The 53,679-nt window shown below is 60.4% G+C and carries 67 protein-coding genes (2 of these 67 only partly in view); 23 read left to right on the top strand and 44 right to left on the bottom strand.

What is annotated here, in order from left to right; genetic code table 11:
* Together CWB41_RS08290 and CWB41_RS08285 are read right to left on the bottom strand one after the other, a co-directional pair.
* Positions 1 to 169 carry the start of an amino acid--[acyl-carrier-protein] ligase gene (locus tag CWB41_RS08290; protein ID WP_115834730.1) on the bottom strand. The gene continues 758 nt to the left of window position 1, outside the view, so 169 of the gene's 927 nt are visible here — the first part of the coding sequence; its start codon is at positions 167 to 169; its stop codon lies off the left edge, out of view.
* Between the two features lie 4 nt (positions 170 to 173).
* Entirely contained in the window at positions 174 to 1,385 is a 1,212-nt protein-coding gene (locus tag CWB41_RS08285; RefSeq protein WP_115834731.1) for an acyl-CoA dehydrogenase family protein, read from the bottom strand.
* Positions 1,386 to 1,613: 228 nt separating this feature from the next.
* On the opposite strand from CWB41_RS08285, the gene CWB41_RS08280 reads away from it, so the two are divergent.
* On the top strand, positions 1,614 to 1,895 hold the full coding sequence (locus tag CWB41_RS08280) for a phosphopantetheine-binding protein (RefSeq protein WP_115834732.1): 282 nt from the start codon (positions 1,614 to 1,616) through the stop codon (positions 1,893 to 1,895).
* Here CWB41_RS08280 and CWB41_RS08275 read toward each other — a convergent pair.
* Positions 1,892 to 3,328 carry an NAD-dependent succinate-semialdehyde dehydrogenase gene (locus tag CWB41_RS08275; protein ID WP_115834733.1) on the bottom strand — a complete coding sequence of 479 codons (1,437 nt, stop codon included), beginning with the start codon at positions 3,326 to 3,328 and terminating at the stop codon, positions 1,892 to 1,894. The two genes, CWB41_RS08280 and CWB41_RS08275, sit on opposite strands and share 4 nt — an antisense overlap.
* A 119-nt stretch (positions 3,329 to 3,447) precedes the next feature.
* On the opposite strand from CWB41_RS08275, the gene CWB41_RS08270 reads away from it, so the two are divergent.
* The gene (locus CWB41_RS08270) at positions 3,448 to 4,269 is read left to right on the top strand and encodes a uroporphyrinogen-III synthase (RefSeq protein ID WP_115834734.1); all 822 of its coding nucleotides are present in this window, start codon (positions 3,448 to 3,450) and stop codon (positions 4,267 to 4,269) included.
* Positions 4,270 to 4,473: 204 nt separating this feature from the next.
* Here CWB41_RS08270 and CWB41_RS08265 read toward each other — a convergent pair whose 3' ends face one another.
* A complete protein-coding gene (locus CWB41_RS08265) occupies positions 4,474 to 4,686 on the bottom strand; it encodes a TOBE domain-containing protein (RefSeq protein ID WP_115834735.1) in 213 nt (70 codons plus the stop codon).
* A gap of 152 nt (positions 4,687 to 4,838) precedes the next feature.
* Positions 4,839 to 5,327, bottom strand: a complete 489-nt coding sequence (gene irrA / locus CWB41_RS08260; RefSeq protein ID WP_115834736.1) for an iron response transcriptional regulator IrrA — start codon at positions 5,325 to 5,327, stop codon at positions 4,839 to 4,841.
* A 187-nt stretch (positions 5,328 to 5,514) separates the two neighbouring features.
* On the opposite strand from irrA, the gene CWB41_RS08255 reads away from it, so the two are divergent.
* Complete coding sequence (locus CWB41_RS08255; protein ID WP_115834737.1) at positions 5,515 to 5,754, top strand: hypothetical protein; 240 nt, start codon at positions 5,515 to 5,517, stop codon at positions 5,752 to 5,754.
* 24 nt (positions 5,755 to 5,778) lie between these two features.
* On the opposite strand, the gene CWB41_RS08250 is transcribed toward CWB41_RS08255, so the two are convergent.
* From CWB41_RS08250 to CWB41_RS08130, 26 genes are all read right to left on the bottom strand, one after another.
* Positions 5,779 to 6,207, bottom strand: coding sequence for a group II truncated hemoglobin (locus CWB41_RS08250; RefSeq protein WP_115834738.1), 429 nt, complete (start codon positions 6,205 to 6,207; stop codon positions 5,779 to 5,781).
* A 58-nt stretch (positions 6,208 to 6,265) separates the two neighbouring features.
* Positions 6,266 to 6,433: a hypothetical protein gene (locus CWB41_RS16170; RefSeq protein ID WP_165204176.1), complete on the bottom strand. Its 168-nt coding sequence runs from the start codon at positions 6,431 to 6,433 to the stop codon at positions 6,266 to 6,268.
* A 6-nt stretch (positions 6,434 to 6,439) separates the two neighbouring features.
* Complete coding sequence (locus tag CWB41_RS08245) at positions 6,440 to 6,664, bottom strand: hypothetical protein (RefSeq protein ID WP_115834739.1); 225 nt, start codon at positions 6,662 to 6,664, stop codon at positions 6,440 to 6,442.
* Between the two features lie 14 nt (positions 6,665 to 6,678).
* On the bottom strand, positions 6,679 to 6,987 hold the full coding sequence (locus CWB41_RS08240; RefSeq protein WP_115834740.1) for a 2Fe-2S iron-sulfur cluster-binding protein: 309 nt from the start codon (positions 6,985 to 6,987) through the stop codon (positions 6,679 to 6,681).
* Between the two features lie 35 nt (positions 6,988 to 7,022).
* Entirely contained in the window at positions 7,023 to 8,219 is a 1,197-nt protein-coding gene (locus tag CWB41_RS08235) for a DegT/DnrJ/EryC1/StrS family aminotransferase (protein ID WP_245411157.1), read from the bottom strand.
* 8 nt (positions 8,220 to 8,227) lie between these two features.
* Positions 8,228 to 8,494 (bottom strand): DUF6129 family protein, encoded by a 267-nt coding sequence (locus CWB41_RS08230; protein ID WP_115835443.1) that lies wholly within the window; start codon positions 8,492 to 8,494, stop codon positions 8,228 to 8,230.
* A 39-nt stretch (positions 8,495 to 8,533) separates the two neighbouring features.
* Entirely contained in the window at positions 8,534 to 8,782 is a 249-nt protein-coding gene (locus CWB41_RS08225; protein ID WP_115834742.1) for a nitrogen fixation protein NifZ, read from the bottom strand.
* On the bottom strand, positions 8,779 to 9,093 hold the full coding sequence (locus tag CWB41_RS08220) for a nitrogen fixation protein NifZ (RefSeq protein WP_115834743.1): 315 nt from the start codon (positions 9,091 to 9,093) through the stop codon (positions 8,779 to 8,781). The genes CWB41_RS08225 and CWB41_RS08220 overlap by 4 nt, the downstream gene beginning before the upstream one ends.
* A complete protein-coding gene (locus tag CWB41_RS08215; protein WP_115834744.1) occupies positions 9,090 to 9,863 on the bottom strand; it encodes a 4Fe4S-binding leucine-rich repeat protein in 774 nt (257 codons plus the stop codon). Before CWB41_RS08215 ends, CWB41_RS08220 begins: the two co-directional genes overlap by 4 nt.
* Positions 9,853 to 10,398, bottom strand: a complete 546-nt coding sequence (locus CWB41_RS08210) for a hypothetical protein (RefSeq protein WP_115834745.1) — start codon at positions 10,396 to 10,398, stop codon at positions 9,853 to 9,855. Before CWB41_RS08210 ends, CWB41_RS08215 begins: the two co-directional genes overlap by 11 nt.
* Before the next feature lie 34 nt (positions 10,399 to 10,432).
* Entirely contained in the window at positions 10,433 to 10,744 is a 312-nt protein-coding gene (locus tag CWB41_RS08205) for a HesB/IscA family protein (RefSeq protein WP_115834746.1), read from the bottom strand.
* A gap of 7 nt (positions 10,745 to 10,751) precedes the next feature.
* Positions 10,752 to 10,976, bottom strand: coding sequence for a 4Fe-4S binding protein (locus tag CWB41_RS08200; protein ID WP_115834747.1), 225 nt, complete (start codon positions 10,974 to 10,976; stop codon positions 10,752 to 10,754).
* A gap of 30 nt (positions 10,977 to 11,006) precedes the next feature.
* The gene (gene nifB / locus CWB41_RS08195) at positions 11,007 to 12,572 is read right to left on the bottom strand and encodes a nitrogenase cofactor biosynthesis protein NifB (RefSeq protein ID WP_115834748.1); all 1,566 of its coding nucleotides are present in this window, start codon (positions 12,570 to 12,572) and stop codon (positions 11,007 to 11,009) included.
* Positions 12,573 to 12,861: 289 nt separating this feature from the next.
* Positions 12,862 to 13,728: an SIR2 family NAD-dependent protein deacylase gene (locus CWB41_RS08190; RefSeq protein ID WP_115834749.1), complete on the bottom strand. Its 867-nt coding sequence runs from the start codon at positions 13,726 to 13,728 to the stop codon at positions 12,862 to 12,864.
* Between the two features lie 2 nt (positions 13,729 to 13,730).
* The gene (nifT, locus tag CWB41_RS08185) at positions 13,731 to 13,949 is read right to left on the bottom strand and encodes a putative nitrogen fixation protein NifT (protein ID WP_115834750.1); all 219 of its coding nucleotides are present in this window, start codon (positions 13,947 to 13,949) and stop codon (positions 13,731 to 13,733) included.
* Between the two features lie 315 nt (positions 13,950 to 14,264).
* Complete coding sequence (gene nifA / locus CWB41_RS08180; protein WP_245411096.1) at positions 14,265 to 16,019, bottom strand: nif-specific transcriptional activator NifA; 1,755 nt, start codon at positions 16,017 to 16,019, stop codon at positions 14,265 to 14,267.
* 316 nt (positions 16,020 to 16,335) lie between these two features.
* Positions 16,336 to 16,635: a ferredoxin family protein gene (locus CWB41_RS08175; RefSeq protein WP_115835445.1), complete on the bottom strand. Its 300-nt coding sequence runs from the start codon at positions 16,633 to 16,635 to the stop codon at positions 16,336 to 16,338.
* A 5-nt stretch (positions 16,636 to 16,640) separates the two neighbouring features.
* Positions 16,641 to 17,945 (bottom strand): FAD-dependent monooxygenase, encoded by a 1,305-nt coding sequence (locus tag CWB41_RS08170; protein WP_115834751.1) that lies wholly within the window; start codon positions 17,943 to 17,945, stop codon positions 16,641 to 16,643.
* A 10-nt stretch (positions 17,946 to 17,955) separates the two neighbouring features.
* Positions 17,956 to 19,053, bottom strand: a complete 1,098-nt coding sequence (locus CWB41_RS08165) for an electron transfer flavoprotein subunit alpha/FixB family protein (protein ID WP_115834752.1) — start codon at positions 19,051 to 19,053, stop codon at positions 17,956 to 17,958.
* A gap of 20 nt (positions 19,054 to 19,073) precedes the next feature.
* Positions 19,074 to 19,928 carry an electron transfer flavoprotein subunit beta/FixA family protein gene (locus CWB41_RS08160; protein ID WP_115834753.1) on the bottom strand — a complete coding sequence of 285 codons (855 nt, stop codon included), beginning with the start codon at positions 19,926 to 19,928 and terminating at the stop codon, positions 19,074 to 19,076.
* Positions 19,929 to 19,933: 5 nt separating this feature from the next.
* On the bottom strand, positions 19,934 to 20,278 hold the full coding sequence (gene nifW / locus CWB41_RS08155; protein ID WP_115834754.1) for a nitrogenase stabilizing/protective protein NifW: 345 nt from the start codon (positions 20,276 to 20,278) through the stop codon (positions 19,934 to 19,936).
* A complete protein-coding gene (gene nifV, locus CWB41_RS08150) occupies positions 20,275 to 21,459 on the bottom strand; it encodes a homocitrate synthase (protein WP_115834755.1) in 1,185 nt (394 codons plus the stop codon). Before nifV ends, nifW begins: the two co-directional genes overlap by 4 nt.
* A 6-nt stretch (positions 21,460 to 21,465) precedes the next feature.
* Positions 21,466 to 22,668, bottom strand: a complete 1,203-nt coding sequence (gene nifS / locus CWB41_RS08145) for a cysteine desulfurase NifS (protein WP_115834756.1) — start codon at positions 22,666 to 22,668, stop codon at positions 21,466 to 21,468.
* 11 nt (positions 22,669 to 22,679) lie between these two features.
* The gene (locus CWB41_RS08140) at positions 22,680 to 22,982 is read right to left on the bottom strand and encodes a NifU family protein (RefSeq protein ID WP_115834757.1); all 303 of its coding nucleotides are present in this window, start codon (positions 22,980 to 22,982) and stop codon (positions 22,680 to 22,682) included.
* A gap of 49 nt (positions 22,983 to 23,031) precedes the next feature.
* Complete coding sequence (locus CWB41_RS08135; protein ID WP_115834758.1) at positions 23,032 to 23,352, bottom strand: HesB/IscA family protein; 321 nt, start codon at positions 23,350 to 23,352, stop codon at positions 23,032 to 23,034.
* A gap of 211 nt (positions 23,353 to 23,563) precedes the next feature.
* Positions 23,564 to 25,255, bottom strand: coding sequence for an AAA family ATPase (locus CWB41_RS08130; protein ID WP_181902943.1), 1,692 nt, complete (start codon positions 25,253 to 25,255; stop codon positions 23,564 to 23,566).
* A 169-nt stretch (positions 25,256 to 25,424) separates the two neighbouring features.
* Between CWB41_RS08130 and CWB41_RS08125 the strand changes: the two genes are divergently transcribed.
* Positions 25,425 to 26,015: a hypothetical protein gene (locus CWB41_RS08125; RefSeq protein ID WP_115834759.1), complete on the top strand. Its 591-nt coding sequence runs from the start codon at positions 25,425 to 25,427 to the stop codon at positions 26,013 to 26,015.
* Positions 26,016 to 26,020: 5 nt separating this feature from the next.
* Here the strand turns inward: CWB41_RS08125 and CWB41_RS08120 are convergent, their stop codons facing one another.
* Complete coding sequence (locus tag CWB41_RS08120; RefSeq protein ID WP_115834760.1) at positions 26,021 to 26,455, bottom strand: Rieske (2Fe-2S) protein; 435 nt, start codon at positions 26,453 to 26,455, stop codon at positions 26,021 to 26,023.
* A 169-nt stretch (positions 26,456 to 26,624) separates the two neighbouring features.
* On the opposite strand from CWB41_RS08120, the gene CWB41_RS08115 reads away from it, so the two are divergent.
* From CWB41_RS08115 to CWB41_RS08100, 4 genes are all read left to right on the top strand, one after another.
* Positions 26,625 to 27,083, top strand: coding sequence for a hypothetical protein (locus tag CWB41_RS08115; RefSeq protein ID WP_115835447.1), 459 nt, complete (start codon positions 26,625 to 26,627; stop codon positions 27,081 to 27,083).
* 62 nt (positions 27,084 to 27,145) lie between these two features.
* Positions 27,146 to 28,066: a sulfurtransferase gene (locus CWB41_RS08110; protein ID WP_425373440.1), complete on the top strand. Its 921-nt coding sequence runs from the start codon at positions 27,146 to 27,148 to the stop codon at positions 28,064 to 28,066.
* A gap of 1 nt (position 28,067) precedes the next feature.
* Positions 28,068 to 28,277: a hypothetical protein gene (locus CWB41_RS08105; RefSeq protein ID WP_245411158.1), complete on the top strand. Its 210-nt coding sequence runs from the start codon at positions 28,068 to 28,070 to the stop codon at positions 28,275 to 28,277.
* Positions 28,274 to 28,597, top strand: coding sequence for a hypothetical protein (locus CWB41_RS08100; protein WP_425373899.1), 324 nt, complete (start codon positions 28,274 to 28,276; stop codon positions 28,595 to 28,597). Before CWB41_RS08105 ends, CWB41_RS08100 begins: the two co-directional genes overlap by 4 nt.
* A gap of 29 nt (positions 28,598 to 28,626) precedes the next feature.
* Here CWB41_RS08100 and CWB41_RS08095 read toward each other — a convergent pair whose 3' ends face one another.
* The 11 genes from CWB41_RS08095 to CWB41_RS16165 form a co-directional block, all read right to left on the bottom strand.
* Positions 28,627 to 29,256 (bottom strand): nitrogen fixation protein NifQ, encoded by a 630-nt coding sequence (locus tag CWB41_RS08095; RefSeq protein ID WP_115834762.1) that lies wholly within the window; start codon positions 29,254 to 29,256, stop codon positions 28,627 to 28,629.
* Positions 29,256 to 29,567, bottom strand: a complete 312-nt coding sequence (fdxB, locus tag CWB41_RS08090) for a ferredoxin III, nif-specific (protein ID WP_115834763.1) — start codon at positions 29,565 to 29,567, stop codon at positions 29,256 to 29,258. The genes CWB41_RS08095 and fdxB overlap by 1 nt, the downstream gene beginning before the upstream one ends.
* A 92-nt stretch (positions 29,568 to 29,659) precedes the next feature.
* Positions 29,660 to 29,860 (bottom strand): CCE_0567 family metalloprotein, encoded by a 201-nt coding sequence (locus CWB41_RS08085; RefSeq protein WP_115834764.1) that lies wholly within the window; start codon positions 29,858 to 29,860, stop codon positions 29,660 to 29,662.
* Positions 29,861 to 29,868: 8 nt separating this feature from the next.
* The gene (locus tag CWB41_RS08080) at positions 29,869 to 30,333 is read right to left on the bottom strand and encodes a NifX-associated nitrogen fixation protein (RefSeq protein ID WP_115834765.1); all 465 of its coding nucleotides are present in this window, start codon (positions 30,331 to 30,333) and stop codon (positions 29,869 to 29,871) included.
* Positions 30,334 to 30,342: 9 nt separating this feature from the next.
* The gene (gene nifX / locus CWB41_RS08075) at positions 30,343 to 30,738 is read right to left on the bottom strand and encodes a nitrogen fixation protein NifX (protein ID WP_115835449.1); all 396 of its coding nucleotides are present in this window, start codon (positions 30,736 to 30,738) and stop codon (positions 30,343 to 30,345) included.
* A 21-nt stretch (positions 30,739 to 30,759) separates the two neighbouring features.
* Entirely contained in the window at positions 30,760 to 32,136 is a 1,377-nt protein-coding gene (gene nifN / locus CWB41_RS08070; RefSeq protein WP_115834766.1) for a nitrogenase iron-molybdenum cofactor biosynthesis protein NifN, read from the bottom strand.
* A gap of 7 nt (positions 32,137 to 32,143) precedes the next feature.
* Positions 32,144 to 33,814, bottom strand: coding sequence for a nitrogenase iron-molybdenum cofactor biosynthesis protein NifE (gene nifE, locus CWB41_RS08065; RefSeq protein WP_115834767.1), 1,671 nt, complete (start codon positions 33,812 to 33,814; stop codon positions 32,144 to 32,146).
* Positions 33,815 to 33,899: 85 nt separating this feature from the next.
* Complete coding sequence (gene nifK, locus CWB41_RS08060) at positions 33,900 to 35,459, bottom strand: nitrogenase molybdenum-iron protein subunit beta (protein WP_115834768.1); 1,560 nt, start codon at positions 35,457 to 35,459, stop codon at positions 33,900 to 33,902.
* A 68-nt stretch (positions 35,460 to 35,527) separates the two neighbouring features.
* Positions 35,528 to 37,030, bottom strand: coding sequence for a nitrogenase molybdenum-iron protein alpha chain (gene nifD, locus CWB41_RS08055; protein ID WP_115834769.1), 1,503 nt, complete (start codon positions 37,028 to 37,030; stop codon positions 35,528 to 35,530).
* A gap of 82 nt (positions 37,031 to 37,112) precedes the next feature.
* Positions 37,113 to 37,997 (bottom strand): nitrogenase iron protein, encoded by an 885-nt coding sequence (gene nifH, locus CWB41_RS08050; protein ID WP_115834770.1) that lies wholly within the window; start codon positions 37,995 to 37,997, stop codon positions 37,113 to 37,115.
* Positions 37,998 to 38,204: 207 nt separating this feature from the next.
* Positions 38,205 to 38,540: a hypothetical protein gene (locus tag CWB41_RS16165; RefSeq protein ID WP_165203863.1), complete on the bottom strand. Its 336-nt coding sequence runs from the start codon at positions 38,538 to 38,540 to the stop codon at positions 38,205 to 38,207.
* Here CWB41_RS16165 and CWB41_RS08040 point away from each other — a divergent pair.
* The 15 genes from CWB41_RS08040 to CWB41_RS07970 all read left to right on the top strand — a co-directional run bounded on the left by CWB41_RS08040 (position 38,421) and on the right by CWB41_RS07970 (position 53,434).
* Positions 38,421 to 38,852, top strand: a complete 432-nt coding sequence (locus CWB41_RS08040; RefSeq protein WP_115834771.1) for a response regulator — start codon at positions 38,421 to 38,423, stop codon at positions 38,850 to 38,852. The two genes, CWB41_RS16165 and CWB41_RS08040, sit on opposite strands and share 120 nt — an antisense overlap.
* Positions 38,853 to 38,863: 11 nt before the next feature.
* Positions 38,864 to 39,298 (top strand): ArsC/Spx/MgsR family protein, encoded by a 435-nt coding sequence (locus CWB41_RS08035; protein WP_115834772.1) that lies wholly within the window; start codon positions 38,864 to 38,866, stop codon positions 39,296 to 39,298.
* Between the two features lie 57 nt (positions 39,299 to 39,355).
* A complete protein-coding gene (locus CWB41_RS08030) occupies positions 39,356 to 39,682 on the top strand; it encodes a rhodanese-like domain-containing protein (protein WP_165204171.1) in 327 nt (108 codons plus the stop codon).
* Positions 39,683 to 39,884: 202 nt separating this feature from the next.
* Entirely contained in the window at positions 39,885 to 40,763 is an 879-nt protein-coding gene (locus CWB41_RS08025; RefSeq protein WP_165204168.1) for a xanthine dehydrogenase, read from the top strand.
* The gene (locus CWB41_RS08020) at positions 40,763 to 41,254 is read left to right on the top strand and encodes a hypothetical protein (protein ID WP_115834774.1); all 492 of its coding nucleotides are present in this window, start codon (positions 40,763 to 40,765) and stop codon (positions 41,252 to 41,254) included. The genes CWB41_RS08025 and CWB41_RS08020 overlap by 1 nt, the downstream gene beginning before the upstream one ends.
* 247 nt (positions 41,255 to 41,501) lie before the next feature.
* Positions 41,502 to 42,950 carry a Fe-S cluster assembly protein SufB gene (gene sufB / locus CWB41_RS08015; RefSeq protein ID WP_115834775.1) on the top strand — a complete coding sequence of 483 codons (1,449 nt, stop codon included), beginning with the start codon at positions 41,502 to 41,504 and terminating at the stop codon, positions 42,948 to 42,950.
* A complete protein-coding gene (gene sufC / locus CWB41_RS08010) occupies positions 42,950 to 43,699 on the top strand; it encodes a Fe-S cluster assembly ATPase SufC (RefSeq protein ID WP_115834776.1) in 750 nt (249 codons plus the stop codon). Before sufB ends, sufC begins: the two co-directional genes overlap by 1 nt.
* Before the next feature lie 7 nt (positions 43,700 to 43,706).
* Positions 43,707 to 44,984: a Fe-S cluster assembly protein SufD gene (gene sufD, locus CWB41_RS08005; RefSeq protein ID WP_115834777.1), complete on the top strand. Its 1,278-nt coding sequence runs from the start codon at positions 43,707 to 43,709 to the stop codon at positions 44,982 to 44,984.
* Positions 44,974 to 46,230: a cysteine desulfurase gene (locus CWB41_RS08000; protein WP_115834778.1), complete on the top strand. Its 1,257-nt coding sequence runs from the start codon at positions 44,974 to 44,976 to the stop codon at positions 46,228 to 46,230. The genes sufD and CWB41_RS08000 overlap by 11 nt, the downstream gene beginning before the upstream one ends.
* Complete coding sequence (locus tag CWB41_RS07995; protein ID WP_115834779.1) at positions 46,230 to 46,586, top strand: iron-sulfur cluster assembly protein; 357 nt, start codon at positions 46,230 to 46,232, stop codon at positions 46,584 to 46,586. Before CWB41_RS08000 ends, CWB41_RS07995 begins: the two co-directional genes overlap by 1 nt.
* Before the next feature lie 61 nt (positions 46,587 to 46,647).
* Entirely contained in the window at positions 46,648 to 47,139 is a 492-nt protein-coding gene (locus CWB41_RS07990; RefSeq protein ID WP_245411097.1) for an EF-hand domain-containing protein, read from the top strand.
* 347 nt (positions 47,140 to 47,486) lie between these two features.
* The gene (locus tag CWB41_RS07985) at positions 47,487 to 49,295 is read left to right on the top strand and encodes a PQQ-dependent dehydrogenase, methanol/ethanol family (RefSeq protein WP_245411098.1); all 1,809 of its coding nucleotides are present in this window, start codon (positions 47,487 to 47,489) and stop codon (positions 49,293 to 49,295) included.
* A gap of 85 nt (positions 49,296 to 49,380) precedes the next feature.
* Positions 49,381 to 51,162: a quinoprotein dehydrogenase-associated putative ABC transporter substrate-binding protein gene (locus CWB41_RS07980; protein ID WP_165204165.1), complete on the top strand. Its 1,782-nt coding sequence runs from the start codon at positions 49,381 to 49,383 to the stop codon at positions 51,160 to 51,162.
* Positions 51,163 to 51,231: 69 nt separating this feature from the next.
* Positions 51,232 to 52,455 (top strand): ABC transporter substrate-binding protein, encoded by a 1,224-nt coding sequence (locus CWB41_RS07975; RefSeq protein WP_115834783.1) that lies wholly within the window; start codon positions 51,232 to 51,234, stop codon positions 52,453 to 52,455.
* The gene (locus CWB41_RS07970) at positions 52,442 to 53,434 is read left to right on the top strand and encodes a PQQ-dependent catabolism-associated beta-propeller protein (RefSeq protein WP_115834784.1); all 993 of its coding nucleotides are present in this window, start codon (positions 52,442 to 52,444) and stop codon (positions 53,432 to 53,434) included. The genes CWB41_RS07975 and CWB41_RS07970 overlap by 14 nt, the downstream gene beginning before the upstream one ends.
* A 9-nt stretch (positions 53,435 to 53,443) precedes the next feature.
* Here the strand turns inward: CWB41_RS07970 and CWB41_RS07965 are convergent, their stop codons facing one another.
* Positions 53,444 to 53,679, bottom strand: the 3' end of a protein-coding gene (locus CWB41_RS07965) for a response regulator transcription factor (RefSeq protein WP_115834785.1). It continues 382 nt past the right edge of the window; 236 of the gene's 618 nt are visible here — the last part of the coding sequence; its start codon lies beyond the right edge, outside the window; its stop codon occupies positions 53,444 to 53,446.

Here is a 53,679-nt window from a genome sequence, read left to right as displayed (position 1 = left end):
CACGCTCACGTGAAATGTAGGCATCAAGCTTGCCGAGAACCGTCTCGTAAGCACCCGTACGCCCGTAAACGCCATCGATACCGAGCGGGCGCCAGAGAATCTCGGCAAGCGCACCAAGCGGATCGTTCGATGCAGGTTCGGGCTTCGGATTCTTTAAAGGGGCGCTCATTCGATCAGCTCCGCAACGAGGCCGGTGGGCCGCTCATTAGCGTCGTGTTGGCGACATTCGCAAGAATGCGATCATTGTTGATCATGATCGGCGCGGAGAGAACATCGCGCAAATGCCGCCCGAGCGTGAATTCGCCGTCGTTGCGATAGCCCGCGAGGCCGGCGGCGCGCATGGCGCTCAATACGGTGGCGACCGCAAGCTCCGACGCCTCGACCTTGGTCAGCGCCGTCGCAGACTGGAAATCGAGCGTCGCGAGCGCCTGCGGATCATCGGCCACCGCTTCGAAACGTGTGAGACCGGCGGCAACCAGCGAGCGCAACATCTGCAGAGAGGAACGCGCCTTGGTGAAATGCGCGGCGCCCGGCGGAAGCGCGCCACCCGATTGCCGCGCCGCCTTTCGGATGAAGGCTTGCGCCCGCGCGACGGAATCGGCCGCGATGCCCGCCCAGACGCTCGCCCAAAGCAGATGCGAGACGGGCTGCATCGTCTGCGCGTGGATGCGCTCGTAAGTCTCAGGCATGATCTGCTCGCGCGCGCCGTGCGCGACGAGCCTGAAGCCGGCGCTCGTCGTACCGCGCATGCCAAGCGCGTTCCAGCCTGAAAGCGGATCGAGTACGTAATCGGACTTGCAGAAGATCGCGAGCACCTGGTCCGAGGCCGCGGCTTCTTCTGTGCGGCGCGCAGTAGTGGCAATCACGTCGGCTTCGGCGCCGTAGGAGATGACCGTCGCCGCGCGCGTGAGCGTAATCTTTTCGCCGTCCTGTTCGATCGGCGCGGCGCTGGAGCGGACGTTGCCGCCACTTTGTCCTTCCGTCGTGGAGGAGGCGACCAGTAATTGCTCGTCCGCAATTCGCCGCAACAGATTTTTATGCCAGGTGCTGGCCTTTCCGTGTCGGACCACGCAGGCAGCGGCGCTGTGATGCATAGCGAAGATCATCGCCGTCGCGGAGCACGCCTGACCGAGCCGGTAGCAGGCGTCGGCGACCTCACCAAAGCTCACGCCCTCGCCGCCGAATTCAATCGGCACCAGGAGACTCAACAAGCAGTTTTTGCGGAGCGCTGCGATCGCGGCTGCGGGAAAACGCGCCTCGGCATCGACGGCATTGGCTTCGGCGGCTGCGATCTCGGCGACAGCTTCGACCCGCGCTTTCAGATCAGCCGCGGAAGCCGCGAAGTCGAGCGGATCGTGGCGCGCCTGAGCGTTGCGGCCTTCCATACCTGACCCATTTCGCTTGAGTTTGCGCGAATGCAAAGCGTTCTATCGCGAAGAATTTAAACAAACTGTCTGCTTAGTCTATGACTACGTTTCGCAACGCTGTTTGATATTCTACCCGTAGTTAACTTAGCATGGTCGGAGTACCCGACAAATAATGACCATCCATAGTTAATAGCTACAATTTTATTTGTATTGGTATCTCATTTTGCTAGAAAATGGTCTAAATTGATGGACCTTCTAATAGCGGAGCGGACCGTGGTGCGGGACAAAGTGACGGCGTTGGTCGGAGATATTTTAAAAAGAAACGGCATCGATCGTCCGGTCGACGCCAATGCCGATCTCGTCAGCCAGGGCGTCACCTCGGTCGACATGGTGCAATTGATGCTGGCGATCGAGGCCGCCTTCGACATCACCATTCCGCAGTCGGGCATAACGCCAGAGAATTTCCGTTCGGTCGCGACGATCACGTCGCTGGTGAACAAGCTCGCGCCAGTCGAAGCCGCGAATTAATTCGCCGCCTGCGTCACCAGTTTGGTGACGAGATAATCCTGAATTGCCTCACTGCCGCCTTCGCGACCATAGCCGCTCTCCTTGACGCCGCCGAACGGAAACTCCGGCCAGGCGATCTGCGTCTGGTTGATGCCGAGCATGCCGGCTTCGAGCCGTGCCGCGAGCGCCGAACTCACCGCCGCCGAGCGGGTGAAGGCGTAAGATGCGAGCCCATAGGGTAATCTGTTGGCTTCAGCCAATGCCTCGTCGAGATCAGCGAAGGAATTGACAAGCGCGAGCGGGCCGAACGGCTCCTCGTTCATCACCCGCGCCGAGAGCGGCACATTGGCAAGGACGGTCGGCGCGAAGAAATAGCCCTTGTTGCCGATCCGCGCGCCGCCGGTGCACAGCTCGGCGCCCTGCCCGATCGCATCGGCGATGAAAGCATCCATCGCCTCGACGCGGCGTGAATTGGCGAGCGGGCCGAGCTGCGTCTCCGGCAGTAGGCCATCGCCGATCTTCAAAGCCTGCGCCGCCGCGACAAACCGGTCGACAAAAGCGCCATAGACATTCCGCTGAACGAGGAACCGCGTCGGCGCCGTGCAGACCTGGCCGGCGTTGCGAAATTTGGCGGCGGCGAGAAGCTTCACGGCTGTTTCGATGTCAGCATCATCGAAGACGAGGGCCGGCGCATGACCGCCGAGCTCCATCGTGATCCGCTTCATGTATTTGCCAGCGAGGGCCGCGAGCTGTTTGCCGACGGGGGTCGAGCCGGTGAAGGATATCTTGCGGATGATTTCGTGCGGAATGAGATATTCGGAAATTTCCGCCGGCACGCCATAGACAAGATTGACGACGCCCGCGGGAACACCCGCATCGGCCAGGGCGCGGATCAATTCGGCTGGCGAAGCGGGCGTCTCTTCCGGCGCCTTGACGATGATGGAACAGCCGGCCGCCAGCGCCGCGCCGAGCTTGCGGACGATCTGGTTGAGCGGAAAATTCCAGGGCGAGAAGGCCGCGACAGGACCGACAGGCTCCTTGAGCACCAGATTGGTGATATTGGGCGCCCGCGCCGGCACAACCCGGCCATAGGCGCGGCGGCTCTCCTCGGCGAACCAATCAAGCGTATCAGCGGCGGCCAAAACCTCAATCCGCGCTTCAGCCAGCGGCTTGCCCTGTTCGAATGTCATCAGGCTCGCGATACGCTCAAGGCGTTCGCGCAGCAGATCGCCGGCGCGGCGCAGCACCTTCGCCCGCTCGAAGGCGGATATGTCGCGCCAAAGCGCGAAGCCGGTTTTGGCCGCCGTCAACGCCGCATCGAGATCGGCGATCTCGACGCGGGCGACATGACCGATCACCTCCTCCGTCGCAGGATTGAGGACCGGGATCGTCCGCCCGGCAGCGGCGGCCCGCCATTTGCCGCCAATCAGAAGCTGAACCTCAGGGTAATCCATTGCATCCTCACAGGCGTTCCGCTTGCTAATTTATAGCGCTTGCGCCGCGGTACAAATTGCGCCTCTCTTAATCCTGAATCGAAAATTAGTGCGGCAAGCCGCCGATGCCAGGAAGTGATATGGGCAGTCTCGATAATTTGACGATCCTTGTTCCCGAGAGCCGCGAACTCAACCTCTTTACGACCATGATCGAGGACGAAGGCGCCCGCGTGATCCGCTGTCCGCTGGTGCAGATCCTCGATCTCGACGACAGCCGCGCGGCCGAAGCCTGGCTCGATACCCTGATCAGCGGTGCGTTCGAGGATGTCATTTGGCTCACCGGCGAGGGACTGCGCCGGCTCCTCGCGCTCGCCCGGCGCACGCAGCGCGGCGATGCTTTCGTCGCGGCTTTGGGCAAAATCCGCTCGATCACCCGAGGACCGAAGCCGGCACGCGCGCTACGCGAGATAGGGCTCGCACCGGGCCTTTCCGCCACGACCCCGACTTCGGAAGGGGTGCTCGCGGCGCTGGCGCCAGAAGACATCGCCGGAAGGCGAATCGGCGTCCAGCTTTATCCGGGAGACGGCACGGCCGCATTGCTTGCCGGCCTCAGCGCGCGCGGCGCCGTGCTCACGCCGGTGACGCCCTACCGCTACGCCACGCAGACCGAGACGGCGCAGGTCGTCGCCGCAATCAAAAGCCTGATCGAAGGCCATATCGACGTGGTCGCTTTCACCAGCTCGCCGCAAGTCGATCGGCTCTTTTCGGTCGCGCGGGAAGCGGGACTGGAACAGCCTCTGAAAGACGCCTTCACGCGGGTCGCGGTCGCATCGATCGGTCCGGTTGTTGAAGAGACGCTGCAGCGCCTCGGCATCACCAACATTCTGCAACCGGAAGCGGCTTTCCACATGAAGCCACTGGTGCGCAGCATCGCGGCCTGGAACGCGCAACGCGCAAGCTAGAACTCGCTTTCTCGACATTTGGGATAGCGAGGAAGCTTGGAGCGTGGCTAAGGGGCTCCGGCGCTGAACCCCCACCTTTCTTGCAAACCTGGAATTACTTACATTGTGCCGGATCAAACGCGCGCAAAGATCGCTGCGGCATCGCGGCAACCGTCCGGCGCCGGCGGCGGTAATTTCAATATGCTATGTCCGAAGACATACGGCTTAATCTCCAACCGCGATCATCACATCGGATGCCTTGATGAGCGCGTGGACCGTCTCGCCCTTCTTCAAGCCGAGATCGGCGACGGCCTCATTGGTGATCGAGGCGGTCAATATCGTGCCGCCGGCGATCTCAACGCGCACATGCGCGGTCGTCGCCCCTTCCTTGACCTCGATCACCTTGCCGGGAATGAAATTGCGTCCGGAAATTTTCATCACATTGCTCCTCTGGAGCCCATTGCGGAAAAGTTGTCTGACTTTTCCGACGAGAACGAGCGCGGCAATGTGGACAATACTTCTCTTCCGGGTATTTGCGAAGACCTAATTCTTTTCGATTTTCGCCGAGGATGCGACTCCCAACGAAAGAATTAATCTAGTGGAGATTCATTCGAGCTGACGAGACGGCTTGAGGGGATCGGCCGAAGCCGCACCACGACATCGACTTTTGCGATTTCATAGCCCTTGGGTGGCGTGACGTGCTCGGCCAAACGCACGCTGTCGAACGGAATGTCGGAAATCTTGCCTGTGTCTTCAAAAAAGAAATGGCTGTGATTCGACGTATTGGTGTCGAACACCATACGCCCGGTATCGATCGGCAGGCCGCGCACAAGCCCGACTTCCGCGAAAAGATTGAGAACGTTATAAACCGTCGCGAGCGACATCGGCATGCGCACCGCCTGCGCTTCCGCCGCCAGGACATCCGCGGTCACATGCCGGTTGCCAGCGCCGAACAGAAGCTTGATCAGGCCGATCCGTTGACGCGTGGCACGCAAGCCGTAACCGGCTAGGATCGATTGCATCCGCCGCTCGGATAAAGCGGGACGGCCGACGATATTTTCCAACGGCAACCCTGTCATTGCAAAAATCCTCTCATGCCACTCGCGGCATTGTCTGCATTCCGACAATGCCATCGCGACCAAAGGGGATTGCGCAAGGGCCGTGCCAGACACAAGGTCGCATGAGTACGCAGCCGCTCAGTTCGGCTGGCAAGGCCTTTGCTCCCTAAGCCTTGCTCATTGATCAGGGCAAATGTTGAGAGGTGTCATGCTGCCGACCACCATTCTCGTTGACGATACGCCGCGCTGCGTCGTGCGACCGAACGACACCAAGGCCCTTAACCGATTTCTCCGCAACGGCCGCGCCTATCTGCTGGCGGAGAACCCCGGCGGTCACATCGCCCACCGCAATGCCGACGAGATCGAGTCGACAAAATGGCGTAGCGCGCTGGCCTTGCATCGCGCCTGGGGCGGCGACGAGGAGAATTTCTTTGGCATACCGCTCTAGCGCGGCCTGAATTTCGCGGTGAGGCTAGATATGCCCGCGCGTGTCATGCGGATTTTCCGCCTGGTTGCGCATCCAGTCCGCAAGCTTGGTGAAGGATTCGTCGATCTCGTGCCGAGCCGCAGCGTCTTCGATCGTCTCTTCGAGCGCGCCGCGCATGCAAAGCAGCCAGGCGTCCCGCTCCGCGACGTCGATCGGGAAACGCACGTGTCGCTGGCGCAGCCGCGGGTGGCCTTTTTCCGGCGTATAAAGCTTCGGGCCGCCGGTCCATTCGGACAAATAACGCTTCAGCACCTGCTTGACGGGTCCGAGATCGCGGCCATGCATAGCCCGAATCCCCTTGGCTTCCGGAAGAATATCCATGCGATGATAGAAGGCCTCGACCAGGCGATCGATAGCGTCGGCACCGCCCAGCCTCTCGAACATCGTCGCACCGAGCGCCTCGGCCTCACCCATTGGCGGCTCCCACCGCACGCGAGCTTGCTGCCGGGGTCATCGATTCTGGCACTTTCGCTCACTCCTCCATATTCGGCAGCAAAATCACCTCGGCGGGTGCGCCGGGGCCTGCTGCCGAGACGAAATCGAAACCGCCGACAAGCGACAGCCCGTCCCCGCTGTCAACGAGAACGACGGCCTCGCCCGGCAGTTTCGCCAATTCCGCGATCAATTGTGCGACTGTCACAAGCCCTCACGCCGCCGCCGTCAAGGCCTCTGTCTTGAGATTATCGACCTGCCCCCGGATCAGCCGGAAGACGCCGCGGCCACCCGCCAATGCCTGATAATGATCCCCGGCATTCAAGCTCAAGAAGTCGAACCATTGCTGCGGTGTACGCTCGGCAGGCCGCTCGCCGATCTCGGAGACGGCACCGTTTGGCATGAACCGGACATTGATGATGACTTTATCCGCTTCCATCTTTTTCTCCGCTGTCAGAAGCCAGAGCCGAAGCCTAGCAATTCCACCTTGATGTTCTCGGTACCGAGAATTTTGGCCTGGCAGGCGAGCCGGGATTTCGAGCCGACGCCGACAATGGAATCGAGTTTTTCATTTTCCTCGCGCGAGATCTTCGACAGCCCCTTTCGGCCTTCCTGCACGAAGATATGACACGTGCCGCAAGACGCATTGCCATCGCATTTGTGGTTGATGCTTTCATCGGCGGCGAGAATCGCGGCGAGCAGGCTGGTCCCCTCTCCGACCTCGATCGACTTCCCGGACGGCATAATCGTTAAAAGCGACATAGAACCTCTCCTCACTTTCCTCGTATGTTGTGCGGCTAATAGATCGCCGCGCCCGCGCCCACGTTGATCGACGCGTCTTTCATCGTCGCAACAATGAACTCGATCTGATCGTCGGTCAGATGCCCGTGAAATGGCAGAGCCACTGCACGATCGGCGATCTTTTCCGTCACCGGCAAATCACCGCGGCGATAGCCAAGCTCGAAATAGCGGCGTTGCAGATGCAATGGATTGCAATAGGCCGCCGCCTCGACCTTTTCGACGACGAGATCATCGACGATGGAATCACGACTGGATTTCGAGAATCGCGTCCCGAGATGGACGAGATAGAGGAACCAGTTTACCTCGGTCGCTTCCGGTGCCTTGTAAGGATCCTTGATCCCTTCGAAGGACGCGACATGCCTGTAGTAGAAGTGCTCAATCGAGCGCCGCCGTTCGAGAATTTCTTCGAGCCGCGTCAGCTGCGCAAGGCCGAGCGCCGCCGCAATCTCGCTCATCCCTGCCTGATAGGGCGCGGCCGAGCCGACGACGACGGAAGCGCGCTCCTGTAGCCGATGCGAGCGGTGGCGGCGCAAGGCAACCGCTATGTCGATATCGTCGGTGACGATCATACCGCCTTCGCCGGTCGTCAACGGGGACGGCTGCGAAAAATCGAAGATCGACACGTCGCCGAATGTTCCGACCAGCGTATCCTTGTATCTTGAGCCGATCGCTTCGGTCGAATCCTCGATGAGCAGAATGTTGTGTTTCTTGGCGATCGCACGCAGTTCGTCCCATTGCGCGGGGTGTCCGTTGCTGTTGCCCGCGACGATCGCGCGCGTCCTTTCGGAGATCGCCGCCTCGACCTTGTCTGGAACGATGGTCCCGGACCAATAGTCGATATCGACCAGGGCCGGTCGCGCTCCCGCCAGCGCGATCGCATGGGCCGTCTCGCGAAAGGAATAGGAGGGCGCGACCACCTCATGCCCTTCGCCGATTCCCAGAGCCGCCAAGGTTATCAAAAGCCCCAAAGTGCCGCTGGGCACCGCCACGGCATGATTGCGGCCGAGATGATTGGCGAAGGCCGATTCAAAGGCCTCAACCGTCGGCCCGCTCGAAAGCCGCGGCGACCGCATGACCTGATCGATTGCCTCAAGTTCCGCGAGCGAAATATCAGGGTCGGATAGCGGGATGAACGTGCTTTCCGCGCCTCCGTCAGGTGCATCGCCAGAACCGGGAGAAGCTTCACCTGCCATCGAGCTGGTCATGACGTGACGCTCCGCCGCGCGAGCACAATGCCTGTCGCCCGCACAGGGTCCGCGGTGATCTGTACGCAGTGATCGGCACTGTCGATGAGATGAACGTCGAATTGCGCACTGCTGATAAACGGCGTCTCGCCGACATCGGAGGCATCGCACCTCGTGAAGAAAAGCTTGGGAAAGCGTTGCCGAAGCGCGGGGAACAGGTCGTCATCGCCCGCATCAGCAAGCATCCGCCCGATCTCCGCTAAATCTTCGTTGCTTAAGGCCACGGCTTTTCCCATACGCTCCCTGCCACGCGCGCGATGCGCCTACCCGATCGGGACGATTTCTTCTTCCAGGCAACCAACGACAAGCTTCTCGCCGAATTCGACGAGATAGACCGGCGTGTTGGATTCCGCGTGCGTCCCGACCTGAACGATCTCGCCAGCCGCACCGGTGCTCACCAGCAGGCTCCCCTCCTCGGCGCTCGGAAACGAACCGTCGTTATAGAGATCGACCGCAGCGCGCACGCGCTGGCCCCATTGGTGTTTGGGAAGCCGCGGCTCGAACGGGGTCATCGCGGTACTCCCGGCAACGGCAGGTCTTCGCTATCCGCGGGGCGCAGGGACTCGAGTTCCTTGCGCTTCATGCCGACGCGGTTTCCGCTATCGATGAATTCGATGCCATAGATGTAAAACTGCTGCAGGAATGTCCCGATCGAAACGACGTAGCCAATCTCGCCCTTGTTCGCGAGAATCTCGCCGATTTCCTTGCCGGCATAGGTCCCGTCATTGCGGATCATCCGCTTCGACTTCACCTTCTCGCCATAGGAGAAGAACGGCGGCTGGTTGAGTTCGACGACGTCGCTGTCGCGGGAGATATTGCTCATCTCGAAATATCCGTTACCCGAGCGGATTCATCGGTCAGACGCGCCAGCACAATCTCGCGGACCAGAGAATCCTCATCGTCACTGAGGCCAGCGACCTCGGCGACATCCACGCGGCTTGCGACTTCGTAGCGCACACGCCAATCTGGATCGTTCTTCATAAGATGCAGAGCGTCGGGAGGCAGGCGGCGCGCAACTTCCAGACGCACCACCGCTTCGTCATCGTCCGCCATGCGCGTCAGCCATTGCTGCGGCAGACGCGCGGCAACGACACGCCGCACCTCCGTCTCTTCATCATGCACCATTTTCAAGAGGAGGTTGCGGTCGATCTTGCGGCAAATGACAAGGCGCACGTAATAGTCGGGATCGTCCATCATCGCGACGAGATCCCGGTCCTCGAGAAGCGTCACGACGCGGATGCGAACCTCGCGATGCGGATCGTGGCGCAGCTTCATGATCAGCCGTACCGGCAGACGCCGCGCGGCATTCCAGCGGACGGCCTCGTCCGGATCATCAAGCAGGGGCGGCAAGAGAAACACTGTCGCGTGTTTGGCCGCGATCGCGCGAACCTCGAAATGCTCGTGCTTTAAATAGCTGTCGGCCAGCGCCGGATTCCAGTTGAAGAAGCGGTCGATGCGGCGGGCATAGCGATCGTTCACGCAGGCATGCCCCGGCCGGCACAAACCGCGTTCCTTCAAGTCCCGATGCGGGCAGGCTTCGCAATCGACCGCGTTCCCGCGCCAATCGACCGCCTCTGTTATGTCATGGCTCATCGTCGCCACGCTCCGCGCCAATGAGAATATCCTTCAACACTTTGGCGCCGATCCGGTCGACCGGATCGAGCTCAAGCAGTTTGTCGATCGCATCCTGGCCTTCCTTCAAATTGCCGATGCGCATCTGCAGATAGGCGTAGCCTTTAAGGGTGAAGAGAAAGAATCGCGGCATCATCTCCTCGAAGCGATCGAAGATCGCATCGCGCGGTGAGATATCGCGCCAGGCAGCCGGAAGATTTAACTCGCGCTGCGCCTTGGCGAGACATTGGCGTGCGATGTCGAGCGTCTCGTGCAGGCGCCCCTTGTAGAAATAAAAACGATAGAGGCCGATGAGAACCGCCGCGTGACCGGGCGCCAAAGCCTCGGCCTGGCGCAGATGAGCCTCGGCAACTTCGTCGTGATGATAGGACAGGCTGGCGGCAATCAAATGCTCCTCGGCTTCAGACGGAAGTCCGCCACCGAGAAGCGCATTTGCCAGTAGCGCGTCTTCAGGCGCTGTCCCTTCCGGTGCGCGCTGCCGTGCCGATCCGATCATCAGGCGCTTCCCCCGCTGTCAGACGGGTTCCGCCTCAGTTCTTTGAGCACGTGTTTGTTCCTGGCGGCTGACGGAAGACGAGACCCGTCTGCGATGGCGAGTCGATGAAATCGATCGTCACGCCATGCAGCAAAATCCGGCTTTCCGCCGTCATGAAAAGCTTGATGCCCTTGTATTCGGTGATGGACTCGGCTGCGGCCGGCTGCGCCGCGACACTGATGTCGGACGAGAGCCCGGAGCAGCCTCCCGGCGCGACGGCGAGCCGAAAGCCTGCCCCCGGACCGCCGTCGATCCGCAATGTCAGGCGAATGAACTTTTCCGCGGCGGGAGTGATTTCGAACGACATGGGTCCCTCACACTGCAGCTTGGTAACGCGGATAGGACTCGTCGATAATGCAGGTGTTATCGACGGGGCACACTTCCGCGCATTGGGGCTTATCGAAATGGCCGATGCATTCGGTGCATTTCTTTGGATTGATCACGAACGTCCCGTTCTTTTCATAAATCGCGACGTTGGGACATTCGGCCTCGCAAGCCGAACAGCTCGTGCATTGCGAGGCGACGATTTTCAAAGTCATGATGCTTCCCCTAGTCAGGTGTTCTGTGTCTCATTGCGCTGCGATCAGCGCGCCTTGACGGATTTCCGCATCGCCGCGCTCGTAATGTTCGATCTCGCCGGTGTTGACCTTTTCGAGATAAGTCTTGAACCAGGTGATCGCGGATTTCTCGATGAACTCGTGTGCGAACTGGTCGACCGGATCGATGCCCGCCGTCAAAAGATCGTTCTTCGGGCAGCCGCCGATCTTCGCGACGAAAACGGCGTGGCAATCGTTGATGGCGCGGATCACGGTTTCGAGGCTATCCTCATCGCCGTAGCCGCCCTGGCAGTAGAGATCGACACGCCGGTGACCGACGAATTTCGCGCCGGACGTTGAGAGCTCGTAGACCTGGAACTCCTTGGCGTGGCCGAAGTGTTCGTTGATGAGGCCGGAGCCCTTGGTCGCGACGGCGACTAGCAGCTTGATGTCGCTCGCGATCCCCGCCAGCGTCTCAAGCTCTTCCTGCTTCGCCGCGACCTTGTCCTGACGCTCCTTCTCGACCATCTCCTGATAGGCCTTGCGTGACTCAAGGTCGTAATTGACCTCCATCTCCATGATCTTGTCGGTCGTGAACTCGGCGCTGCGATCCTCGCCGAGCAGGCCGACCGCATCGGCGCGGCACTGGCGGCAATGGCGCATCATGTTCATCTCGCCTTCGCAACTGTCCTGCAGCGCTTTCAGCTCCTGCGCGCTCGGGCCGCGTTGGCCGGTGAGGCCGAACACGGTGCCATGCTCCGGCGCGGAGATCAGCGGCATGATGTTGTGCAGGAACGCCCCGCGCGACTTCACCGCCTTGTTGACCTCAACAAGGTGCTGGTCGTTGACACCGGGGATCATCACCGAGTTGACCTTGCAGAGGATGCCCCGCTCGGTCAGCATTTCGAGGCCCTGGAGCTGCCGATCGGTCAGCAGCTTGGCGGCCTCGACGCCCGTGTAGCGTTTGTGCTTCCAGTACACCCAGGGATAGATCTTCGCGCCGATCTCAGGATCGACCATGTTGATCGTGATCGTGACGTGATCGACATTGAACCCTGCGATCGTGTCGACGTGATCCGGCAGAGCCAAGCCGTTCGTGGACAGACAGAGCTTGATGTCCGGCGCGGACTTCGCGATCAGCTCGAAGGTCTTGAAGGTCTTTTCCGGATTGGCCAGCGGGTCGCCGGGCCCGGCGATGCCGAGAACAGTCATCTGCGGAATCGTGGAGGCGACGGCGAGCACCTTCTTCGCCGCTTGCTCGGGTGTCAGCTTTTCGCTGACAACGCCGGGGCGCGACTCGTTCGCGCAATCGTATTTGCGATTACAATAATTGCACTGGATGTTGCACGCCGGCGCGACGGCGACATGCATACGCGCATAATGGTGATGCGCCTCTTCGCTATAGCAGGGGTGGTTTTTGACCTTCTCCCAGATGTCGGTCGGCAGATCGCCCTGGCCGGCGCCAGAACCGCAACTCGCCTTGCCGCTGCCGCCCTGCGTGCCGCAGCCTTTATGTTCAGCAACCTGCTGCATCACCGCATCGAGATTTACGGGGCCGCCGCCGCCGCCCAACTCTTCGCGTCCTGTTGCTGCGTCCATGGCTTGCTCCTCGATAGAGCTGAAATTGGGCCCGCAATAGGGACTGCAACCGGTGTGCCATGAAATTCAATTCAGATTTCGTATTTAAACCAATAGCTTATCGCGCAGGCGCACGGTGTCGCCTTGACGACATGGCGATGCGACATCAACGCTATGTTAGAAACATTACACGGAAGAGCATCTTGTTTTCGGCCGTGCCGAAGCGCGTGTCTGGAAGCAATTGATGACATTTCCAGACGAGATTCACTCTGCCGTCGGCCTCGCACGATTTTGCGTCGGTCAGGCGATCCTATGCCGACGTCAACACCTCGATCGCGCGGGGCAATGGCAGCGCGATCGGAATGATCTCTTCGCTGGCGAGGAAGCGGTGCTCATTCTTGGTCAGCGTCTCCGGCTCGACGACGGCGTAATGCGGGCCCGACGAACGCTTGATGATCTGCCGCGCGTAGATACGCAGCAGTTGATCGTGGAAGCGGCATCCAATGAAGAAGAAGCTGCGTTCTGTCCGCCGATCCCTGACGATGTCCGGAATCGGCGTTTGAATATCGATCTCCGTCAGCACTTCGACATAATCGGCGTCCGTGATGAGGAAATTTCCGGCCGGCGCAATGCCGCCATGCGGCTTATAAAGCAGCGTCGTCCACCGCTCGGCGCCGGCCTTGTCGGTCTCGACGCCGTTCGCATCGTAAAAGCGATACCAGCGATCTTCGCCGATGCCCGCGCGGGTAATGCCTTGCACCTCGCCCCAATTCGTCGCGCGCGCCAGGGCCGTGCGCATGGCGCCGTCGTACCAACTATCGACGATCATCGGCAGATCGAGCGCGGCAAGATAGCGATGCAGCGGCCCCGGCTCCACCGGCGCCGCGAACGCTTCGCGCAACAGGGCTGTCACCGTCGCACGATGTCTGGTGCTCTCGATATGTTGCGCCGACGCCCAGGGATTGCCCTTCGCGCGCTTCGGCAAAGCGACCTTGGTTCCAAGGAATTCCGCCAGCGCCTCATAACTCGTTGGTACGCTAGGCGCCGAAAGCGCGGTGAGCTTCGGCCCGAGATAGGGAATGACGCGGCCAATTCGCAATTGGCTCGCAATATTGGCGAGCACCGCTTCAGCATCCGCGAGTCTCAAAATATCGAGCGGCGGTATCGGTGCATTCATGGTTACGCCTCCTCGTCGCCGCGCTTTCGCGCATTGACAGTAATCGGGAGTTGCGTCTCGGCCGCCATCTCCGGCAAATCGAGAATCCAGCCGTTGGCAATACGGATCCATCCACCCCAGAGCGATTCATATTGCGTCTCGACGATCGGCTCCTCCAAATCCTTCTTCGGCACATAAATCGACAGTCCGGCCTCCGGAGAACGGCGGATCATCACTTTCATAAAGTCGGTTCCTTAGGGCGAGGCCTCGCGGCGAGCTACATGTTCCGAGCTATTTGCGACGCGCTGCAATTGCCTCGGAAACAAAACCTCGTTCCAGGTTCGGTAACCGACAATTCTTCGTTGCGACAAAGATGGCCCAACATGCTCCACCCCGTGGCAGCAAGCGTTGTGCCATCGAAAGCGGCGCGATTCTCTCAGGTATTCCGGGTCTCAAGCCCGCGCGGAATAATGCAGCGGCCTCGGTATGTCGGGAAGCTTACATTGCGTGAAGCGGCACAACCGACCGCAAACTCGCGCACCGGAAATAGCGACGCTTTAAAAGCGTTTGATCGGGATATTGTGCTTTCGCAGCGCATAGCCGATCTGGCGCGGCGTCATGTTCAAGAGGCGCGCAGCCTTGGCCTGAACCCAGCCCGCCGTCTCCATTGCATGTACGAGACGATCAAGCTCGTTTGCGTCTTCGGGAAGATCGGCGGGTTTCGGCGCGGCACGAACCGGCCCCGGCGCTTCGCTCACGGAAGGCACGGCCGGTGGAGGAGACGCGGGAGCTAATTCCGCATCGGAGACCGGCGCTTTCAAAATCCGCAGCGGCTCGCGTGTGGACACCAGCCCCTTCCACAAAGTGGCCGAGAGGCACGTGTCGTTGCGACACGCGAAATCGTCGGCGACAATGGCCGCATCCCGCGCCAGTGTCGCCGTCCGCCGCACGCAATTTTCGAGTTCGCGCACATTGCCAGGGAAATAGCAGCTCTCGAGTACTCGCTGCGCCGACGTGGTGAGCGACATATGCGTACCGTGCTCGTCGTTGAAACGGTGCAGAAATTCACGCGCGAGAAGATTGATATCGTCGGCCCGCTCGCGCAAGGGCGGCAGCTGGATCGAGACAACATTGATGCGGTAATAAAGATCCGAACGGAACTCGCCCCGAGAGACAGCCTCTTCCAGATTCTTGTTCGTGGCGAAGACAAACCGCACGTCGATCTTCAGCGTACGCGTGCCGCCGACACGCTCGAACTCGCCTTCCTGCAATACACGCAGAAGCTTTGCCTGGAATGCCGGGGAGATTTCGCCAATCTCGTCGAGGAACAACGTACCCTTGTCGGCGAGCTCGAACCGGCCCTTGCGCTGGTTGACCGCGCCAGTGAATGAGCCCTTCTCGTGACCGAACAATTCGGACTCAAGCATGGACTCGGGAAGCGCGGCGCAGTTGAGTTTGATGAAGGGACCCTTCTTCCGCGGCGAGAGTTCATGCGTCGCGTGAGCGAACAGCTCCTTGCCGGTGCCGGACTCGCCGCGAAGCAGCACTGTCGTATTGCTGCGGGCGACGATCTTGATCTTGTCCATCACATTGCGAATGGCCTCGCTCTGACCGACCACCCCACGCACCTTGACCTCGCGGTCGCCCGTCCCGGCCGTCCCGGACAATTCCTTTTCGAGACGCCGCTGCTCGTCCATCAGACGTTCGCGGTCGCGGCCGATAACATTATGCAGGCGAACGGTCTGGCCGACGAGATTGGCGATCATCACCAGAAAGCGCACATCTTCATCGAGACGGAAATTGGCGCGATTATCCCAAATGCGATCGATCGTCAGCGTGCCGATAACCTTCTCGCGCTCCTTGATCGGCACGCCGATGAAGGAGATACGACAATCAGTCGGCTCGCGCTCCGCCGCATACCATTCCGAAAATAAGGGATTCTTGGCGACATCTTCGATCACGACCGGCATTTTGGTGGCCACGATCTGGCCGATCGCACGCTCCGGCAAGCGCTCGAAATAGGCTTTGGCGTGATCCTCGCTCCAGCCGACGCCGACCACCGCTCGCGGCGCGCCGTCATCGGCAAGCAAGGCAATCATCCCGTGCCGCATTTCGAGAAAGCTCGAGAGCAGCGTCAGAACATTGGAGAGCGTTGCCTCCAGCCGCGCGGGCACCGAAAGGATTTTGGAAATTTCGTAGACGCCGTGCAAAGCCAGCTCGGCGCGGCTCGAGAATGCCGCAGCCGCGTCCGCCAGATTTTTCGCCTGGGCCGAAAACCGCGCGATATCACGTGTCTGGTTGGTCATCGACATAGCATCAATCCTTGCCAGTCTGATGGGCCCCCGAAAGTGAACGTCGAAACCGTCCGCTCCCCAATAGAGAATGTTCGCAGATGCGAGATACAGAGGCAAGATAATTTTGTGCAGATGCACAAAACTCCGACCGGGTGAAACCGCAGCCTCCCGCGCGGAGCAAACGCCACACTGAAATTCGTCATTCCCCGTGCGCCATAGCTGGCCGTCCCGCCGTTTCCGGACCGAAACCAGCCCCAAATCGCCGAAACCGACGCGTCGGCCAACACGCGACGCCCACGCCGGCCCTCAAATCGCCTGCACTCAAGGACAATACTTACCCGAATTTGTAGAGAACGCCGAAGCCGCCGCGCGGATAATTCCACTCGATTTCTCCGGTTTTCGCGGTGAGCACGCGGCAGGTGCCGCACTCGACGCAGCCATCGACGCTGGCCTCGACCTGGCCTTGATCGTTCTGGCTGTAGCAGCCCGCCGGGCACGCATGGGTGAGCGCCAGAAGTGCCTTGGAGGGGACAATGTGGGGGCGCACCTTGATATGCGGGCGCCCCGCATCGACGAGATAGCGATTTTGATAAAGCTTCTCTTCGACTTTTGCTGCGGCGGCAGCTTCCAGCATGATTGTCATCGCCACGCCCTCGCCAGTTTGATTCCGTCATTGATGAGACCAGGCAAGGTCCGTCCCTTGCGAAATGCCGTGAGGATTTCTTTTTCCTTGGTCCGCTTGTCGATTCCATCGACGCGAAACCAGTTGCGGGCCGCCGCATTGAAGAGGCGCGGATAGAGTCCGAAGACCTGCTTGTTGCCATGCAGGAAGTCCGGGATGCCCCGATATTTCTTCAGATCCTTCATCACGAAGGTTGCCTCGAGCCGCCGCCGATATTGGCCGAGCTCCGCCTTCGAACATGGCGCCTGCCGCTCCTTCAGGTCCGCGACCAATTCGCCGGCCATGCGCCCCGTCGTCATGGCCAGATTGGAGCCTTCGCGATGCACCGCATTGACGAATTGGCCGGCATCGCCAACCACGATCCAGCCATCGCCGCAAAGCTCCGGCATCGCCTTGTAGCCGCCCTCCGGAATGAGATGCGCCGCATATTCCTTGCATTCGGAATTTTCGAGAAGCGGTTTGATGCTGGGATGCGCCTTGAAGGCCTCGAGCAGGCCATAGGGCGTCACTTCGCTCTCGGCGAAATCCGAAACGATGCAGCCAATGCCGATCGAAATCGACTCCTGATTCGTGTAGAGGAAGCCGGTCCCCGTCATGCCGGCGGTGATCGTCCCCATCGCCTCGATCACCACGCCTTCATTGCCCTTGAGATTGAAGCGGGCCTGGATGACTTCGGGAGGCAGAAAATGCATTTCCTTGACGGCGAGCGCGACAGTATCGGGCTTCAGCTCCGGACGCAGGCCCGAGCGCTGACCGACAAGCCCGTTCACGCCCTCGGCGAGAACGACGATATCCGCATAGACCGCGCCGCCTTCGCGATCCGTCTGGACTCCGACGACTTTGCCCTTTTCGTCACGCAGTAGCGCGGTAACCGTCGTCTCACAAAGAAGCAGAACGCCGGCTTCGCGCACTTTGCGGCTGAACCATTTGTCGAATTGCGCGCGGATGATGGTGTAGCGGTTTGGCCGCTCCTCGTTGAAGTCATCGGAGCGATGGTGAAGACCCGTATGGGAGGTTTCATCCATGGTCCACAGCCGCTGCTCGATGACGTGGCGCTCGAGCGGCGCATCCTCGCGGAAGTCCGGGATGAGCTTTTCGAGCGCATTGGCGTAGAGGATCGCGCCCTGCACGTTCTTCGAGCCCGGATATTCCCCGCGCTCCAGTTGCAGCACCTTCAGTCCGCGCTTGGCCATCGTATAAGCGGCGGCATTGCCGGACGGACCGGCACCGACGACGATCGCATCGAAACGTTCCTGTGCCATCCGCTCCTCCTTAACTCGCAAGCCGATTGACCGCGAGACGGGCGCGAAACACCTCCGTCAACGCGGGCAGAAATTCAATGGCGTCGGCGATGACACCGAGATGCGCAAACTGGAAAATCGGCGCATTGGGATCGGTGTTGATGGCCAGGATCGTGTCGGCCCCCTCGACACCGACGCGATGCTGGATCGCGCCCGAGATGCCGGCCGCGATGTAGAGCTTCGGCCGAATCGTCTTGCCGGTCTGGCCGATCTGCCGGTCGGATGAAATCCAGCCCTTCTGCACAAGCGGCCGCGAACCGCCATATTCAGCGCCAAGCACCGCGGCGAGATTTTTAACGAGCTGGAAATTCTCCATCGAGCGCAGGCCGAGACCACCGGCGACCACGATATCGGCATAGGCGAGCTGCACCTCGTCCGAATGGCGATCGGCGACGAATTGCACCACCTTGGTGATGATGTCGTCTTCCGCGAGGTTCAGCGGATGCTCGATGATCTGCCCGGTCCGGCCCGGCTCGCGCGCCGGCAGCGCGAAGACGCGCGGCCGCACCGTGGCCATCTGCGGGCGATAATTCAGCGTCAATATGGTGCACAGCAGGGAGCCGCCAAAGGTCGGCCGCGTCGCCGCCAGCGAGCCTTCCTCGTCAATAGCGAGTTCAGTGCAATCCGCCGTGAGCCCGGTGAGGAGCGTCGTCGCGACCGAGCCGGCAAGATCGCGCCCGAGGTTGGTCGCACCGAGAAGCAATATCTCCGGCTTGTAGGTGTTCACGATATCGGTGACCGCCTTGGTGTAGGCCTCGTTGCGATAGTGCTCGAGCGCCGGATCGGCCACGATATAAGCGCGGTCGGCACCGTGCTCGAAAATCGCCGCCGCGACGGCAGCATTCGTCGCCCGATCGCTGCCCAGGACAACGCCGGCGAGTTCAACACCACGCTTGTCAGCGAGCTTGCGGCCCTCGCCGAGAAGTTCAAGGGAAACGGGGTGAATGGCGCCCATCTCGCTCTCGATGACGACCCAGACGTTCTTGTAGGCCTTGAAGTGCTCCGGCAGCTCTTTCCGGGTACCGGCACGGCCGGAGGACGCTGGGGGCTTTTTCTCTGCCTCTGTCATGTCTCGCTCTTTCGCCGAAGTTAGGGTCCCGCAGAGAAACGAATCAGATCCTCTTCAAGCTTGGGCCGGCGCTTGAAAATTGCCTTCGTCGTTGCCTCTGCGAGCTCTTCCATGGACTGGTCCGCCGTCGCAATCTGCAGCGCTTTTTCGGCGCGCGGCGGCGGGGCGAACACTTTCTTGACGATCGTCGGGGACCCCTTGAGGCCGCATTTCGCGACCTCAGTGATCCCGGCGTCCGCCGCACTCCACGTCACAATTTCCTGGCGCGACGCCCTCAAGGCGTCGTCGATGGTCCCGCGCCTGATCTCGTTGGTGCCTTCGAGCATCGTGATCAGGACGGGCAGCTTGGTCGACAGCGTCTGCATTCCGCCTTCGGCGCGTCGCTCGACGACGATCTCACCTTCGGCCGGCTTGATCGCGACGATCTTCGCCACATAAGTAAGCTGATTGAGCTTCAGCCTTTTTGCGATGCCGGGACCGACCTGCGCCGTGTCGCCGTCGATTGTCTGCTTGCCGGTGAAGACGACACGAGGCTCGCCGAACTCGCGGCCGATCTTGCTCAGCGCGGCGGCGAGTGCAAAGCTCGTCGCCAGCGTGTCGGAACCGGCAAAGGCACGATCGGTCAACAAGACAGCACGATCGACGCCGAAGGTCAGCGCACGGCGCAGGGCATCCTCGGCCGCCTGCGGTCCCATGGTGAGCACGGTGACCGTGCCACCGACCTTGTCACGCATCCGCAACGCCTCTTCGACCGCGAAAAGATCGTAAGGGTTGATGATCGTCGGCACGCCCTGCCGCATGATCGTATTGGTGACCGGATGCACGCGAATTTGCGCGCTGTCCGGAACCTGTTTGATACAAACGACGATGTGCATCTTCGTTATACCTCTTTTCCGGCCGCGAGCGCCGTCATCTGCACGAGGGGCTTGACGGGCTTCGGCGCGATCGCGTCCTTGTGGACTTTGAACAGCCGCTCCTTGAGCGGCGAGGATTCGACGAAGTCCTGATAGGCTTGTTCGAGATGTTCCTTGCACAGCGCTTTGATCGCCGCGTCATCAAGCGCCTCGAAAGCGCCGTCGATCTGACTGCCCTTGATGTACTGGCCCATGCGCCGCAGGATGTGCAGCCGCGCGACGTGTACGATCTCCGGCTCGAACGGCACGTCGAGATAGACGAAGAAATCTTCCGCCGCCGAGAGACGTTCAAGGTCCTCAAGCACGCTCATGAACGAAACCCTCCTTCGTAGCGATTCCCCTGACACGTTTCGGCCGGCGCGGTCGCAGCATAGAATTCGAGCAGCTCAATATCGGTGACGGCGCGCTTCTGTGCGCCTGCGCGTACGCGGATCTCTTCAAGCACACGCCGCGCCCGGTTCTTGTCCACATCCAGGCCCAGGCAAGCGAGCGCATTGGTCACGGCCGCCATGCCCGAATGTTTTCCGAGCACGATCCGGCGCTTGCGCGCGAACCAGGTGGGATCGAGCGCCTCATAGGCGCCAGGGTCGCGCAGAAGACCCGAAACATGAATGCCCGATTCATGCGCGAAGACGGCCGACCCCACGATTGCCTTGGCAGCCGGGATAGGCCGGCGCGATGCCGCGGAGACAAGATCGGCAAGTTCAGTCAGCCGCGTCAGATCGATGCGCGTCTTGAACCTGGCGGCGGCACACAGCGCTGCCGCAACCTCTTCTAGCGCTGCATTGCCGGCCCTTTCGCCAAGGCCGAGCATGGTCACGCTGGCATGCGTCGCGCCGCCGCGCACCGCTGCCAGCGTGTTCGCCGTCGCGAGGCCCAGATCGTCATGGCCGTGGAATTCGAGCGCCAGATCGGTTTCCCCGCTGAGCTGCCGAAACACCTCGCAGGTCTGAAATGGATCGAGCACGCCGAGCGTATCGGCAAAGCGGAAGCGATAGGCACCGACCTCCGCCGCAGCCGCGACGACTTGGCGAAGGAAATCGAAATCCGCGCGGCTTGAATCCTCGCCGCCGACCGAAACCGCCAAGCCGCGTTCACGCGCATAGCCCACCACGCGGCGCAGGCGCGCCAGAACATCCTGGCGGCGGCAATTGAACTTGGCGCGGATTTGCCGGTCCGATACGGGCGTCGAAAGATTGACGCGAGAAACGCCGCTTTTCAGCGCCGCATCGACATCGGCCTCCCACATCCGACACCAGGCGGTCATCGCCGCTCTGCCCACGACGCCGCGCACTGCTACGATCGAGGCGATTTCCGCCTCGCCCATGGCAGGCGTCCCGGCCTCGATCTCATCGACGCCGCAGGAATCGAGCAGAGCCGCGATCGCAACCTTCTCCTCGATCGTGAAGGACACGCCGGGCGCCTGCTCCCCGTCACGCAAAGTCGTGTCGTTGAGGTAGACAGAGGGGAGAATTGGCGAAACAGCGACCATGATATCTCACACGAAACTTGATGCGAGTTCGTCAGTCTGCGAAGGCTGGTGCGTCCAGTGCGCAGACATGCCGCGCAGCTTTAGGATGATCTGCGGCATGGATTCCAAGACGCGATCAATTTCCTCGCTCGTTGTCTCGCGCGACAAAGAGAATCGGACGACACCTTGCAAGGCGCTCGCAGGAACGCCCATCGCTTTGAGAACATGCGACGGCATGGTCGAACCCGCAGTGCAAGCGGAGCCCGACGAAGCGGCAATGCCGGCGCGATCCATATTGGTCAGAATCGCTTCGCCATCGAGATGCTCGAACGCGATGTTGGAGGTGTTGGGCAGCCGGTTGTCGAGATCGCCATTGACAAGGCAATGACCGATCTGTTGCACGATGCCCTGTTCGAGCCGGTCGCGCAGTTTGCGCACGCGGCCCAATTCCTCTTGAAAGCGCTCCGCCGTCAGAACTGCGGCCTTGCCGAGGCCAATGATGCCAGGCACGTTCTCCGTGCCGCCACGCCGTCCGCGCTCCTGGTGGCCGCCGCGAATGAGCGGCTTGAACTTGACGCCCTTGCGCACATAAAGCGCGCCGATTCCCTTCGGCCCGTGCAGCTTGTGGCCAGAAAGCGACAACATATCGATCCGCGTCGACTTCAGATCAATCGGCAGTTTCCCCACCGCCTGCACCGCATCGGTATGGAACAGGGCGCCCGCGGCGTGCGCCACCTCGGCGAGTTCGGAGACCGGAAAAATTGTCCCGGTCTCATTGTTCGCCCACATGATCGAGACGATAGCGGTGCGCGGCCCCAAAAGACGCTTGTAGGCCTCGATGTCGAGGCGCCCGCGCGCGTCGACATCGATATAATGAACCTTGATGCCGCGGGTCTTTTCGAGGTGGCCGACGAACGCGAGAACCGCGGCATGCTCAACCGTCGTCGTGATGATCTCGTCGCGACCGTCTTGTGTCTCGAGCGCCGAAAGAATCGCGCTATTGTCGGACTCCGTCCCGCCGGAGGTGAAGACGATCTCCGACTCAGCCGCCGCGCCGAGCAGATTCTGCAGCGACTGACGCGCCGCCCGCACCGCCGCCGCGACCGGCGCGCCGAAGCTATGCTGAGAGGAGGCGTTGCCGAAAAACTCGGAAAAATACGGCAACATGTCCGCGACCACGCTGGGGTCGGTTCGCGTCGTCGCATTGTTGTCGAGATAAATCGGTCGCATGGCCGGCGTCCTCAGTGCGGAGCCTTGTAGCCGGGGGGCGCCGGCACGACGCGCATGAGAACGCCAAGCCGCTCAACGATCTTGGCCTGGATGCCCTCGATCGTCATGCTTGCCAGTTTGCAGAAAACGCAAGCGCCGGTCATTCTCACGACGATCTTGTTGCCGTCGATGCAGAGGAATTCGCAATCGCCGCCATCGCGCTTCAGGTTCGGGCGAATCTCGTCCAGAACCTCTTTTATGATCGCGATGCGTTCCGCGCCCGCGTCTGTTGCATGCGCGATGGACGGGATGGTTTGTTCCGGCTCGGCCAGCATGGTTCTTAATCCGGTTTGAAGAGACAGGGCGACGGACGCAGCCGCCGCGTCAGTTAAACGACTTGCCGCAGGAGCAGCTCGCCGTGGCGTTCGGATTCTCGAAAGTGAAACCGGACCCTTCGAGCGCGACCACGAAATCGATGGTGGCGCCGGCAAGAAGATCGTGGCTTTTGTTGTCGACGAAAACCCGCACGCCATCATGTTCGATGACCGTGTCGTCGATGTCGGCCTGGTCTACGAGGCCCATCATATATTTGTAGCCGGCGCAGCCGCCCGCCTCGACCATGATGCGCAGACCACCGACAGGTCGGCCCGCTCCGGAGATGGCGTTGCGAACCGCGTTCAATGCGCTGTCAGTCAAGTTGATCATTGCCTGTCCCTTTACTGTCGGGGAACATCCGATGATCAAGTCCGCAAGTCCTGTGCCACGCATTAAGACATTGATATATTGTGACTTTATCGTTCCACACTGTTCGGTATGCGACGTATGTCGGGTTTCCGACAGACGGCTTTCCCACGGCCATCCGCGGGCTTGCTTTGAGTTGAAATAATTCGCAACGCCAAGGCCGCCATTTGGGCCTCTATTCCGCGCCGAGCGGCTCGACCGCTGCGATTTCGTGCTCGCCGTGGTCGAGACCACGGAAGATCGCGCAGCGCTTGAAGACGGCAAGGTCGGGCGGGACTTTGCGATGATGGCAATATTTCGCCACGAGCTTGGCCAAGCCTTTGATATCGCGCCCGCTCGCCGCGGGAAAAAGCTCCACCAGCTCGCCGATCAGCTTCGGTGCGACGCTGAGCGCGAATTGGTCGCTCATCACACGCCAGATCTTGCCGCGCGCTTCGGCGTCCGGCGGATAGAATTTGATGAGTGCGATACAGCGCGAGATGATCGCCTCATCAATATCGTCGATCCGGTTCGTCGTCAGGAAGAGCAGCCCGTTGAAATATTCGAGCACGCGGAGAAAAACGCCGACGACGGCGTTCATGGTGATGTCGTTGTCCCGCCGCTTGATATAGACATCCGCCTCGTCGATCAGCATCACCGCGCCCCAGCGCTGCGCCCGGGTCAGTGCGTCCTTCAGCGCGTTTTCCATCGCCGCGACACTGAGGCCAAGCTGGCCGGAATGGACGCGATAGAGCGGCCGTTTGATGATCTCGGCATAGACTTCCGCTGTCAAAGTCTTGCCAACGCCGGGCGGCCCGGCGCAGAGCACGGTCGTTCCGCCGGACTTGCCGGCGACGATATCGTCCATCAGCACGTCCATCTCCGCGGTCAATATGTCGATGAGGTCTGTCTGCTCCTCGGGCAAAACAAGCTTGGTCTTGAGGTCCGGCTGATAGACATAAGGCGTAATGTCGTCGACATGCACCCAGACATGATGATGCAGTTCGAGGTGAAACATCAGAATATAGGCGTGGATCGGAATCTTGCTGAACACGCCCTTGGCGATCGCGGCCTGGGATTCCTCCACTTCCTCCTCGGCGTTGTAGAGATTGCTCTTGGCGGCCTTGCGCAAATATTGGCCAAGAACGTCGCCGGTGAGTTCGAGCGTCAGCGCACGGGTGGTGAGAATGCTTTCGTCATTGACGAGCCGCGCCGCCCCGCCGCTCGATGAGAGCACGATGAGGTCCTTGCGCGACCAGTCGATGTCCCGATGCGAGGAATTGGGGTCCTCGGCGAAAAAGCCAGTCCCCCTGCCGGAGAACTGGTCGCCATATTTTCCCCGCCAGGCAAAATAGCGTTCGACCGCAGCGTCATAGGCGGTGATAAGCTCCGGCGTTTCCTTGAGAAATCCCTTCGCCAGGAAAAGCTCCGCCACCGTCTTGCCGACGACATCGCCGGCCGAAATCCGGATCGTCGTGGAGGTGATCGCGCCCTTGGCATTGGCCTTCAGCTCGACGAAGACGCGGCCCGCCTCGTCGTTCGCCGGCGGCGTGTAATCGAGACGGCTGACGACATAAGGCAAGGAACGCCCCGCCGCCGTCGCGGTGAACATCCAGCCACGGATCGCATCGCTCGCGAGATAGCGCACGATCACCGGAAGAACGGATTCGAGATCCCCTTCGCCGAAGCGAACCGCCGTGTCGTCGAAGGCGCGCCGCAGCGTCGCAATATGCGCCGCACGCGCCTCCATCGCGGGGCCTGCCTTCACATAGAGGTCATGCAGAAAAGCGCGGGCATTGGATTCGAGCTGGTCGAAGGAAAGTTCAACCTTGTCGCTGAAACGCAATTGCTCGGCGTAAGGCGCCAGCGCCGGAAAACTGGCGATCATGGCCTCGATATAGGGTCGCTCGATCTGAAGTTTGATACTCATTTGCTTTGCTCGCGAGCTACCTCGGTGCGACCGGCTAGCATCATTCGCGCCACAGGCGCGGCAGATCATTTGCATAAGACGAGGCCAGGCCATTCTGGCCGGTGACGCCACTCTGGGAGACATTTCCTTGACGACAATTAATGAGACCGCTCTCGGGCCATTGGAAAAAGAAGGGCGGTTATTGAACGCCATATTGAAAGGCGAGACGACGAAGCCGAACCGCTTTGGCTTCCGCGGCGATATCGCCCTGAAATGGCAGGAACAACTTGCCGACGAAAAGCGGCCGCCCGACTTCTCTCTCGAGGGCATACTCACGATCGCGCAGCAAGGTGAGCCGACCATCCCGGTTCTTGTCGGCTACATCCATTCTTTTGCTTATCTGGAAAATGTCGTGGACGTGCTCGGCAATCTGCTGAGCCCGGATGGCGTCTATCTGATCTACGCCAACAACATCGATATCCTGGCGAAATATCAGATGACCTACAGGAGCATTCCGTTTGCCGTCCTTCCCTGCGACGAATCCACCGTCTGGAAGGAGACAATCGATCTTCTCGGCATCGACAAGAATGACATCAGGAAGCTCGATACCGCCGGCAAGCTCGATTACGTCCTTGACGAGCTCGCGGAATATAAGTTCGATTTCACACCGACGACCTTCGAGGATGTTCTCGCCAAGGCGGGACCGATCAAGAATCGCAACGAGAACCGTCCCGTCTGAGGAGTTCAGGTCTCGTTTTCGTCCGAATCGCAGAGGCGGGGTTCGTCTTCCTCTTCAGCCAGTGTCACGCCGGTCACGCAAATATCGTTATCGAGAACTTGCAGGGCGACGGGCATCAGTGCCCGTCCCTTGCATGGCCCTTCCAGACACGCCCCGGTGCCAAGTTCGAACAGAGCGCCGTGCTTGCCGCACATCAGTCTGATTCCGTTCGGATCGAAAAACTGATTGGGCTCCCAATCGAGGTTGACCCCGTCGTGCGGGCACCGATTGACATAGCCGAACACTTGCCGCCCCCATCGCACGACGACGATGTGAAACGGCTTTGTCGCGCCATCCTCATCGACGCGGAGAAGGTGGAAGCTCCGCGCCTTCTGGCTTGGGATGTCGTTGAAGCTGCAGATCGCATAAGCAATGTCGGGATCGGCCTGCGTTGCGCTCATTCGGGAACACTCACTTCTTGTCCGCTGTCTCGCTTTCACTCCCGCGAAGCTGCCGCCGCCGAATTTCAAATTCAGACGCCAATGCGTCCTTGCAAAATTCGCGCTTCTTCCCGTGGGGGAATGGCACGAAACTTGAAGTTTGCAGGAAAAGTCATTCGCGGAGATTGCTATGAATGTTTCATCGGCTTTTGCTGGCCAGAGCCTCGACGAGATCAAAGCGGCCCTCGACGGCGGCACTTTGACGATTTATTCGGTGGCGCGGCCGTTGACGGCCGACCACGCCGTTGATCGCAGTGGCGTACTGGCGACCTTCACCTTCGCTTCGCCAGCGTTCTCCGAACCGCAAGATGGACTTGAAACTCCTGTTTTCGTTGAGGCTTCCGTCCTTGGCGCGCATGATGGAACGCCGGGGTTCGCACGCGCGAAGAAGGCCGATGGCACAGTCGTCGCCGATTTTTCCGCCGGCCCCGGGGCACGCGAAATCAAATTCGCTGAAGTTTCGATTTCCCCGGGGGCGCCGGTGAAAATCGTCCGCTTCCAGATCCTGCCGGACGGCAGTTGGCCGGAACGGCCGGAATATTACGACACGCATCCGCGCGTCGGCTTTCCGATGCCCGCCAACCCCTGAGATCGTCGGACCAATGTCCACATCTCAACATTTGTCCGATTTTCGACAGGGAAATAGGCGCTATGAGTTTTTCGGATAACAGCGCGCTTGTGCAGACCGATTGGCTCGCGGAGCATCTCGCTGACCCGGGTCTGCGCATTCTCGACTGCACATGGCACCACGTCAGCACCAATCTCGACGGCCGCACGCAATATCGCGGGCGCCACCTGCCGGGTGCGGTGCATTTCGACATCGACCACGTCTGCGATCCTTCGAGTCCCCTCCCGCATATGCTGCCGAGCCCCGCAGATTTCGCCAAGAAGGTCGGGCTTCTCGGGATCGGCAGCGAGGATCGTATTGTGGTCTACGATCGCGCGTCGGGCGGTTCTGCCGCGGCGCGCGTGTGGTGGATGTTCCGCGTCTTCGGGCACGAAAATGTCGCGGTGCTCGACGGCGGCCTCTCCAAATGGTCGAAGGAAAAATTGCCGGCCGAAATGACGCCGGTGCGCCCGGAACCGAGGGCTTTCGAGGCGGCTTATAATTCCGCGCTCGTGCGCGGCTTGGATGACATGAGCGCCAATCTCGCGACCCGCGCCGAGCAGATCGTCGACGTGCGCGAAGCGGCGCAATTTGCCGGCGTGAAGGACGATGTTTTCGCGAGCCAACGCCGCGGCCACATTCCCGGCTCGGTGAATGTTCCCTGCAGGGACCTTCTCGATCCGGCGAGCGGCGCCCTTCTTCCCAACGAAGCTCTTGCGGCCCGGTTTGCCGCCGCCGGCATCGCCTCGACAAGCCGATCGTCGTGGCCTGCAGCTCCGGCATCGCCTCGGGACTTGCGGCGCTCGCGCTCTATCAGCTCGGCCACAAGACTGCGGCTGTTTATGACGGAGGATGGGCGGAATGGGCATCCGCACCGTCGACGCCGGCCGTTGCAGCCTGAGGCGCCCTTACATGAGCATAGCACCTTCGCAACTTCACATGATCGCGGGAGGCAACGAATATGAATTGTTGTCCACGCCAGATTCATCGATCTTCGCGTTGCGCTTCAAGCTGGAGAATATGACGGCGCATCTCGAAGGCGAAGACGCGGCGCGCTTCCGTCAGGATTATGCGATACTCCGCCAGCAATTTCCGGCTTGGAAGGCGGACCAGACCTTGGCACAACTTTGGGATCAAGGCGGCTACAGCTGGCTTGCCTCACAAGAGGGACGATGAGCATGGCACGCGCGCTCGTGAAGATAACGCAAGATGGCCGCAAACTTGAGGTCAACGGCCTCGCCGTCACGCTTGACGGCAAGCTCGAAGCTGTCGATCTCATGGAAGTGACAATCCACCCGAACCGGAGCGCGATCATCGCGGTGATGCCGGAGGCAACTCATATGGCGGGCCGGGTCGCCTTGACCCGTGAAGAAGCGCAGATCGTCCTTGATACCTTCAAAGAAACTGAGGCTGAGATTCTCGCCAATCCTGTCGCCATTCAGGAGCGGTTCCGGATCGCCGCGACCCACCGGGCGCGGACCGAAGGCATCGAATGATCCGGCCTTCCGGGCCGGTCACATTCATCTTAAAGGGAAATTGAAACGAGCTGCTGCCCGTTGCGGACACGCGCCAATAGCCCCTCGCCGTCCTCAAGCCCGAAGCAATTGAGGAAATCGTCGCAATCGGAGCAGACGGGCGCTGTACAAAAGCCGAAGCCCTCGGTTTGGCAGATCAGTCGATAGAGGAATTTCTTCCACTTCATGTCCTGCCGATTTTTCTCTGCAAGAGACGGAAACTTGCGGGCCATGAGCTGCGAAAGCTCGGTGCGGTTGCGCAATCCAAGATCCTGCCACAAGTGATGCGGCCGCGCGCAACGCCGCGCGACCATCGCCGCGTAAGCGCGCGCGAAGGGTGTGCCGCACCTCGTATACATGAGAAGAAGATTGCGCAGACTTCCTTCCTCTTCCCCAATTTCGAGCGCAATGTGCCGTCCGAATTTGTGCAGCGTCGGCGCGGCAGCGGGAAAGAATGCGTCGGCGACGTCGACGAACTCTGTTCCATCAAGGCCGACGCCCTCACACAGCGTCCGGTTCTCCGTCTCGGCCTCATCTAGCGCGAGAGCGAAAATCGAGGCGACGACGTGGATGTCAAACGAGTCCGCCCGCGATGCGGCAGACGCCTGGATCAGCCAGTGATAAGCGTCGCCGGCGTTCATCACACGCCCGCGGCTTCGGCCGGCGCAGTACCGTGCGTCTGGCACTTTGTCGGGCAGACGCGCGCGCAAGCGCCGCAACCGATGCACGCGCCTTCGTCGTTCATTACCATGATCTTCTTTTCAATCTCGTCGTCCTCATCGTCGTCGCCGGAGAGATCGACAAGGCCGCCCTCATCGTTGAGGCCCTTAAGGATCATGACCTCACGGCCACATACTTTGTAGCAGCGGCCGCAGCCGATACAGGTCTTGGCATCGATCGCGATGAGGAAATCGGGCTGCCAAGCGCGGCCGTCGCGCGTTGCTTGTGACATTGGATTAGGTCCATCAGTCCGGAGCGGCATGAAACACTTTGAAACGGCCTCCGCTCGCAGCCCGCTCCAGTGATATTATCGAGGTGAGCGGATCACGCCGCCTCCGCGACCTTGAGCTGGCCGCGCTTGGCTTCGAGCTCAACGAAGGCGTCATGAGCCTTCTGCGCCGTCTCGAGGATCAGATGCGCGTTCACCGGCAATTCCTCCGAGAGATCGTGAAGATCCATCTTCGCCTGCATGGCGCGCGCCGAAAGTTTCTTGATCTCCGCCTTCAATGCTTCCACGTCGCTCATCTCTGCCCTCAATATTTCGCCACGTCAGGGAATTTCTCGATCATCTCGATGCCGGATTTGACGTATTTTTCGCCTTCTTCGGCCAGCTTGCCGAAATTGTCGAAGCCGAAACGATGCACGTCGCGAAGCTGCTTGTTGACGACAATCAGGCGGCCGCCAATCAGCGCCATGCGTCCGAAGCCCTCGTGATGGATCTTGAGCATCGGCGAGATCATGACGCCCGTCGCCTTCTCGATCCGCAGACAAATGGCGTTGAAGAAGAGTTCCAGCCGCCAGATTGTCTCCGGATCAGGATCGCCGACAATCGGCAAGGCGCGGCGCTTCTCTTTGTCAACGACATAGGGTTCGAGCAACTCCGCGTCGCTCTTGGTGTCCCATGTGCCGTGGGTGTCCTGCGCCCGCCAGACTTTGGCGAGTTCGCGCACGAAGGGCGAGTCGAAGCCCGCGGGTGTTTCCAGGATTGCCTCTGCCATTTTCCTCACTCAATCTTCAAAATCGAAACTGCGTTCCTTGCCCTTGGAAAGCGCCTTGCGCAGCCACGGCGGGGGCGATCCTTTCAGAACTTCTTCGAGCTTCAGCAGGAGATCGTCGATGGCCTCCGGCTGTGAGACCTTCATCGGATGGATATTGGCGGCGACGACACGCGCGGCGCCGGAGCCGCCAATCGCCGCGACGTAAAGGATGGCGCAATCCCTGATCGCATCGATCTTCGGCGCGAGCTTGTCCTCGTTACCGTCTTCCCTCAAATCGCCGTCGAATTCGATCGCCTCGACGAATTCATGGCCTTCCGGCCCGATCTCGTAGATCGCGATATTCTTGGCCCAGCCGAAATGCGCATCGACGCGTTTCATGTCCTGGGTCGCAAAGGCAATCTTCATCAAGTTCCCCTGTCTCTTCGCCTAGTGAGCGATGACGGAATTTGCGGCATGTCCGCCGTCGCGCCAGGTTTCCGGCGTCGGCTCGTGATTATTCTCATGGTCTTCGATGATGAGATTGCTGACCGAGAAGATCAGCGTGCGCGTGCCGCGATAGCCGACTGTCGTCTGGTGCCCGGCGCCGAGCCGGTCGAACATCGGGATACCGACACGATAGAACGGAATATTGAGCCGCGTGGCCGCCTGGCGCCCATGCGAATGGGTGACGAGCAGGTCGCAGCCTTTATCGCCGGCCAGTTTTTCGAGATCTTCGAGATCGCCGATCAGAACATCTTCCGCCGGCAGCCGCTCCAGAACCGGCGATTGTGTCGTCGTCACCGCGGCGTCGATATGCGCCCCCATTTCGTGCAGCAGGCTGCCGACATCATAGAGCAAATCGGGTTCGGCTCCGATCGCCAGCTTGCGCCCGCCGATATGGAAATGGCCGTCGAGCATGGCGTCGACAAGCTGGCCCCGCTGGCGGCGATATTTCAGCGGCACGGGACGCCCGCTAATCTCGCTTAGAAAGGCCATGAACTCATCGTTCGGCGCGAGGCCGCAAAGGCGCTCGAAGACGCGGAACGGCATGCCGGTCTTGCGCTGCATGGCCTCTGCGGCCCGGCGCATTTGTGCGCCGATGGCAATCGTCCACGAGGCATAGCCCATCGCCGCCACGTCCTCGACGCCGATTCCGCCAATGGTCGTCGGCGTGAATTCGTCCGGGATATGGCCATCCAGCGAGCCGCCGAGATCGGGCAGGAACGCGGGCTCAAGCCCGAAGTCTTCGATGATCGTGCGCAATTCATCGATGTCGCCTGGCGTCATATGGCAGCCGGGCAGGACATTCACGCGGGCGGGATCGCGCCGGGTCTGCGTCTTCGGTGCTTCAACCAGCACGTCGACGATCCGCGCGACGGTCTTCTCCCAACCGTCCTGGAAAGCGTCCTTGAAGTCCGGCGTAGAGACATAGACGATCGGCAGGTCTTTGACCTCGGGATGGTTCTCCCGCACCAGCTTGATAAAGCCCTCGACGTCGTCGCCCTTCGTCTCAGTGACGCCGGTCGAGCAGATGCCGATGATTTCCGGCTTGGCGCGCTTATGGATATTGAGGATCGCCTGCTCGACATTTTCGTAACCGCCGAGAACGGTCGCGACTTCGCTCATCGCGGTCGTCTGAAGCGGGATGGCCTCCTTGAAATGACGCACGAACAGCACGAGCCCGAATGACGTGCAGCCCTGCGATCCGTGCAGCAGAGGCATCGCCCCACGCAGGCCCATGAAAGCCAGCGCCCCGCCAATCGGCTGGCTCATCTTCAGCGGATTGACGGAGCAGGCCTTCTTCCCGAGCGTTACCTTCGCCATCGGCTTCTCACTCCGCCGCGACGGCGAGGGGCACGGCCGCTATATCCGCGAAAATCTCCTCAATCCGCTGGCTGCACGCGCCGCAGCCACCCGAGGCATGGGTATGTTCCCTGACGCCATCAACGTCGGTAAGGGTGTGCGCCCTGATGGCATCCTCGATCGTGCCGAGATCGACGCTCTTGCAATGACAGATTTTCTTCTCACGCCGCGCCGCTTCCGCCGCGACCGGATCGACCGCGAGCGCCGCAGCCTCGGCCTCCATCTGCCGCATGGCGCGCGCGCGCCAATTCTCGCCTGCCTTCTCCCACGGCGCCGGGCGGCGGACCTGCTCCCACACGGGATTGTAAAGCGCCTTGTCGATCTCGGCGACGAGCGTCACCATGCCGACATAGCCCATATAAGCGTTGTGGCGCTCCTGGTTGATATCGAGCCAGGGCATCATCGCCTTCAGCGCGATGAATTGCGAACGCCCGCCGGAAAGCATGATGTCCGCCTTGGCCTCTTTCAGCATTTTGTACATTTCGCGCGGCGTCATGTCGTCGATCATATGAGCGTCTTGGCCCATCAATTCCTTGATGCGCTCCTTGTCCTCCTTGGTCGACTTCTTGACGCTGGTGCCGACGAGATCGAGTCCGGCTTCCTGCAGCGCAGCCACGACAGACCATGACTTGACGCCGCCGGTGATGAGCAGAACCCGCTTGCCATTAAAGCGCGGCTTGTATTTGGCGATCGCCGCCCAGGCCTTGGCCTCCTCGCGCGCGATGACGATCTCGATGCGGTCGAGAAGCTCCGCCGGCGCGCCGCGCGCAACAAGCAACTTGCCGATCTCCCGCAGCGAGTCGCTTGTGTCCTCGATCCCGTAGAACGAGCCCTCGAAAAACGGGATGGCGTAACGCTCTTCCATTTTTCGGGCGACGTTGATCATCGCCTTGGAGCAGACCATCATCGCTGCCTTGGCGCGATGCGAGGAGGCAACCTCTTTGTATTTCCCGTCACCCGAAATGCAGGCCAGGATACGGATGCCAAGCTCATCGAAAAGCGGCTTAACCTGCCAAAGTTCGCCGGAAAGATTGTATTCGCCGATAATATTGATGTCGTAAGGCGTCGTATATTCTGGCTCCTCCGTGCCGATCACGTGTTCAAGCAGAGCTTCGCCCGCAAGCTTGTTGCCGAGGTTTTTCGAGCCGACAAAGCCCGGCGCATTGACGGGGATGACCGGCTTGCCGAACTTCTCGCGGGCGGCCTTGCAGACAGCGTCGATGTCGTCGCCGATCATCGCCGGCACGCAGGTCTGGTAAACGAAGATCGCCGGCGGATCGTAGCGCTCGATGATCTCGCGCACGGCCTTGAAAAGCCGTTTTTCGCCGCCGAAGACGACGTCCGTCTCGTTCATATCGGTTGTAAAACCGGTCCGCCAGATATTCGAGCCGGAGGATTTCGCGCCGCGATTGTCCCAGGAATTGCCCTCGCAAGCGATGGGGCCGTGGACAAGATGCGCGACGTCGGTCAAAGGCTGCAAGGCGATCTTGGCGCCGTCGAAGGCGCAGCCACCCGCAGCGCCGCCCGGCTGCAATTGCTTGGTACAGCCCTTCTTACGCTCGGCCTCGGACTTGTTCGCGTTCTTCCCGCAGCCAGGTTCATTGAAGACATCTTGAATCGTGGCTGAGAGAGAACTCATGCGTTTCTCCTAAATTCCAATTCCTGACTGCGGCACGCCCATCTCTGTGTGCGCGCTGCCGCGCTGGCAGCGCGCATCTCCATTTTTAGCGAATAATGTCGAAGCTGTAGTCCGTCTTCGACGGAACGTTGGTATTGGCATCGATCGATTCGAAAATCCGGTCGAGAATCCAAACCAATACGTTCAAGCCGCCTTGATAGCCCCACACCGGGTAGCGATGGTGGTGGTGGCGATCGAAGATCGGGAAGCCGATGCGGATCAGCGGCGTGCCGGTGTCGCGCTCGAGATATTTGCCATAGGTGTTGCCGATGAGGAAATCGACCGGCTCGGTGAACAGCAGCGAGCGCATGTGCCACAGATCCTTGCCGGAATAGACGTGACAATCCTTGCCGAACGGCGAGCTGTCGAACAAAGCCTGCACCTTCTTCACCCAGCGCGGATTGCCATTGGTGGCGAGAACATGCGTCGGCTCGGCGCCAAGCTCGAGCAGGAAACCCGCAAGGCCGAGGCAAAGATCCGGATCGCCGTAGATCGCGAACTTTTTGCCGTGGATGTGAGCGCTCGAATCGCCAACGGCGTCGACCAGCCGGCCGCGCTCTTTTTCAAGCTCCAGTGGAATCTCCTTGCCGCTGATCCGCGCGATCTCCTGCAGGAAATGATCGGTGGCCGCGACGCCAATGGGATGATTGAACGCGACCGTCTCCTGTCCATGCGCAGCGATAACCGGCAGAGTCTTCTCGGTGCAGAATTCCTGCATCGAGAGTGTCGCCTTGGCGTGGACAGCGTTGGCGGCATCTTCGAGCGTCGTGCCGCCGTCATACATGCGGAATTCGCCGTCGGTCGGCGTATCCCACACATCGCTATTGTCGCCGAGAATCGTGTACTCAACGCCCATGAGGCCGAAGATTCGCTTGATCTCCCGCAGGTTGCCGACCGTATAGCCGTCAAAACCGCCGAGGAAGTTGATTTTCTGGTTGGCCTGACGCTCGAGCTTCGGCGCCGTGCCGGCCTTGCCGTTCCAGAAATGCTCGACAATGCCCTTCATCACATTGTCGTAGCCGGTGATATGACTGCCGACGAAAGCCGGCGTATGCGCGAAGGGAACGTCGAACGCCTCCGGCACCGACCCTTTTTCCTTTGAGGTTTTGATGAAGGCATTGAGGTCATCGCCGATGACTTCCGCCATACAGGTCGTCGAGACGGCTATCATCTTCGGCTTGTACATCGCATAGGTGTTGGCGAGGCCGTCGATCATATTGTTGAGGCCGCCGAACACTGCGGCATCTTCCGTCATCGAGGAGGAGACGCAGGACGTCGGCTCCTTGAAATGCCGCGAGAAGTGCGAGCGATAATATGCGACGCAGCCCTGCGAGCCGTGCACAAAGGGAATCGTGCTCTCGAAGCCGACAGCCGCGAACACCGCGCCAAGCGGCTGGCACGCCTTGGCGGGGTTGACCGTCAACGCCTCGCGCGCGAAATTCTTCTCGCGATATTCCGGCGTCTTGGCCCATTCGCGAATACGCTCGACCTCGGCGGGATCCTGCGGATTCTCGAACATCCGCTTCTTGTTGGCCAGCATCTGCTGGTATTCCGGACCGCGGAAAAGCTCGAAGTGGTCAAGAACGTTATCGGCATTCTGAGTCATGATAGGCCCTCTGAAACCTTTTGAGTTGGTCACCCGGGCCGCTGCTCGGCCGCCCGGGTGACGATCGTTTATTCGGCAGCGATCAACGTCTGGCGCGGCTGGACCTTCCAAGGCGCCTTGGCCATTTTCCAGATCGGCGCATTGATCGCCATATCCATGTCACGCGCGAAAATGGCGAACCCGTCATAGCCGTGATAGGGGCCGGAATAATCCCAGGAGTGCATCTGCCGGAACGGCACGCCCATCTTCTGGAAGACGTACTTTTCCTTGATGCCCGAGCCGACCAGATCCGGCTGGATCTTCTCGACGAACTTCTCGAACTCGTAGCCCGTCACATCGTCATAGATCAGCGTGCCATCCTTCACGTAATGCTGGGCGGTGCGCTGATAATCGTCGTTGTGGCCGAACTCATAGCCCGTGCCGACAACCTCCATGCCGAGGTCCTCGTAAGCGCCGATCACATGGCGCGGGCGCAGACCGCCGACGAAGAGCATGACCGTCTTGCCTTCGAGGCGCGGACGATATTTGGCGATGACCGCATCCATCAGCGCCTGATATTTGGCGATGACGCGCTCGGCGCCTTCCTTGATCTTGTCGTCGAAGAAGCTGGCGATCTTGCGCAGCGATTCGGCGATCTTGGAGGGGCCGAAGAAGTTATATTCGCACCACGGAATGCCGTACTTCTCTTCCATGTGACGCGAAATGTAGTTCATCGAGCGGTAGCAGTGCAGCACGTTGAGCTTCGCCTTCGGCGTCGCCTCCAGCTCTGCCAGAGTGCCGTCGCCGGACCATTGCGCGATGACCCGCAGGCCCATTTCCTCGAGGAGGATGCGTGACGACCAGGCATCGCCGCCAATGTTGTAATCGCCGATAATCGCGACGTCGTAAGGCGTCGATTCGAACTTCGGCGGCGCGTTCGGATCGAGCTTGTCGAAGACCCAATCGCGGATCGCGTCGTTGGCGATGTGATGGCCGAGCGACTGCGAAACGCCGCGGAAACCTTCGCAGCGAACGGGCACGATCGTCTTGCCGCCATATTCTTTCGATTTGACTTTCGAGACCGCCTCGATGTCGTCGCCGATGAGCCCGATCGGACATTCCGACTGAACCGAGATGCCGTGGTTTAGCGGGAAAAGCTCCTGGATTTCGTCGATCAGCTTGGTAAGTTTCTTGTCGCCCCCGAAGACGATGTCTTTTTCCTGAAAGTCCGACGTGAACTGCATGGTCACGAACGTGTCGATGCCGGTCGTGCCGATGTAATAATTGCGGCGTGCAGCCCAGGAATATTGGCCGCAGCCCACCGGGCCGTGGCTGATGTGGATCATGTCCTTGATCGGCCCCCACACGACACCCTTTGAGCCGGCATAAGCGCAGCCGCGGATCGTCATGACGCCAGGGATGGACTTAAGATTGGACTTGACGCCGCAATCGGCTTTGCCGCCCTCCTGCACGTTCAGGTGCTTGGCGCGGCGCTTGGCGGTCTTCTCCGGATAAACGGACAGAACCTCTTGTATCAATTCCTTGTTGCGAGCCTTGATCTCGGCAACGGTTTCAGTTTTTCCTAGGCTCATTTTGACACCTCGTTCGCCTATCCGATCGCATCCCGAGGCCGGCCTCTCGCGAGGGAGAGGCCGACACGTTTGGAGCAGTTATTTAGACGGCCGCAAGTTCCGCGGCAGTCTTGCCGACTTCGCTCTCGTCGACGTGCTTCATGATGCCGTGCTCCATGAGCATGTCTTCAAGTTCATCCATCGTGATCGGAGTCGGGATGATGCCATTGCCGCGATTCGCGTGGACCTTGTTGGCAAGGTTGCGGTAATGCTGGGCCTGCTGAGATTCAGGCGCATATTCCAGCACCGTCATGCGGCGCAGTTCCGCGTGCTGAACGATGTTATCGCGCGGCACGAAGTAGATGAGCTGCGTGCCAAGCTTCGCGGCCAGGCTCTCCGCCAGCTCAAGCTCCTTGTCGGTCTGGCGCTCGTTGCAGACCAGCCCGCCCAGGCGCACGCCGCCGGAATTAGCGTATTTCAGAATCCCCTTGGAGATGTTGTTGGCCGCATACATGGCCATCATCTCACCCGACATGACGATGTAGATTTCCTGCGCCTTGTTTTCGCGAATTGGCATCGCGAAGCCGCCGCAGACAACGTCGCCAAGAACGTCGTAGGAAACATAATCAATGCCCTCGTAGGCGCCGTTCTCCTCGAGGAAATTGATGGAGGTGATAACGCCGCGGCCGGCGCAGCCGACGCCCGGCTCCGGGCCGCCCGACTCGACGCAACGAATGTCGCGGTAGCCGACTTTCATGACCTCTTCGATTTCGAGGTCCTCGACGCTGCCAGCGGCAGCGGCCAGGCTCAGGATGGTATCCTGCGCCTTGGCGTGCAGGATAAGACGGGTCGAATCCGCCTTGGGATCGCAGCCGACGATCAGAATCTTGTGCCCAAGCTCGGCGAGAGCCGCGAGCGTGTTCTGGGAGGTCGTGGACTTGCCGATGCCGCCTTTACCGTAAAACGCGATTTGTCGAAGTGCCGACATGTAGGTTCTCCATAAAACCAATGCCAATGACGACCGCGCCACCCGGCGCGTCTGTTCTGTCAGAAACTGGCGCGTTATTTACGGGAAGGAGTGCATCGCTCGTCAGCGCGTCGGCGTGCACCCAGCCCTCACTCACCATTCCGCACGCATTGGGTTTGCAACGGGTGTGCCAGCGTGAAATGAACTTGTAAGTAACTGTTTTTAAATTCACATTTCAATTTGTTTGGAAATTTCAGGAGCTGTGTCGAACACGACAGCGTCGGTTTCCTCTGTAAGAAACAAGACAAGATCGGGCCCACGCCGGCCGCAGCGAAACGGAGTTCTCCGGATCGAATTTTGCCGCTTCATCCATGCCGGGAACGGAATTTGCAGCAACGTGCAGCGGACCGGATTGGTCATTGTGACTTGCTGGCGAGGCAACATATGCAGATAGGTGTTGAGACATCCAAGGCCGTCGATCAGCGACGGGTGTTCGTCATAGATCAGGATGAAATCGTCCGCGCCGCGCTGCAATTCATGTTGCACGATGAAATCGAGACGCATGAACTGGCGAGCCCCGAGGAGGCTTATACAAAAGGTGTCGGCTGGCTGGCCCCGCACCTTGTTCTGCTCGGCGTTGGCTTCGTCAAAGAACGCGGCGCTACGCTGATCCCGGAGATTGCCGCAAAATTTCCCGGTGTGCGGATTCTCATCACTTGCGACAAAAGCCAGGAAGCCACAGCGGTCGAGGCTCTCAAGGCGGGTGCACACGGCGCCGTCGTCAAGCCGCTAACGCTCGAAGCTGTCCGCAAGAAGGTCGACACGGTTCTCGGACGTGGCGGCGCGGCGCCGCTGATCCAGCTCGGAACTTTGTGAGCGCCCGCGGAATGGCAAAGATCGTCTTTTTCCAAAAGCCCGGCTGCGGGACCAATGCCCGTCAGAAGCTCGCGCTTGAACAGGCCGGCCATTCGGTCGAGGCACGCGACCTGCTGCACGAGGGCTGGACCGCCGAACGGTTGCGCGGCTTTTTCGGGAGTCTTCCCATCGCCGCCTGGTTCAACCCGGCCGCGCCGAAAATCAAATCCGGCGAAATCGATCCCGCCCGGCTCGAGGCGACGGCGGCGCTTGGCTTGCTGGTCGCCGAGCCGCTGCTCATCCGACGCCCGCTGATCGAAACGGACGGCAAGCGTTGCGCCGGCTTTGACAATGATGTCGTCGCCGAGTTGCTCGGAAGCGAAGGCGGCCGCGTCGGAGACGATTGCTCGCGCCCGAATCAGACGCCCTGCCCCGACCCCGCGGCGGCAGCCGGCCCAGGCGCCTGATCCGTCACACCGGCGCAACCCACGAATGCAGAGATTGGCCAATCCAAGGATATCAAAGTGAGCACGCGCGTCCCCTTCCAACATATCGATGCTGCCAACGCGGAGACGTTGATCAGCAGCGGCAACATCATCATCCTCGATGTCCGCGAGGCCGATTCATTCGAGCGCGGCCATATCGACGGAGCGAAGAACGCCACCATCGCAAATCTGTTCAACATCCTCGATGGCGTGGCGAGGGACAGGTCCATTCTGGTCTATTGCTATCATGGCTATGCCAGCCAGGAGTTCGGTCAGCTCCTCTCGGATTTTTGCTATACGAACGTCTACAGCCTCAACGGCGGCTACGAGGCCTGGATCAATCGCGCCGACACTCTTGCCGGTTAGGTCGCACGCGCCGGCTTCCATCGCTGACTCTGCTCGAATAATCACGTCGCCTTTCGGACATTGCCCGCTGTCGCGAATGTTACGCGCGCGCCGGCTCGGCTGTTGGGAAGGCCGCATCATACTGATTTCGCGTGTTTACTTGGACGTCGGCCGATCCGGCCCCGGTCTTGCTTTGGCCTTAGGCAATCGCAGAGGAAGGCCATTGAGCACTTCAGAAAAGACCGGCAGGGGCCAGCCCTTTCACCCCATCGCTTTGATTCTCGGCACCAACGAGATCGCCTCGGCGATCGCGGCCTATCTGCATCATCGCGGCTATGGCGTCGTCCTGTCTCACGATCCGATCCCGCCCGTCATTCGCCGCAAAATGGCTTTCCACGACGCACTGTTCGACGAGATTATCGACATCGATGGCGTCGGCGCCGTCCGCGCCGATAGCGGATTGGAAGTCCAGGCGGGGCTCGCGCGCAGGAATGGCGTCATCATCACCGAGCTTGGAATTCTCGATCTGATGATCCTGCGCACGCTCAATATTCTGATTGATGCGCGGATGCAGAAGTATCAAGTGACGCCAGATTTGCGGCGCCTTGCGCACGTAACCATAGGGCTTGGGCCCGGTTTCACGGCGGAGAACAATTGCGATATCGCAATTGAAACACGACCGGGGAAAGCCGGACGCATCATTCGCAGCGGCGCGACCGACGCGCCGGATGGCGCGCCGGACTTGCTCGGCACGCGCGGTGCGGAACGCTTCGTACGATCGGCCTTCGCCGGACGCTGGCATTCGCCCCTCGAAATCGGCACGCGGATTTTCAAGGACTTCGTCGTCGGCCATTTAGGCGGCGATCCGATACGGGCGCCTTTTGACGGCATTCTGCGCGGCGTCGTTCGCGACGGAACCGAAGTCCCCGCAGATGTAAAGCTGCTGGAGATCGATCCGCGCGGCCGCAACGCCAAATTCACCGGCATCGACAGCCGTGGTCATGCGATTGCAAAAGCCGTCTGCAATGCCCTCAGCCACATTGAAAGCGGGACTGAGCCGCCGACGAGCAAGCGCGGACGCAGACTCTACCTCGTTCGCTGATGGGAACGGTCACAGCTTTTCGTCCGCGCCGCGAGCCGGACGCCGTCAATTTCGGCGATCTGCCGCCGGCGATAGATGCCCTGCTGCAGGAGGGCGTGCGCGCCTATCGTACCGACCCTGTGGAAGCCGATCGCTTCTTTCGCGAAGCGCGCGCTGCAGCGCCGGCCGAGCTCGCGACCTATTTCTGCCTCTACAAAATCCACACCTATGGCGGCAACCTTGAAGCTGCGGAAGAAACCGCACAAAGCGGCCTCCAGGAGGCGGCGCGGCAAGCCGGGTGGCCACGCGACTGGCGACAATGGCAGGCGCCCTGCGCTCTCGATGGCCCCGGCCGCTTTGCACTTTATACGCTGAAGGCGCTCGCCTTCATCAGCCTGCGCCAGGCCGATCGCGCACGCGCGCGCGAAATTCTCGACGCGCTTGAAAAGTTCGATCCGACCGGCGCCGTTGGCTGGTCGGTCGTCGCGGCGATCGCCGACGGCAGTGCCTGAACACGCACGTCGTAGCGCGCTTCGCGTCGGCGAAAACGCGTGGCACTCAGTTTGCACTAACTCCAATGTGGCGGCGGAGCACACGTTGCCAAACGAGATCGCGTAGGGATTATGACAAACAACTTCATCTCGCAGACTTGCAGCATCAAGCTTTCGATGACGAAAGATGCCCTGCTGCGGATCGTCTCAAACTACGGTGCGCGGCGATCATCGCTGGTGATGTTCGATCCGAAGTTGGGATCTTGATATGACCCAGGAGGTGGAAACCCTACAAGAACTCGCCGATCAAAAATATAAATACGGATTTGTTTCCGATATCGCGAGCGAGTTCGCTCCAAAGGGCCTGAACGAGGACATCGTTCGCTTCATCTCGGCCAAGAAGAACGAGCCGGAATGGATGCTGGAATGGCGGCTGGACGCCTATCGGCGCTGGATCAAGATGGAAGAGCCGGCTTGGGCCCGCGTGAACTACCCGAAGATCGACTTTCAGGACTTTTATTACTACGCCGCGCCGAAAGGCGATGGCGAGAAGCCGAAGAGCCTCGACGAGATCGACCCGGAGCTTTTGCGGACCTATGAGAAGCTCGGTATCCCGCTCTCGGAACAGAAAATGCTCTCCGGCGTCGCGGTCGATGCGGTGTTCGACTCGGTCTCGGTCGCGACGACCTTCAAGGCGACGCTCGAAGAAGCCGGCGTGATTTTTTGCCCGATCTCGGAGGCTTTGCAGAAGCATCCGGAACTCGTACGCAAATATCTCGGCTCGGTCGTGCCACCGACCGATAATTATTATGCGACGTTGAATTGCGCGGTCTTCTCAGACGGCTCCTTCGTCTATGTGCCCGAGGGCGTGCGCTGTCCGATGGAGCTCTCGACCTATTTCCGCATCAACGCATCGAAGACGGGCCAGTTCGAACGTACTTTGATTATCGTCGACAAAGGCGCCTATGTCTCCTATCTCGAAGGCTGCACCGCGCCGCAGCGCGACGAGAACCAGTTGCATGCCGCAGTTGTCGAGCTTGTCGCACTCGAAGGGGCGGAGATAAAATATTCGACCGTCCAGAACTGGTATCCCGGCGACGAGAACGGCAAAGGCGGCATTTATAATTTCGTGACCAAGCGCGGCGATTGCCGTGGCGCCAATTCCAAGATTTCCTGGACGCAGGTCGAGACGGGTTCAGCCGTCACCTGGAAATATCCGTCCTGCATCCTGCGCGGCGAGAATTCGGTCGGCGAATTCTATTCGATTGCTATCACCAACAATTACCAGCAGGCCGATACCGGCACGAAGATGATTCATCTTGGCAAGAATACCAAGAGCCGCATCGTCTCGAAGGGCATATCGGCCGGCTATGCGCAGAACACCTATCGCGGGTTGGTCAGCGTCAATTCGAAGGCGGATGGCGCGCGCAACTTCACCCAATGCGACTCTCTGCTCATCGGCGCGAAGTGCGGCGCCCATACGGTTCCTTACATCGTCTCGCGCAATCCGACCGCCATCCTCGAACACGAGGCGACAACCTCGAAGATCAGCGACGATCAGCTCTTCTATTGTCTTTCGCGAGGCATCCCCGCCGAACAGGCGGTGGCGCTCATCGTCAATGGCTTCTGCCGCGAGGTCTTGCAACAATTGCCGATGGAATTCGCCGTCGAGGCGCAGAAGCTGGTCGGCATCAGTCTCGAAGGGAGCGTCGGATAATGCTCGAGATCAAGGATCTCTACGCCAATATCAATGGCAAGGACATTCTGAAGGGTGTCACGCTCAACATTCCAGCCGGCGAAGTGCACGCCCTCATGGGGCCGAATGGCGCCGGCAAATCGACGACGTCTTATACGCTTGCCGGGCGCGAGGGCTATAATGTCACGAGCGGCTCTGTCACGCTCGACAACGAAGATATTCTGCCGCTCTCGCCGGAAGAGCGCGCGGCGAAGGGCATTTTCCTCGCCTTTCAATATCCGTTGGAGATTCCCGGCGTCTCCACGCTGAACTTCCTCAAGACGGCGCTGAACGCGCAGCGCCAGACGCGCGGCGAGCCGGAACTCGACGCCGTGCAATTCCTGAAGCTCGTGCGCGAAACGGCCAAGAAGCTCAATGTCACGGAAGAGATGCTGAAACGCCCGCTCAACGTCGGCTTTTCCGGCGGCGAGAAGAAGCGCAACGAGATTTTGCAGATGGCGCTGCTGAAGCCGAAGCTTGCCATCCTGGACGAAACCGATTCCGGTCTCGACATCGACGCCTTGAAGCTTGTCGCCGAGGGCGTCAACGCTTTGCGCGCGCCGGATCGCAGCTTCCTCGTCATCACGCACTATCAGCGGCTACTGGATTTCATTGTTCCGGACCGCGTGCATATCTTCGCCAACGGGCGAATCGTGCGCTCCGGCGACAAGACGCTCGCGCATCAGCTCGAGGCCGAAGGCTATGAGGGCCTGATCGGTAAAGCCGCGTGAGGGCGTCATGAGCGATATCGTTTCACTCAGGAACCTGCTCTCCGGCGCAGCCAAATTCGATAGCGGCAAGCAGGGGCTCGGCGCTTTGCGCAACCAGGCCCGCGCCGAATTCGTCGCTCACGGCCTGCCGACCCGGCGGCTCGAAACCTGGAAATATTCTGACCTGTCTCAGGCCCTGAATGAGACGACACGGCCGGCGGAAGCGCCGCGCGACGCCCTCACCATTCCCGGCGCGGCGCAGGCGCGCTTCGAGAACGGTGTGCTTGACGCCAATTCTGACTTCCACCGGATCGGCGCATTGTCGCTCATGCCCGTGCTCGCCGGGGCAGCCCCGGATCTCGCCGCGCAAATCGGGACTGTCAATCCGCTCAAGGATCACCCGATCGTCAATCTCAATACGGCGGTCATGAGCGACGGCCTGGTGCTCAACGTCGGCAAGGGCGTTTCCGGCCCGCTGCACGTCAGTTTCATCTGGCGGCCTGAAGAGGGCATGCGCGCTCCCGAAGGCGGCCATCTGCGTCTTTTCATCCAAATTGAGAAGGACACCGAATTCACGCTGATCGAGACGCACGACGGCGCCTCATCACTCGCGACAATCGTCAGCGAGTTTCGGCTCGCAAACGGCGCCCGGCTCAACCATCTGCGGATTGACCGGCTCGGCCCGGCCGCGCGCCAATCGGCGGTCACGCTCGCCGAAATTGGCGCTGCGGCGTCCTACCGCGCCTTCTATCTCTCAGAAGGCGGCCATTTCGCGCGCCACGAGGCGCAGTTGAAGCTCATCGGCGAGGAGGCGCGGGCAAATATTGACGGCGCCTATCTCGTCGGCAACGGCCGCCATTGCGACAATACAACAGTCATGACCCATGCTGCGCCGAACACATCGAGCCGGCAGAGCTTTCGTGGCGTGCTGGCAGGGCGCTCCCGCGGCGTTTTCCAGGGCTGTGTGCAGGTCGCGCAGGAAGCGCAGCGTACGGACGCCTATCAGATGAGCCGCGCCCTACTTTTGTCGCGCGAGGCGGAAATCGCGACCAAGCCCGAGCTTGAGATTTTCGCCGACGATGTGAAGTGCAGCCACGGCGCGACGGCGGGCGAACTCGATGCGGCGGCGCTGTTCTTCCTGCGGGCCCGCGGTATTCCGGAGGCCGAGGCACGCGCCCTGCTCGTGCGGGCCTTCTTGTTCGAAGCATTCGACGCCATCGAGAGCGCCGATTTGCGCGACCTCGTCTCCAGCTGCTCCGACACATGGCTGGAGCACCATGCAAAAGAGGTCAACCATGTCGGCTAGCATCACGGCGCCACGCGTGGATTGTCCGGCGCAATTCGACGTCGCAGCGTTGCGCGCGGAATTCCCGATCCTCTCACGCCAGGTGAACGGCAAGCCGCTCGTCTATCTCGATAACGGGGCCTCCGCACAGAAGCCGCGCGTCGTTCTGGACGCGATCAACGACGCCTATGCCTCGACCTATGCCAATGTCCATCGCGGCGCCCATTTCCTCTCGGCGGAATCGACCGCGCTTTACGAAGCGGCGCGCGAGTCTGTGCGGCGCTTCCTCAATGCTGCCTCAGTGGACGAAATCATCTTCACCAAGGGCGGCACGGACTCGATCAATCTCGTCGCGGACAGCCTCGGCGCCGAGATCGTGCCGGGCGACGAAATCATCATCACCGAGATGGAGCACCACGCCAACATCGTCCCGTGGCACTTCCTGCGCGAGCGCAAGGGTGCCGTGTTGCGCTGGGCCCGGCTGACAGATGACGATCGCCTCGATCTCGAAAGCTTTGCCAAGCTACTGACGCCGCGGACCCGGATCGTCGCGGTGACGCATATGTCGAACGTTCTCGGCACCGTAACGCCGCTCCGCGAGATCATTCACCTCGCTCATGCGGCGGGCGCCAAGATTCTGATCGACGGCTGCCAAGGCTCGGTGCATGCGCCAGTCGACGTGCAAGTGCTCGATTGCGATTTCTACGCCAGTACTGGTCACAAGCTCTATGGTCCGACCGGTGTCGGCTTTCTTTACGGCAAGCTCGCGCTTCTCAATTCGATGCGGCCCTACCAGGGCGGCGGCGACATGATCGACATCGTCACCGAAGACAATGTGACCTATGCGCCGTCGCCGCATCGGTTCGAAGCCGGTACGCCGCCGATCGTCCAGGCGATCGGGCTCGGCGTCGCACTCGACTGGTTGTCCGGGCTTGATCGCGCGGCGATCGCGACACATGAGACAGATCTGCTGGCGCATGCGACCGAGGAAATGAACCGCATCGACAAAGTGCAGATTCTCGGCCGCGCCCCTGACAAAGGCGCGATCCTCACCTTCAATATCGCCGGCGCCCACGCGCACGACGTCGCGACACTGCTCGATCAAGCGGGCGTGGCAGTGCGGGCTGGAACCCATTGCGCGCAACCGCTGATGAAGCGCTACGGCGTCACCTCCTCCTGCCGCGCCTCCTTCGCGCTTTACAATACGCATCATGAGGTGGAGGCGCTCGTCACGGCGATCCGTAAAGCGCTGGAGCTCCTCGCGTAATGGACTCCGCGTCTCTCGACACCGAAACCGAAGGGCTGCCGGCGTCCGAAACGTTGCATCCTTTGGCGGAGACGGTGATCGCAGCCTTGCGGACCGTGCACGATCCGGAAATTCCGCTCAACATTTACGATCTCGGGCTCATTTACCGTATCGCAGGAAAGGGACCGGACATCGAGATCGATATGACTTTGACAGCACCGGGATGCCCGGTCGCGAGCGAGATTGTGCGTTCTGTCGAGGAAGCCGTCCGCGCCGCACCCGGCGTCCGCACGGTTGCGGTCAAACTGGTCTTCGATCCACCCTGGGACCAATCGAAAATGTCGGACGAGGCCAAGCTTCATCTCGGCCTTCTTTAGGCGGTGCTTGCCAATCCCCGCGCGGTTTTCGCTCGCGAACGCTGAGGCGGTTTGGGCGATATTGACTGTTCGCCTGCCAAAATCTCCCGGAATCCCTTCAAAAACATCCGCTTCAGGGCGCTCCGTGATTTGGAGGATAATCCTCCCGGAAAGCCGCTCGCTGACGGAGCAAGTACGGATGCGCCTGGGAAGAATATTCGCGTCGATAGTCTTCTTCGCGCCGCTCGGCGGTCCGACGCTGGCCGCCCCCGTTGCCCATACTGTGGACGGGACGCTCGATCTCGCCCAGATGGAAGCCGCGGCCGCGGCGGCCTTCGAGAGGCTCAACAAAGATAGCGACACGACACTTGATTATAGCGAAGCCAAGGGGCGGCTGAGCAAGGATGCATTTCTCGCCGCCGATCCGGATGCCGACAAAACGCTGAGCAAACAAGAATATGTCGAGATGGCAGAAAAGCTGTTCAATGCCGCCGACACCAATAATGACGGCGTGCTCGACGCCAAAGAACTCCGAAGCCATGCCGGACAGGCCTTGCTGCGACTGCTTCAATAGGGCCGCCACCGACAAGTGCTGCTGCCTTATGCGTCACCGGCCGTCGCTTCGGGAGAAACTCCCGAGCACTTTAGGTAAGCCTTCCATAGCTCCATTCCTTTAGTCCCGACTAGCATTGGAACATGGCACGCAAAAGTAGGACGCGCACCTAGAACGCGCCGCAGAAAGAGGCGTCCGCGAAACTGCGGACGTTTACCCCTGACATAAAAGACTTCACGCGCCGTAACGTCTGCGCTCGATCGGCCAATGCCGCATCGGGCGGGGCTGTCCCTAGTGGAAGAGGAAACGTCATGACATGTAGAGGGAAGCTTTTGCTATTGGCAGGAGCTGTGGTTGGGCTAGTCGCTATGGCCGGTCCCAGCTTCGCCAATTCGGATATTGTTGAGCGCGAAAAAAACCCCAATCTCTGGCCGGTGACGGGCGGCGATTTCGGTCTGAAGCGCCACAGCACGCTCAGCGACATCAATAAAGACAATGTCGACAAGCTGCAGATGGTCTGGTCGCAGTCGAGCGGCGCCCTGCGCGGCCACGAGGGCCAGCCCCTCGTCGTCGAAGTCGATGGCAAGCCGATGATGTATTTGGTCAGCGCGTGGCCCAACATCGTACAGGCGCTCGACCTGTCGGATCCCGACAATCCGAAGGAAATCTGGAACTACGACAAGAAGACGGATCGCGATATTTCGGCCGTGCCGCGCGCCTGCTGCGACACAGTGAACCGCGGTCTCTCCTACGCCGAGGGTGAAGTTGTCTTCGGAACTCTCGACGGCTTCGTGATCGCCCTGAATGCCAAGACCGGCAAGGAAATCTGGGTCGTCAAACATGCCTATCCGGAGCATGGCGAGACGCAGACCAACGCGCCGATGATCGCTGAAAACCTGGTCATCGCAGGCTTCGGCGGTGACGAATTCGCGGCCCGCGGCCGTCTCGACGCCTATGACCTCAAGACCGGCAAGCTGGTCTGGAGCAAGGAGAGCAACGGCAAAGACGAGGAAATCGGTATCACGGCCGACTCGAACAAAGACAATAACCGCCATGATTTGACCCAGCACCAGGGCTTCACCTATCCCGGTGACGAGTGGAAGCGTGGCGGCGGTTCGCCCTGGGCCTGGTACAGCTACGATCCGGAACTGAAGCTCATCTATGAGTCGAACGGCAACCCCGGCAACTGGAGCCCGACGACCCGCTGCGGTGAAAATCCCCCGACGCAAGAGGGTTGTAACTCCGGCAAGTGGGACAACAAATGGTCGATGACCATTTTCGCCCGCCACGTGGAAGACGGAACGGTCGCCTGGAACTACCAGATGACGCCTTTCGATCAATGGGACTATGACGGCGTCAACGAAAACATCCTCGTCGACTTCCCCAACATCGATGGCAAGCCGGTCAAGGCTCTCGTCCACTTCGATCGTAACGGCTTTGCCTACGTGCTCAACCGCGTAACTGGCGAGCTGCTGCGCGCGAGCAAGTTCGTCGCCGTTAACTGGGCGGAGCGGATCGACCTGAAGACCGGCCGTCCGGTCAAGGTCTACGAGCATTCGCCGCTGAAAGTCGGCGTCAACACGCAGGCCTGCCCGTCGGCAATGGGCGGGAAGGATCAACAACCTTGCGCGGTGGACCCTAAGGAGCCGAGCAAATTCTATTGCTCGACCAACAACTGGTGCATGGAAGACGAACCGCAGCAGCGCGTGAGCTTCCAGCAGGGCACAGTCTATGTCTTCGCCAACGTCTACATGTACGAAGAGAAGCCCGGTGTTGCCGGTCGCTTCAAGAAGTTCGACGTGTTGACGGGTAAGGTAGACTGGGACATCCCGGATCCGTATCCGAACTGGAGCGGTGCTCTGGTCACGGACGGCGGCCTGGCGTTCTACGGCAGCCTTGGCGGTGACTTCCGCGCGGTCGATCGCGATACCGGAAAGATCCTTTGGCATCGTAAGCTTGCCTCGGGCATCATCGGTAACCCGATCACCTACAAGATCGACGGCAAGCAATATGTGTCGGTCTGGAGCGGTATCGGCGGCTGGATCGGCCTGCCCGTCACTGCCGGTCTCGACATGAGCGACAAGTTCGGCGCGATTGGTGCGACGGCCATGGCGAAGGCCACCGGCCTTCCCATGATCCCGCAGGGCGGCACGCTCTTCACGTTCCGTGAATATTGATTAGCAGATTCTAACTGCGAGCCCTGGCGCGTCCCGCATGCGCCAGGGTCTTTTGTTTTTGGTTGCCAGTTTGAAGGTTCCCGCGATGAACATCCGCAGTATCTCGATCGCGACCGTCGTGGTCGCAAATTTTGCATTCCTCCCATCCGCCTTTGCCCAAACCGACTTCGAGGACATGACCTCCGCGCAAAAGCTGGAAGCGCGCAATGCTGCGGCTAAAATGCATATGGAGGAGATCAAGTTTTGCGCCGATGGCGGCAATTTGCCCTTCTCCAATCTCAAAGGCGAGGGGTTCGAGAACAAGATCGCCGAGATTATCGCCAATGCGGTTGGCGCGCAGCTCACCTATTACTGGCGGCCGTCGCTCGAGCGCGGTGCGACACGCGCAGTCTTCGACAACAGCGTCTGCGACGTCCTGATCGATGTTCCCGCCAATTGGGAAGGCGCGCTCACCACGCTGCCGTTATATCGCACGACCTACGTGCTCGCCTATCGTAACGACAAGGGCATAAAGCCGTTCAAATCGCTCGACGATCCGCAGCTCAAAAATTTGCGCATCGGCGTGTACGAAACCTCCGCCCTGCGCGAGGCGCTTGCGAAGCGTGGTATCACCAAGGTCGATGTGCATCCCGTCACTTATGATGGCGATCTCGTCCTGGCGGACCAGCCCTGGTGGCAGGTCGAGCAGGTCGCGAAGGGCGATCTCGATGTCGCGGCGGTCTGGGGTCCGTTTGCCGGCTATGTGAAGGCTAAAAGAGGCGAGCCATTGACCATTCAACCGGTCAATCGGATGGACGACACAATCCCGCTCGAGTTCGATCTCGCGCTTGGCGTGCGCAGCACCGATGCCGTGCTCAAATATATGCTCGACGATGCAATCCAGAAGCATCGCGACGAGATCAAGAAAGTCCTGGAGGATTATGGCGTCCCGCTCGTCGAATGCGGCAGCTGCATCATTTCGGGCGACATACCCGCGCATGGCACCTATTTCACGCCGGCAATTCATTTAACCAAGCCGACCGACACGACGACCGGCGAGGCGCCGCATGTCGCTGATGCCACAGTCGATCAATGGCTGAAAGACGGTCTTGATCTCAACTCGGCGTTGAATGGCGCCGTGATCGACAGCGATCTTGAGCGTATCCGGTATCTGGTCAGCAAGGGTGCCGATGTCAACTCGCACGACGGTCTGGGGCAATATCTGATCCACATTGCCGCCGAGCAGCGCGATATGGACGTCATTTCCGAGCTCCTCGATGACGGTGCCAATATCGAGGTGCGGGACAATGACGGCTGGACGCCGCTGATGCACGCCGCCTCAAGCGACAACGTGCCCGCCATCCAGTTGCTTATCGCGCGCAAGGCCAAGGTCGACGCCACAACCGCGGACGGCTACACCGCGTTGGCCTATGCTCTGGCGGACGGCCACTTTGCTGCCGCTCAAGCCCTGGTCAATGCTGGCGCTTCTGTGTCAAAGGCGGTCGGGCCGGAGAAGTTGACGCCGCTGATGATTACCGCAAGCGAGCTCCCGCCACGCAATCGTATGATGGCTCTCGTCGAAGGCGTGAATGTTGTTGATATGGCGCGGCTTCTCGTCACGAAGGGGGCCGATGTAAATGCCAAATCGACCGCCGGCATGAGCGCACTGATGGTCGCCGCCGTTCACAACAATCCCTCAGTGATCGGCGTCCTCGCGCAGCTTGGCGCGGATTTGTCGGCCAAAGAGACGGGTGGCCGAACGGCACGCGAGCTCGCAGTGCTCAACGACAACCAGGCGGCCGCGCAAATTCTCGATGTGCTCGCTGCCACGAGCTCAAAATCGAAACGCTCCGATCCGACCGCAGGTGCTGAGGGAAAATCTCTCTGAGTTCATGGGTTGAATTCCCCTTCGCACGCCCATAGGCCTGTTCGGCCGTCGGATCGATCCGGAGCTTTGATGTCAAAAGCCACATGCGCTTTCATGCTGGCCGGGTGCTGCGCGAGCCTTTTGGCAAGTGCGGCACCTTTGGAAGCGCAAACTCCAGCCAGCAAACAGCCGATCCATTTGCGGCTTGTCTATCTTGGCAAAAATTACCGCGAGCCGACGCCGCTCTCATTCCTCGACCAGGTTGTCGGCGATAAGGGAATAGCCGGCGCGCGCGTCGGCACCGCCGATAACAACATCACCGGAAAATTCATCAATCAGGAAACCGATCTCGCGGAGGATATCCTTCCCGAGCAGGCCGACATTGTCCCCGAAGCCAAAAAAGTGCTGGACGCCGGAAACCGGCTTATCATCGCCGATCTTGAACCGACGGACCTCCTCGCCGTCGCTGATCTTCCCGAGGCGAAAGACGCCATTATTCTCGACGTCCGCACGAGCGACGACACGCTGCGCGGGGCGCAATGCCGCGGCAATATCTTCCACCTTTCTCCCAGCAACGCGATGCGCGCCGACGCGTTGGGGCAATTTCTTCTCTATAAGAAATGGACCCATTGGTTCTTCGTTCACGGTGTCAAACCGGCCGATCTCGATTATGTCGCGGCGGTTCGGCGTGCGGCATCGCGCTTCGGTGCGCGAATCGTCGCCGAGCGCAATTACACCTACGACGCCCGCACCCGGGATACCGATACCGGCCATCAGCAGACCGAGCAGCAGATGGCGCTGCTCACACAGAGCCTGCCTGATTACGACGTGATTTTCGTCGTCGACGAGGATGAGGCCTTCGGCGACTACCTGCTTTTCAATAGCACCGATCCGCGGCCTGTCGTCGGAACCCAGGGGCTCGTCGCGGCCGCCTGGCATCCCGCTTTTACGGAATTTTCCGGCAAGGAAATGCAGCGGCGCTTCGTGCGCCTCTCGCATCGGACGATGACCGAACGCGATTACGAGGCCTGGCTCGGCGTGCGCATCTTCGGCGAGGCCATGCTCCGCACTGGCGCGACTGATGCGAAGACCCTGCGGGATTACATACTTTCCGACAAATTCACGATCGCCGCCTTCAAGGGCGAGGGCCTTTCCTTTCGACGCTGGGACCAGCAATTGCGTCAGCCGATTCTTCTTGTTGGTCCTCGCGCGCTGGTCTCGATCGCGCCCATCGAGGGCTTCCTCCATCCGCGTTTCAATACCGATACGCTTGGCTATGACGAGCCGGAGACGAAATGCCATGCGCTCAAATAACACCCGTATCAGATGCTATCGTTTAGCCGCGCTCCTTGCGGTTCTTCTTGCGCCGGCTTTTGCGCCAGCCTCCGCCGCGACGCTGTTCGTCACGAGCGAGCGCGACAATACCGTGACCGTACTCGACAGCAAGACGATGGCCATCGAAACTGTCATCCCTGTGGGCACGCGGCCGCGCGGCATCGCGATCACGCCGGATCATCGCGAGATTTTTGTCTGTATCGGCGACGACGACCGGCTCGATGTCATCGACACGAAGACCCGCAAGGTCTCGCGGAGCATCCCCGACGTGCTCGATCCGGAACTCGTTGCAATCGATCCGGTGGGCAAGCGCGTCTACGCGGCCAACGAGGAGGACTCACAAGTTACAGTCATTGATCGCGCCAGCGGCAAGATTGTCGGCACAGTGGGCGTGGGCGCGGAGCCGGAGGGCCTGAGCATCAGCCCCGACCTTGCCACCGTGGTCAATACCTCCGAGCTGACGAGCATGGCGCATTTCATCAATACGAAGACGCTCACGATCGAGGACAATGTTCTCGTCGATCAACGCCCACGCGAGGCGCAATATACGCACGACGGCAAACAGGTCTGGGTTTCCGCCGAGGTCGGCGGCACCGTTTCGGTGATCGACGCCCAGAAACGCACGATCATCGGAAAGATCAATTTCGATATTCCGGGCGTCCAGCCGGAGCTGATCCAGCCGGTCGGCATCGTATTTTCCAAGGACGGAAAGCTCGCCTTCGTCGCGCTCAGCCACGCCAACCGTGTTGCGGTGGTCGATACGGCAACGCTCGCCCCGACGTCTTATATCCTCGTCGGCGAGCGTCCGTGGCACATGGCACTCGACCCGGATGGCTCGAAACTCTATGTCGCCAATGGCAACACCAATGACCTGACCGTGATCGATGTCCCGACTCTGAAGGCCGTGCGATCGGTCAACGTCGGCCATCTGCCGTGGGGCGTCGTGGCGATGCCGTAAGCGGGCCGCTTACGGCTCCCGCATCTGGTAGGTCAGTCGAATGAGATCCGACGTGCGCTCGACGCCGAGCTTGCCTTTGATGATGCTGCAAGCGTTAGCGACCGTCTTGTAAGTGATGCCCAGCGCCGCGGCGATGGCGGCGAAATTCTTTCCCTCTCCCAACAGGCGCACGATGTCGATTTCGCGTGTCGTCAGCTTTTCGAGCGGATTTGCGCCGCCATATTGCGAGACGACCAATTGTGCGG

It is taken from the genome of Methylovirgula ligni, assembly GCF_004135935.1.
GTDB lineage: Bacteria > Pseudomonadota > Alphaproteobacteria > Rhizobiales > Beijerinckiaceae > Methylovirgula > Methylovirgula ligni.
The sequence above is the reverse complement of the archived record's forward strand: the minus strand, read 5'-3'. Positions and strand labels throughout refer to the sequence as shown.

Excerpts from the sequence above, each read along its gene's own strand:
- CWB41_RS08135 (WP_115834758.1), bottom strand. The coding sequence starts at position 23,352 with ATGATCAACTTGACTGACAGCGCATTGAACGCGGTTCGCAACGCCATC.
- CWB41_RS08165 (WP_115834752.1), bottom strand. The coding sequence starts at position 19,053 with ATGACAGAGGCAGAGAAAAAGCCCCCAGCGTCCTCCGGCCGTGCCGGT.
- nifX (WP_115835449.1), bottom strand. The coding sequence starts at position 30,738 with ATGAAGATTGCCTTTGCGACCCAGGACATGAAACGCGTCGATGCGCAT.
- CWB41_RS08160 (WP_115834753.1), bottom strand. The coding sequence starts at position 19,928 with ATGCACATCGTCGTTTGTATCAAACAGGTTCCGGACAGCGCGCAAATT.
- nifA (WP_245411096.1), bottom strand. The coding sequence starts at position 16,019 with ATGTCGATGACCAACCAGACACGTGATATCGCGCGGTTTTCGGCCCAG.
- nifV (WP_115834755.1), bottom strand. The coding sequence starts at position 21,459 with ATGGTCGCTGTTTCGCCAATTCTCCCCTCTGTCTACCTCAACGACACG.
- CWB41_RS08245 (WP_115834739.1), bottom strand. The coding sequence starts at position 6,664 with ATGGAAGCGGATAAAGTCATCATCAATGTCCGGTTCATGCCAAACGGT.
- CWB41_RS08115 (WP_115835447.1), top strand. The coding sequence starts at position 26,625 with ATGAATGTTTCATCGGCTTTTGCTGGCCAGAGCCTCGACGAGATCAAA.
- CWB41_RS08220 (WP_115834743.1), bottom strand. The coding sequence starts at position 9,093 with ATGAGCAATATCTCCCGCGACAGCGACGTCGTCGAACTCAACCAGCCG.
- nifK (WP_115834768.1), bottom strand. The coding sequence starts at position 35,459 with ATGACTCAGAATGCCGATAACGTTCTTGACCACTTCGAGCTTTTCCGC.
- CWB41_RS08140 (WP_115834757.1), bottom strand. The coding sequence starts at position 22,982 with ATGCTGGCCGAGCCGGAACAAACCATCCCGTCCATCGCGCATGCAACA.
- irrA (WP_115834736.1), bottom strand. The coding sequence starts at position 5,327 with ATGACAGGGTTGCCGTTGGAAAATATCGTCGGCCGTCCCGCTTTATCC.
- CWB41_RS07980 (WP_165204165.1), top strand. The coding sequence starts at position 49,381 with ATGAACATCCGCAGTATCTCGATCGCGACCGTCGTGGTCGCAAATTTT.
- fdxB (WP_115834763.1), bottom strand. The coding sequence starts at position 29,567 with ATGTCACAAGCAACGCGCGACGGCCGCGCTTGGCAGCCCGATTTCCTC.
- nifB (WP_115834748.1), bottom strand. The coding sequence starts at position 12,572 with ATGGACGCAGCAACAGGACGCGAAGAGTTGGGCGGCGGCGGCGGCCCC.
- sufB (WP_115834775.1), top strand. The coding sequence starts at position 41,502 with ATGACCCAGGAGGTGGAAACCCTACAAGAACTCGCCGATCAAAAATAT.
- CWB41_RS08000 (WP_115834778.1), top strand. The coding sequence starts at position 44,974 with ATGTCGGCTAGCATCACGGCGCCACGCGTGGATTGTCCGGCGCAATTC.
- CWB41_RS07995 (WP_115834779.1), top strand. The coding sequence starts at position 46,230 with ATGGACTCCGCGTCTCTCGACACCGAAACCGAAGGGCTGCCGGCGTCC.
- CWB41_RS08275 (WP_115834733.1), bottom strand. The coding sequence starts at position 3,328 with ATGGATTACCCTGAGGTTCAGCTTCTGATTGGCGGCAAATGGCGGGCC.
- CWB41_RS08095 (WP_115834762.1), bottom strand. The coding sequence starts at position 29,256 with ATGAACGCCGGCGACGCTTATCACTGGCTGATCCAGGCGTCTGCCGCA.
- nifS (WP_115834756.1), bottom strand. The coding sequence starts at position 22,668 with ATGCGACCGATTTATCTCGACAACAATGCGACGACGCGAACCGACCCC.
- nifW (WP_115834754.1), bottom strand. The coding sequence starts at position 20,278 with ATGAGCGTGCTTGAGGACCTTGAACGTCTCTCGGCGGCGGAAGATTTC.
- CWB41_RS08270 (WP_115834734.1), top strand. The coding sequence starts at position 3,448 with ATGGGCAGTCTCGATAATTTGACGATCCTTGTTCCCGAGAGCCGCGAA.
- nifH (WP_115834770.1), bottom strand. The coding sequence starts at position 37,997 with ATGTCGGCACTTCGACAAATCGCGTTTTACGGTAAAGGCGGCATCGGC.
- CWB41_RS08285 (WP_115834731.1), bottom strand. The coding sequence starts at position 1,385 with ATGGAAGGCCGCAACGCTCAGGCGCGCCACGATCCGCTCGACTTCGCG.
- CWB41_RS08250 (WP_115834738.1), bottom strand. The coding sequence starts at position 6,207 with ATGGGTGAGGCCGAGGCGCTCGGTGCGACGATGTTCGAGAGGCTGGGC.
- nifD (WP_115834769.1), bottom strand. The coding sequence starts at position 37,030 with ATGAGCCTAGGAAAAACTGAAACCGTTGCCGAGATCAAGGCTCGCAAC.
- CWB41_RS08235 (WP_245411157.1), bottom strand. The coding sequence starts at position 8,219 with ATGGCAGGTGAAGCTTCTCCCGGTTCTGGCGATGCACCTGACGGAGGC.
- CWB41_RS08175 (WP_115835445.1), bottom strand. The coding sequence starts at position 16,635 with ATGCTGGAAGCTGCCGCCGCAGCAAAAGTCGAAGAGAAGCTTTATCAA.
- CWB41_RS08280 (WP_115834732.1), top strand. The coding sequence starts at position 1,614 with ATGGACCTTCTAATAGCGGAGCGGACCGTGGTGCGGGACAAAGTGACG.
- CWB41_RS08110 (WP_425373440.1), top strand. The coding sequence starts at position 27,146 with ATGAGTTTTTCGGATAACAGCGCGCTTGTGCAGACCGATTGGCTCGCG.
- CWB41_RS08085 (WP_115834764.1), bottom strand. The coding sequence starts at position 29,860 with ATGAGCGACGTGGAAGCATTGAAGGCGGAGATCAAGAAACTTTCGGCG.
- CWB41_RS07975 (WP_115834783.1), top strand. The coding sequence starts at position 51,232 with ATGTCAAAAGCCACATGCGCTTTCATGCTGGCCGGGTGCTGCGCGAGC.
- CWB41_RS08215 (WP_115834744.1), bottom strand. The coding sequence starts at position 9,863 with ATGAGCCATGACATAACAGAGGCGGTCGATTGGCGCGGGAACGCGGTC.
- CWB41_RS07970 (WP_115834784.1), top strand. The coding sequence starts at position 52,442 with ATGCGCTCAAATAACACCCGTATCAGATGCTATCGTTTAGCCGCGCTC.
- nifT (WP_115834750.1), bottom strand. The coding sequence starts at position 13,949 with ATGAAAGTGATGATCCGCCGTTCTCCGGAGGCCGGACTGTCGATTTAT.
- CWB41_RS07985 (WP_245411098.1), top strand. The coding sequence starts at position 47,487 with ATGGCCGGTCCCAGCTTCGCCAATTCGGATATTGTTGAGCGCGAAAAA.
- CWB41_RS08020 (WP_115834774.1), top strand. The coding sequence starts at position 40,763 with ATGGGAACGGTCACAGCTTTTCGTCCGCGCCGCGAGCCGGACGCCGTC.
- CWB41_RS08265 (WP_115834735.1), bottom strand. The coding sequence starts at position 4,686 with ATGAAAATTTCCGGACGCAATTTCATTCCCGGCAAGGTGATCGAGGTC.
- CWB41_RS08080 (WP_115834765.1), bottom strand. The coding sequence starts at position 30,333 with ATGGCAGAGGCAATCCTGGAAACACCCGCGGGCTTCGACTCGCCCTTC.
- CWB41_RS16165 (WP_165203863.1), bottom strand. The coding sequence starts at position 38,540 with ATGCGTCTCGATTTCATCGTGCAACATGAATTGCAGCGCGGCGCGGAC.
- CWB41_RS08035 (WP_115834772.1), top strand. The coding sequence starts at position 38,864 with ATGGCAAAGATCGTCTTTTTCCAAAAGCCCGGCTGCGGGACCAATGCC.
- CWB41_RS08205 (WP_115834746.1), bottom strand. The coding sequence starts at position 10,744 with ATGTCGTTCGAAATCACTCCCGCCGCGGAAAAGTTCATTCGCCTGACA.
- sufD (WP_115834777.1), top strand. The coding sequence starts at position 43,707 with ATGAGCGATATCGTTTCACTCAGGAACCTGCTCTCCGGCGCAGCCAAA.
- CWB41_RS08210 (WP_115834745.1), bottom strand. The coding sequence starts at position 10,398 with ATGATCGGATCGGCACGGCAGCGCGCACCGGAAGGGACAGCGCCTGAA.
- CWB41_RS08255 (WP_115834737.1), top strand. The coding sequence starts at position 5,515 with ATGCTGCCGACCACCATTCTCGTTGACGATACGCCGCGCTGCGTCGTG.
- nifN (WP_115834766.1), bottom strand. The coding sequence starts at position 32,136 with ATGGCGAAGGTAACGCTCGGGAAGAAGGCCTGCTCCGTCAATCCGCTG.
- CWB41_RS08120 (WP_115834760.1), bottom strand. The coding sequence starts at position 26,455 with ATGAGCGCAACGCAGGCCGATCCCGACATTGCTTATGCGATCTGCAGC.
- CWB41_RS08200 (WP_115834747.1), bottom strand. The coding sequence starts at position 10,976 with ATGACTTTGAAAATCGTCGCCTCGCAATGCACGAGCTGTTCGGCTTGC.
- CWB41_RS08040 (WP_115834771.1), top strand. The coding sequence starts at position 38,421 with ATGCAGATAGGTGTTGAGACATCCAAGGCCGTCGATCAGCGACGGGTG.
- sufC (WP_115834776.1), top strand. The coding sequence starts at position 42,950 with ATGCTCGAGATCAAGGATCTCTACGCCAATATCAATGGCAAGGACATT.
- CWB41_RS08170 (WP_115834751.1), bottom strand. The coding sequence starts at position 17,945 with ATGGCACAGGAACGTTTCGATGCGATCGTCGTCGGTGCCGGTCCGTCC.
- CWB41_RS08225 (WP_115834742.1), bottom strand. The coding sequence starts at position 8,782 with ATGACCCCGTTCGAGCCGCGGCTTCCCAAACACCAATGGGGCCAGCGC.
- CWB41_RS08130 (WP_181902943.1), bottom strand. The coding sequence starts at position 25,255 with ATGATCGCCAGTTTTCCGGCGCTGGCGCCTTACGCCGAGCAATTGCGT.
- CWB41_RS08100 (WP_425373899.1), top strand. The coding sequence starts at position 28,274 with ATGAGCATGGCACGCGCGCTCGTGAAGATAACGCAAGATGGCCGCAAA.
- CWB41_RS08240 (WP_115834740.1), bottom strand. The coding sequence starts at position 6,987 with ATGTCGCTTTTAACGATTATGCCGTCCGGGAAGTCGATCGAGGTCGGA.
- CWB41_RS08190 (WP_115834749.1), bottom strand. The coding sequence starts at position 13,728 with ATGAATGCACCGATACCGCCGCTCGATATTTTGAGACTCGCGGATGCT.
- nifE (WP_115834767.1), bottom strand. The coding sequence starts at position 33,814 with ATGAGTTCTCTCTCAGCCACGATTCAAGATGTCTTCAATGAACCTGGC.